The sequence below is a fragment of the Phaeobacter sp. S60 genome (genome assembly GCF_000826845.1).
Classification (GTDB): Bacteria; Pseudomonadota; Alphaproteobacteria; order Rhodobacterales; family Rhodobacteraceae; genus Phaeobacter; species Phaeobacter piscinae.
The window spans coordinates 686190-729786 of sequence record NZ_JSWJ01000003.1 but is presented as its reverse complement, the minus strand read 5'-3'; the positions used below and the strand labels follow the sequence as shown (position 1 = coordinate 729786).

The 43597-nt window shown below is 59.6% G+C and carries 42 protein-coding genes and 1 tRNA gene (1 of these 43 running past the window's edge); 22 read left to right on the top strand and 21 right to left on the bottom strand.

What is annotated here, in order from left to right:
* Nucleotides 1–425, bottom strand: a 425-nt coding sequence (locus OO25_RS04925) for a hypothetical protein (RefSeq protein WP_040178701.1), incomplete at its 3' end; no start/stop codon positions are given.
* Nucleotides 426–604: 179 nt separating this feature from the next.
* Here OO25_RS04925 and yajC point away from each other — a divergent pair.
* The 9 genes from yajC (at nt 605) to OO25_RS04880 (ending at nt 6933) form a co-directional block, all read left to right on the top strand.
* The gene (yajC, locus tag OO25_RS04920) at nt 605–889 is read left to right on the top strand and encodes a preprotein translocase subunit YajC (RefSeq protein WP_040169532.1); all 285 of its coding nucleotides are present in this window, start codon (nt 605–607) and stop codon (nt 887–889) included.
* A 34-nt stretch (nt 890–923) separates the two neighbouring features.
* A complete protein-coding gene (gene secD, locus OO25_RS04915; protein ID WP_040178700.1) occupies nt 924–2585 on the top strand; it encodes a protein translocase subunit SecD in 1662 nt (553 codons plus the stop codon).
* A gap of 1 nt (nt 2586) precedes the next feature.
* Nucleotides 2587–3555: a protein translocase subunit SecF gene (gene secF / locus OO25_RS04910; protein WP_040169527.1), complete on the top strand. Its 969-nt coding sequence runs from the start codon at nt 2587–2589 to the stop codon at nt 3553–3555.
* Between the two features lie 168 nt (nt 3556–3723).
* The gene (locus tag OO25_RS04905; protein ID WP_040178755.1) at nt 3724–4077 is read left to right on the top strand and encodes an Mth938-like domain-containing protein; all 354 of its coding nucleotides are present in this window, start codon (nt 3724–3726) and stop codon (nt 4075–4077) included.
* A 97-nt stretch (nt 4078–4174) separates the two neighbouring features.
* Nucleotides 4175–4801 carry a heme ABC exporter ATP-binding protein CcmA gene (ccmA, locus tag OO25_RS04900; protein WP_040178699.1) on the top strand — a complete coding sequence of 209 codons (627 nt, stop codon included), beginning with the start codon at nt 4175–4177 and terminating at the stop codon, nt 4799–4801.
* Nucleotides 4798–5454, top strand: a complete 657-nt coding sequence (gene ccmB, locus OO25_RS04895; protein WP_040178698.1) for a heme exporter protein CcmB — start codon at nt 4798–4800, stop codon at nt 5452–5454. Before ccmA ends, ccmB begins: the two co-directional genes overlap by 4 nt.
* 45 nt (nt 5455–5499) lie before the next feature.
* Complete coding sequence (locus OO25_RS04890) at nt 5500–6231, top strand: heme ABC transporter permease (protein WP_040169524.1); 732 nt, start codon at nt 5500–5502, stop codon at nt 6229–6231.
* A complete protein-coding gene (ccmD, locus tag OO25_RS04885; protein WP_040169641.1) occupies nt 6231–6401 on the top strand; it encodes a heme exporter protein CcmD in 171 nt (56 codons plus the stop codon). Before OO25_RS04890 ends, ccmD begins: the two co-directional genes overlap by 1 nt.
* Entirely contained in the window at nt 6394–6933 is a 540-nt protein-coding gene (locus tag OO25_RS04880) for a DsbE family thiol:disulfide interchange protein (RefSeq protein WP_040178697.1), read from the top strand. Before ccmD ends, OO25_RS04880 begins: the two co-directional genes overlap by 8 nt.
* 77 nt (nt 6934–7010) lie before the next feature.
* On the opposite strand, the gene OO25_RS04875 is transcribed toward OO25_RS04880, so the two are convergent.
* Complete coding sequence (locus OO25_RS04875) at nt 7011–7310, bottom strand: putative quinol monooxygenase (protein ID WP_052465589.1); 300 nt, start codon at nt 7308–7310, stop codon at nt 7011–7013.
* A 277-nt stretch (nt 7311–7587) separates the two neighbouring features.
* On the bottom strand, nt 7588–10275 hold the full coding sequence (gene acnA, locus OO25_RS04870) for an aconitate hydratase AcnA (RefSeq protein ID WP_040169521.1): 2688 nt from the start codon (nt 10273–10275) through the stop codon (nt 7588–7590).
* Between the two features lie 245 nt (nt 10276–10520).
* Here acnA and OO25_RS04865 point away from each other — a divergent pair, with 245 nt between their 5' ends.
* Nucleotides 10521–11252, top strand: coding sequence for a thioredoxin family protein (locus OO25_RS04865; protein ID WP_040178696.1), 732 nt, complete (start codon nt 10521–10523; stop codon nt 11250–11252).
* Between the two features lie 14 nt (nt 11253–11266).
* Here the strand turns inward: OO25_RS04865 and OO25_RS04860 are convergent, their stop codons facing one another.
* The 5 genes from OO25_RS04860 to OO25_RS04840 form a co-directional block, all read right to left on the bottom strand.
* Nucleotides 11267–12202: a lysophospholipid acyltransferase family protein gene (locus tag OO25_RS04860; RefSeq protein ID WP_040178695.1), complete on the bottom strand. Its 936-nt coding sequence runs from the start codon at nt 12200–12202 to the stop codon at nt 11267–11269.
* A 377-nt stretch (nt 12203–12579) separates the two neighbouring features.
* Nucleotides 12580–13782, bottom strand: a complete 1203-nt coding sequence (locus OO25_RS04855) for a flagellar motor switch protein FliG (RefSeq protein WP_040178694.1) — start codon at nt 13780–13782, stop codon at nt 12580–12582.
* Between the two features lie 76 nt (nt 13783–13858).
* Nucleotides 13859–14464 (bottom strand): hypothetical protein, encoded by a 606-nt coding sequence (locus OO25_RS04850; protein WP_040178693.1) that lies wholly within the window; start codon nt 14462–14464, stop codon nt 13859–13861.
* A 189-nt stretch (nt 14465–14653) separates the two neighbouring features.
* Entirely contained in the window at nt 14654–15958 is a 1305-nt protein-coding gene (gene purB / locus OO25_RS04845) for an adenylosuccinate lyase (protein WP_040178692.1), read from the bottom strand.
* 278 nt (nt 15959–16236) lie between these two features.
* Nucleotides 16237–17493, bottom strand: coding sequence for a bifunctional alpha/beta hydrolase/OsmC family protein (locus OO25_RS04840; RefSeq protein ID WP_040178691.1), 1257 nt, complete (start codon nt 17491–17493; stop codon nt 16237–16239).
* Between the two features lie 95 nt (nt 17494–17588).
* Between OO25_RS04840 and OO25_RS04835 the strand changes: the two genes are divergently transcribed.
* Nucleotides 17589–18149 carry an NUDIX hydrolase gene (locus tag OO25_RS04835; RefSeq protein ID WP_040178690.1) on the top strand — a complete coding sequence of 187 codons (561 nt, stop codon included), beginning with the start codon at nt 17589–17591 and terminating at the stop codon, nt 18147–18149.
* A 77-nt stretch (nt 18150–18226) separates the two neighbouring features.
* Here OO25_RS04835 and dddP read toward each other — a convergent pair whose 3' ends face one another.
* The gene (gene dddP, locus OO25_RS04830; protein ID WP_040178689.1) at nt 18227–19570 is read right to left on the bottom strand and encodes a dimethylsulfonioproprionate lyase DddP; all 1344 of its coding nucleotides are present in this window, start codon (nt 19568–19570) and stop codon (nt 18227–18229) included.
* Nucleotides 19571–19757: 187 nt separating this feature from the next.
* On the opposite strand from dddP, the gene OO25_RS04825 reads away from it, so the two are divergent.
* A complete protein-coding gene (locus tag OO25_RS04825) occupies nt 19758–20522 on the top strand; it encodes a DUF3445 domain-containing protein (protein WP_040178688.1) in 765 nt (254 codons plus the stop codon).
* A 16-nt stretch (nt 20523–20538) separates the two neighbouring features.
* Here OO25_RS04825 and OO25_RS04820 read toward each other — a convergent pair whose 3' ends face one another.
* From OO25_RS04820 to OO25_RS04810, 3 genes are all read right to left on the bottom strand, one after another.
* Nucleotides 20539–21564: a hypothetical protein gene (locus tag OO25_RS04820; protein WP_040178687.1), complete on the bottom strand. Its 1026-nt coding sequence runs from the start codon at nt 21562–21564 to the stop codon at nt 20539–20541.
* 522 nt (nt 21565–22086) lie between these two features.
* Nucleotides 22087–23493, bottom strand: coding sequence for a type I glutamate--ammonia ligase (gene glnA, locus OO25_RS04815; protein WP_040169501.1), 1407 nt, complete (start codon nt 23491–23493; stop codon nt 22087–22089).
* A gap of 93 nt (nt 23494–23586) precedes the next feature.
* Entirely contained in the window at nt 23587–23925 is a 339-nt protein-coding gene (locus OO25_RS04810) for a P-II family nitrogen regulator (RefSeq protein ID WP_014874894.1), read from the bottom strand.
* A 192-nt stretch (nt 23926–24117) separates the two neighbouring features.
* On the opposite strand from OO25_RS04810, the gene OO25_RS04805 reads away from it, so the two are divergent.
* The 3 genes from OO25_RS04805 to OO25_RS04795 all read left to right on the top strand — a co-directional run bounded on the left by OO25_RS04805 (nt 24118) and on the right by OO25_RS04795 (nt 27306).
* Nucleotides 24118–25809, top strand: coding sequence for a bifunctional ADP-dependent NAD(P)H-hydrate dehydratase/NAD(P)H-hydrate epimerase (locus tag OO25_RS04805; RefSeq protein WP_040178686.1), 1692 nt, complete (start codon nt 24118–24120; stop codon nt 25807–25809).
* Between the two features lie 116 nt (nt 25810–25925).
* Nucleotides 25926–26010: transfer RNA gene (locus tag OO25_RS04800), tRNA-Leu, on the top strand.
* A 573-nt stretch (nt 26011–26583) separates the two neighbouring features.
* The gene (locus tag OO25_RS04795; RefSeq protein ID WP_139044753.1) at nt 26584–27306 is read left to right on the top strand and encodes a hypothetical protein; all 723 of its coding nucleotides are present in this window, start codon (nt 26584–26586) and stop codon (nt 27304–27306) included.
* On the opposite strand, the gene OO25_RS04790 is transcribed toward OO25_RS04795, so the two are convergent.
* Nucleotides 27288–28046 (bottom strand): helix-turn-helix transcriptional regulator, encoded by a 759-nt coding sequence (locus OO25_RS04790; RefSeq protein WP_040169493.1) that lies wholly within the window; start codon nt 28044–28046, stop codon nt 27288–27290. The two genes, OO25_RS04795 and OO25_RS04790, sit on opposite strands and share 19 nt — an antisense overlap.
* Before the next feature lie 182 nt (nt 28047–28228).
* Nucleotides 28229–28555, bottom strand: a complete 327-nt coding sequence (locus OO25_RS04785) for a hypothetical protein (protein WP_040169491.1) — start codon at nt 28553–28555, stop codon at nt 28229–28231.
* Nucleotides 28556–29173: 618 nt separating this feature from the next.
* On the opposite strand from OO25_RS04785, the gene OO25_RS22445 reads away from it, so the two are divergent.
* The 6 genes from OO25_RS22445 (at nt 29174) to OO25_RS04755 (ending at nt 34071) form a co-directional block, all read left to right on the top strand.
* Complete coding sequence (locus OO25_RS22445; protein WP_082035021.1) at nt 29174–29527, top strand: hypothetical protein; 354 nt, start codon at nt 29174–29176, stop codon at nt 29525–29527.
* A 182-nt stretch (nt 29528–29709) separates the two neighbouring features.
* Nucleotides 29710–31464, top strand: a complete 1755-nt coding sequence (locus tag OO25_RS04775) for a copper resistance system multicopper oxidase (RefSeq protein ID WP_040178684.1) — start codon at nt 29710–29712, stop codon at nt 31462–31464.
* Between the two features lie 29 nt (nt 31465–31493).
* Entirely contained in the window at nt 31494–32210 is a 717-nt protein-coding gene (locus OO25_RS04770) for a copper resistance protein B (RefSeq protein WP_040178753.1), read from the top strand.
* A gap of 91 nt (nt 32211–32301) precedes the next feature.
* Entirely contained in the window at nt 32302–32664 is a 363-nt protein-coding gene (locus OO25_RS04765) for a copper resistance CopC family protein (RefSeq protein WP_040178683.1), read from the top strand.
* Between the two features lie 2 nt (nt 32665–32666).
* A complete protein-coding gene (locus OO25_RS04760) occupies nt 32667–33545 on the top strand; it encodes a CopD family protein (RefSeq protein WP_040178682.1) in 879 nt (292 codons plus the stop codon).
* Between the two features lie 58 nt (nt 33546–33603).
* Nucleotides 33604–34071, top strand: a complete 468-nt coding sequence (locus tag OO25_RS04755) for a copper chaperone PCu(A)C (RefSeq protein ID WP_040169480.1) — start codon at nt 33604–33606, stop codon at nt 34069–34071.
* Here OO25_RS04755 and OO25_RS04750 read toward each other — a convergent pair.
* The 7 genes from OO25_RS04750 to OO25_RS04710 form a co-directional block, all read right to left on the bottom strand.
* Nucleotides 34043–34804, bottom strand: coding sequence for a MauE/DoxX family redox-associated membrane protein (locus tag OO25_RS04750; protein ID WP_175304797.1), 762 nt, complete (start codon nt 34802–34804; stop codon nt 34043–34045). The two genes, OO25_RS04755 and OO25_RS04750, sit on opposite strands and share 29 nt — an antisense overlap.
* Nucleotides 34805–34831: 27 nt before the next feature.
* Nucleotides 34832–35656, bottom strand: coding sequence for a DUF305 domain-containing protein (locus OO25_RS04745; RefSeq protein ID WP_175304796.1), 825 nt, complete (start codon nt 35654–35656; stop codon nt 34832–34834).
* A 75-nt stretch (nt 35657–35731) separates the two neighbouring features.
* Complete coding sequence (locus OO25_RS04740) at nt 35732–36136, bottom strand: cytochrome c (protein WP_040178681.1); 405 nt, start codon at nt 36134–36136, stop codon at nt 35732–35734.
* The gene (locus tag OO25_RS04735) at nt 36133–37512 is read right to left on the bottom strand and encodes a multicopper oxidase family protein (RefSeq protein ID WP_040178680.1); all 1380 of its coding nucleotides are present in this window, start codon (nt 37510–37512) and stop codon (nt 36133–36135) included. The genes OO25_RS04740 and OO25_RS04735 overlap by 4 nt, the downstream gene beginning before the upstream one ends.
* Before the next feature lies 1 nt (nt 37513).
* A complete protein-coding gene (locus OO25_RS04730; RefSeq protein WP_040178679.1) occupies nt 37514–37954 on the bottom strand; it encodes a cytochrome c in 441 nt (146 codons plus the stop codon).
* A gap of 1055 nt (nt 37955–39009) precedes the next feature.
* On the bottom strand, nt 39010–39702 hold the full coding sequence (locus tag OO25_RS04715) for an SOS response-associated peptidase (RefSeq protein ID WP_040178676.1): 693 nt from the start codon (nt 39700–39702) through the stop codon (nt 39010–39012).
* A gap of 612 nt (nt 39703–40314) precedes the next feature.
* Nucleotides 40315–42516: a methyl-accepting chemotaxis protein gene (locus OO25_RS04710; RefSeq protein WP_040178675.1), complete on the bottom strand. Its 2202-nt coding sequence runs from the start codon at nt 42514–42516 to the stop codon at nt 40315–40317.
* Between the two features lie 353 nt (nt 42517–42869).
* Between OO25_RS04710 and OO25_RS04705 the strand changes: the two genes are divergently transcribed.
* Nucleotides 42870–43597, top strand: partial view of a porin gene (locus tag OO25_RS04705; RefSeq protein WP_040178674.1) — the 5' portion only. The gene runs 403 nt beyond the window's last position; only the first 728 of its 1131 coding nucleotides appear in the window; the start codon lies at nt 42870–42872; its stop codon lies off the right edge, out of view.

The following is a 43597-nucleotide window of genomic DNA, read 5'->3' as shown; positions in this document are numbered from 1 at the left end:
AGAGATTCATCAGCGGTCTTGTTGGCCTCGCGTGTCAGCCGGACCCGGATCAGCGTAAAGGGCAGCGCCACCACCGCGCCAAGGGTTGCGGTCATCGCGGCCAATCGCAACAGGGCGAAACGGGCAGATGCCTCTGCCGACGGATTTTGCGGGACAGCAAACCAGATTAGCTCCCACAGCATCAGCAGCAGGCCACCAAACAGCGCCAGAAACAGGCCGGACCACATCAGGGCAAGCAACAGAAACAGCCCGTCGCCGAACTGCGCCAGTCCCAGAATATCTTTGAGGCGGTCTAGCGGATCACTGTGCTTGCCCTCCGTTCGGGGCATGGCTGCATAAACGACAGCCACCGCCAGTGCCAAGCCGGTGAGGGTAATAAGCGCCCAAAAATACTTGGGGTCTATGGGCAGGGTAATCGTGGTCATGGCTACAATCTGGTTCTGAAAATCACTGCTGGAACCCTCTCATCGCCCCTGCATCGGGTCAACTGCGTTTGCGGTATCGGTTCTGGCCGCCTTAGCCTTGCAAGTGGCCCTTTCTGCGCATAGGTTCCCCTGCAAAATTAAGGGCGTCTCAAGCGCCTGTCACACAGAAGGAATATCCCATGGAAGGTGGCGCACTCGCCCAATTTCTCCCGCTCATTCTGATCTTTGGTATCATGTACTTCCTGCTGATCCGTCCGCAGCAGAAAAAGCTGAAGACGCATCAGTCGATGGTCGAAGCACTGCGCCGTGGCGATCAGGTGGTGACCCAGGGTGGCATCATCGGCAAGGTGGCCAAGGTCAAGGACGACGGTGAAATCGAAGTGGAAATCGCCGAGGGTGTGAAAATCCGCGTGATCAAAACCACCATCGCACAGGTTCTGAACAAGACCGAGCCGGCAGCGTAAGTAGCCCCGCTTAACCAACTGAAAAGGCAGGGCAATGCTGCAAATTGATCTCTGGAAGCGGGTTCTCATCTGGCTGGTCTGTGTGACCGGCCTTTTGCTTGCCCTGCCAAATGCGTTTTACACGCGCGTCGAGCAGGCCAATGACGCCGCCGCCGAAATAATCGCCAAGGGCGAGAGCCCCGAGCGGCTGGAGGTGGCGGGTCAATGGCCGTCCTTTATGCCGTCGTCGCTGGTCAACCTCGGCCTGGATCTGCGCGGTGGTGCGCATCTTCTGGCCGAGGTGAAGGTCGCCGACGTCTATGGCGCGCGTATGGATGCGCTCTGGCCTGAGGTGCGTGACGCGCTGCGGCCCGAGCGTGGTGAGGTCGGCACCTTCCGCCGCCAGCAGGCACCGGAGGGGCAGATTCGTCTGAAGATCTCCAAGCCCGAGGGCATGGCCCGCGCGCTAGAGGTTGTGCGTGGTCTGGCCAATCCGATCACCAGCCTGACCGGGGCCGGGGCCACCGATATCACCGTGTCCGGGACCGGTGACATTCTGACCGTGGAGCTGAGCGAACAGGAAAAGCTGGCCTCTGATGATCGCACGGTGCGGCAGGCGCTGGAAATCATCCGCCGCCGGATTGACGAGGTGGGCACGCGTGAGCCGACCATTCAACGCCAGGGCAGCGACCGGATCCTGATCCAGGTGCCCGGCATCGGCTCTGCGTCGGAGTTGAAGGCCATCATCGGCACCACCGCGCAGTTGACCTTTAACCCGGTTGTGGGCCGTGGCAGCGATGCCGACGCCAATGCGGGCGTGGGCAACAAGGTTGTGCCGTCGCTTGATGAGGACGGCGTGTTCTACACCGTCGAGGCCGCACCGGTGGTCACCGGCGAGGAGTTGGTGGATGCTCAGCCGTCGTTTGATCAGAATGGCCGCCCGGCGGTCAGCTTCCGCTTCAACACCACAGGCGCGCGCAAGTTCGGCGACTACACAGCGGAAAACATCGGCTCTCCCTTTGCGATTGTACTGGATGAAGAGGTGGTCTCCGCCCCGGTCATTCAGGCCCATATCGCAGGTGGCTCAGGTATCATCACTGGCAATTTCACCATCGAGGAAAGCACCAATATGGCGATCCTGCTGCGTGCCGGTGCCTTGCCTGCGGGGCTGGAATTCCTGGAAGAGCGCACGATCGGCCCGGAACTGGGGCAGGACAGCATTGATGCCGGCAAGGTTGCGACGATTGTCGCCTTTGTCGGGGTGCTGGTCTTCATGGCGCTGAGCTATGGTCTGTTTGGCCTCTTTGCGAATGTCGCGCTGATCCTCAACATCGGCCTGATCTTTGGCGCGCTGAGCCTGATTGGCGCAACGCTGACCTTGCCGGGGATTGCGGGTATCGTTCTGACGGTTGGTATGGCGGTCGACGCCAACGTGCTGATCTTTGAACGGATCCGCGAGGAGCTGAAAGCAGGTCGTGGTCCTGCACGGGCCATTGATGAAGGCTACTCCAAGGCGCTGAGCGCCATTTTGGACGCCAATATCACCACCTTCATCACGGCGGTGATCCTGTTTGCCATGGGCTCCGGCCCGGTGCGCGGCTTTGCGATCACGCTGGGGCTGGGGATCATGACGTCCGTCTTCACCGCGATCTTTGTGACGCGGGTGATCATTGTGATGTGGTTTGAACGGCGTCGTCCGAAAACGATCGAGGTGTGAGATGCGGCTGAAACTTATTCCCGAAAATACCTCGTTTGATTTCTTCAAGCGCTGGAAACTGTGGCTGGGCATCTCTGCCCTGATGATTGTCGTGGGTTTTGCCTCCTTTGCCTTGCAGGGGCTGAACTTCGGCATTGATTTTCGGGGCGGTACAACCATCCGCACCGAAAGCACCACGGACATCGATGTGGGCACCTATCGGGCTGCGCTGGAGCCGCTGGAGCTGGGCGACATCACCATCAGCGAAGTGTTTGATCCGACATTTGCCGAGGATCAGCATGTCGCCATGGTGCGTATTCAGGCGCAGGCTGATGGCGAGTCGATCTCTGGTGAGGTGATTGCCGAGGTGAACGCCGCGCTGGATGCGGTGGCGCCTGGCATCAAATTCGTGTCGGTAGAATCCGTCGGGCCGAAGGTCTCGGGCGAGCTGGTGCAGACGGCAGTCCTGGCGGTTGCGCTCGCGATTGGGGCGGTTCTGATCTACATCTGGCTGCGCTTTGAATGGCAGTTCGCGCTGGGGGCCGTCGCGGCGTTGGTGCATGATGTGGTGCTGACCATCGGCGTCTTCTCCGAACTCCAGATCAAGTTCGACCTGGCGATCATCGCTGCGCTGCTGACCATCGTCGGCTATTCGCTGAACGATACGGTGGTGGTGTTTGACCGGGTGCGCGAAAACCTGCGTCGCTACAAGAAGAAGCCGCTGGCGGAGGTGCTGAACATCTCCATCAATGAAACCCTGAGCCGGACCGTGATGACTTCGGTGACCACCTTGCTGGCGCTGATCTCGCTTTATGTGCTGGGCGGGGATGTGATCCGGGGCTTTGTCTTTGCGATGATCTGGGGTGTTATCATCGGCACCTATTCGTCGATCTTTGTTGCCTCCACCATCCTGCTGTGGCTGGGCGTGAAGCGCGACTGGACGAAGCCGTCAAACACCACCGGCAACCAGTTCGCCAATATCGACGCCTGAGCCGCCGCTTAGGTATGACATGTCAGAGGTCGCGTCCCGTCGGGATGCGGCCTCTTTTTATGGGTCTCAGCCGGGCTGGTATTTTGTCAGGGGGACGGACATGTTATGCAGCCGGGCAGGGCACCACACCACGCGCCCACCGCCGACCACGAACAGAGGATGCACGCCATGCGGTTGAACGAAGTTGCCTATACGGACGCCCTGCCTATCGACGGCTACGGGCCGGGTTTTTTTCGCGTGGGCGGTGAGGTGTTTCAGAGTTCTATCCTGACCGGGGCAATGGGGACCACGGGCTGGGGCGGCTATGAGGACGCTGACCCGCTGTTGGCACTTGTCGGCGAGGTGGATGTGCTGTTCATCGGCACCGGCGCCGAGGTCGCGCATATCCCGGCCAGCCTGCGTCAGCAGCTGGAAGGGGCCGGGATCGGGGTTGAGGCGATGAACTCTCCCGCGGCCTGCCGGACCTATAACGTCCTCCTCTCAGAAGGGCGCCGGATCGCCCTTGCGGCGCTCGCGGTCTGATCACCTGTCCATGATGGAAACAGGCTTGATCTGGCGCAAGGACAGGCCGCGCGGGATCGGGTTTTTCGACCAAGAACCAAAGAGGTAGGCGGATTTCATGACAGTGACCATTGCAGGGCTGAGCATCGCGCGCGGCGGCGTGCCGGTGCTGGAAGGGGTGAGCTTTGTGCTGACGCCCGGGCGGGCACTGATCCTGCGGGGGCCGAATGGCTGTGGCAAGACCACGCTGTTGCGCACCATTGCCGGGCTGCAACCGCCGCTGGCCGGTGAGGTGACAATAAACGGGACCGGCGAGGGCGACGATATCGCATATGCAGGCCACGCCGACGGGATCAAGCTGACCCTGACGGTGGCGGAAAACCTGAAATTCTGGGCGGCGATCTTTGCCACGGATGAGATCGACAGCGCGCTGGATGCCTTTGACCTGCGGTCCCTGTGTGATCGGCAGGCCGGGGCGCTTTCCGCCGGGCAGAAACGCCGGCTGGGGCTGGCGCGGTTGATGGTCACCGGGCGGCGTTACTGGATATTGGATGAGCCGACGGTCAGTCTGGACCGGGCCTCGGTGCAGCAGTTTGCGGATGTGGTGCAGGGCCATCTCGCGGGCGGCGGTGCGGCGTTGATTGCCACCCATATCGACCTTGGCCTTGACGGCGACACGCTGGACGTCAGCCGATTTCGCGCCAAGCTGCCGGATCTGGACAACTTCGACGGAGCCTTCCTGTGAGGGCGCTGTTGCTGCGCGACCTGCGGCTGGCCTTGCGCGCCGGTGGCGGCTTTGGTCTGGGGCTGGCGTTTTTCCTGATCGTGACGGTGCTGGTGCCATTCTCTGTCGGACCGCAGTCAGAGCTGCTGGGCCGCATTGCCCCCGGTGTGCTGTGGCTTGGTGCGCTCTTGGCCTGCCTGTTGTCGCTGGACCGGCTGCTGGCGCTGGACTGGGAGGATGGCACATTGGATCTGATGGCCACCGCTCCGCTGCCGCTGGAAGCGGTGGTGACGATCAAGGCGCTGGCCCATTGGATCACCACCAGCCTGCCGCTGGTGCTGGCGGCGCCTGTGTTGGGCGTGCTGCTCAACCTGCCGACCGCAGGCTTTCTGTGGCTGGTTGTCTCGCTTTTTCTGGGCACGCCTGCACTGTCGGTGATCGGCACCTTTGGCGCCGCACTCACAGTGGGGCTGAAGCGGGGCGGGCTGTTGATGTCGCTCTTGGTGCTGCCGCTTTACGTGCCGACGTTGATCTTCGGCGCAGAGGCCGCGCGGCGGGGGGCCGCGGGTATGGCGGTGGAGACGCCGCTGTTGATGCTGGCCGGTATTTCGGCCGCCACGCTGGCGCTGCTGCCCTTTGCCAGCGCCGCCGTCCTGCGCGTCAATTTGCGCTAGGATGAATGAATTGAGATCCCTTCAAGCAAGAGCTAAATAGCCACTATGTCGATCTGGGAATACGCCAATCCAAAGAAGTTCCTGACCACATCGGAACGGGTGATGCCTGCGCTGTGGGTCTCAGCCGCTGTGCTGTGCACGGTTGGGCTGATCTGGGGGTTCTTCTTCACGCCTGATGACTACCGTCAGGGCTCTACCGTCAAGATCATCTTCCTGCATGTGCCCGCAGCACTGATTGCGATCAATGCCTGGTTCATGATGCTGGTTGCCTCGCTGATCTGGGTGGTACGTCGCCACCACGTGAGCGCGCTGGCGGCGAAGGCTGCGGCCCCCATCGGGGTGGTGATGACGCTGATTGCGCTGATCACCGGGGCGCTTTGGGGGCAGCCGATGTGGGGCACCTGGTGGGAATGGGATCCGCGGCTGACCTCCTTTTTGGTGCTGTTCCTGTTCTACCTTGGCTACATCGCCCTCTGGGAGGCGATTGAGGACCCGGATACTGCCGCTGATCTGACCTCCATCCTATGTCTGGTCGGCTCGGTCTTTGCGGTGCTCAGCCGCTATGCGGTCAACTTCTGGAACCAGGGGCTGCATCAGGGGGCTTCGCTGTCGCTGGACAAGGAGGAGAATGTGGCGGATGCGTTCTCCAATCCGCTGTATGTCTGCATGGTTGGCTTTGGTCTCTTGTTTCTGGCGCTGGTGCTCTATCGCACCGGCACAGAGATCCGCGCCCGTCGGATGCGCGCCCTGATGCTGCGGGAAAGGATGCAAGCATGATGCCGGATCTTGGAAAATATGCGGTTGAGGTGCTCTCCTCTTATGCCGCTTCCCTGTTGCTATTGTTGGCGCTGCTGCTGATGACATTTGCCCGTGGCCGCCGCGTGCGGCGACAGATGCAGGAGATGGAGCAGCAGATGCAAAGCCAGGGAGGACCGCGCCGTGGCTAAGATCTCTCCCGTGATGGCGCTGCCCGTTCTGGTCTTTGGCAGTTTCGTTGCGCTGGCCTTTGCTGGCATGTTTCGCAACGATCCTGAAAGCCTGCCATCTGCGCGTGAAGGGCAATCAGCTCCGCCGGTTGTGCTGACCAGCTTTGCGGACGACCCCGGATTTGATGATGCGACACTGCGTGACGGCACTGTAAAACTGGTGAATTTCTGGGCTAGCTGGTGCGGCCCCTGCCGGGTGGAACATCCGAGCCTTGACGCTTTGTCCGAAGAAGGGCTGGCGATCTATGGCGTCAACTACAAGGATCAGGAAGACAATGCAGTTGGGTTCCTTGAGGAGCTGGGCAACCCCTATCGTGCCATTGGCCGGGATGAGGCCGGACGGATGGCGCTGGACTGGGGCGTCTATGGCGTGCCGGAAACCTATGTGATCGACGGTGAGGGGACAATTATCCTGCGCTTTGCCGGTCCCATTACGCAGCGGGTGATCGACACCACCCTGCGCCCGGCGCTGGAGCGTGCGGCGCAGAACTGATCCGGGTCCGCTGCCCCGCAAGGCAGACGGCGGAAAATCGACCCAAGCGGGGCCATTTTTGGCTCCGCTTTTTGGTTTCAGCCAAGTGAATAGGTGCGGAAGATTTGCTCATCGTGGATCAGCTCGCCCAGGCGCTCAAAGTCGCCCCGTTCTGCACGCCAGGTCAGATAGGCGCTCTGTGCCTCGCTGCTCTCCCAGATCTGAAAAATCACCATTTCTTCGCGCTCAGGGGCCAGCAGCAGATGCGCCTCTATACAGCCGGGAAACGCGCGGGTTTCCGGCATCATGGCCTGGGTTGCTGCGACCAACTCCTCGAACAGGCTGGGTATCGCTTTGACGGTAACAACAATGGCTTCTTTTTCGGAGGTTTTGGTCACGGGCTGTCCATCTCAGGCTGCTGTACTGCCGGGTGGCGGCACATTTTGGTTGCGTGTCTATCAGAAAGGGTAAGGGGAGCTGTTGACCATCATCACGGACATCTTGCCGCAATGCGGAGCAATATGCGGCAAGAAGTAAACGTAAGGGAGGCCAAAGACTGAGGTGTCCAGGATACAGGTGCGGGTCGTTTCGCCAAGTATAGTGGCTGACGCAAAAAACGGGCACCGCAGAGGCGCCCGTTTTCTGTGTTAGGGTCGCAGGAAACCTGCGCCGGTTTTACGATTTGGCGAGGTTGCGCAGCACATAGTGCAGCACGCCGCCATGTTCGATGTATTCAATTTCCGGCGCTGTATCGATGCGGCACTTCAGGGTGATGGTCTTGGTTGTGCCATCGCCATAGGTAATGTCGCAAGAGACCTCTTCTTGAGGTTTGATGGTGTCCAGACCGTGGATCGAGACGGATTCATCCCCGGTGAGGTTCAGCGATTTGCGGGTGTCACCACCGGTGAACTCAAACGGGATAACGCCCATGCCAACCAGGTTGGACCGGTGGATCCGCTCAAAGCTCTCGGCGATGACAGCCTTGACGCCCAGCAGGGCTGTACCCTTGGCCGCCCAATCGCGCGAGGAACCCGCGCCATACTGCTCACCACCGAAGACCACCAGCGGGATGCCCTGCTCCTGATAGGCCATGGAAGCCTCGTAGACAGAGGTCTGCTGACCATCGGGGCCTTTGGTGTAGCCGCCTTCGACGCCGTCCAGCATCTCGTTCTTGATGCGGATATTGGCAAAGGTGCCACGCATCATAATCTCGTGGTTGCCACGACGCGAACCGTAGGAGTTGAACTCACGCGGTTGCACCTGACGATCCAGCAGATACTGGCCAGCCGGGGTGGTGGTTGCAAAGGAACCTGCGGGCGAGATGTGGTCAGTGGTGACCATGTCGCCAAGGATCAAGAGCGGCTTGGCGTCCTTGATGTTGGAGATGGTGCCCGGCTCAGAGCCCATACCCTGGAAGTAGGGCGGGTTCTGGATGTAGGTGGAGGCTGCAGGCCAGTCGTAGGTTTCTGCATCGGTGGTCTCCACCGCCTGCCACTTCTCGTCACCTTTGAACACATCGGCATATTTCGACAGGAAGGCTTCGCGGGTCACGGTCGCTTCGACTAGATCTGCGATCTCTTTCTGGCTCGGCCAGATGTCTTTCAGGTAGACGTCATTGCCGTCCTTGTCCTGTGCGATCGGATCTGTCGCCAGATCAATGTCCATGGTGCCCGCCAGCGCATAGGCGACAACCAGCGGCGGCGAGGCCAGGTAGTTGGCGCGCACATCGGGGCTGATGCGGCCTTCGAAGTTGCGGTTGCCGGACAGGACGGAGGTCGCCACCAAATCACCCTCGGCGATGGCATCGGAGAGTTCCTGCTGGATCGGGCCGGAGTTGCCGATACAGGTGGTGCAGCCATAGCCAACGAGGTTGAAGCCGATCTTGTCCAGATCTTCCTGTAGGTTTGCGGCCTCCAGATAGGCGGAAACCACCTGCGATCCGGGCGCAAGCGAGGTTTTGACCCAAGGCTTGCGATCCAGACCCAATGCCGCGGCCTTGCGCGCCACAAGGCCCGCACCGATCATCACATAGGGGTTGGAAGTGTTGGTGCAGGAGGTGATCGAGGCGATCACGACCTTGCCGCTTTCCATGGTGTAGTCTTCGCCTTTGACAGCGACTTCCTTGCCCATGGGACGCTTAAAGGTCTCTTCCATTTCCTTGCGGAATGCAGCCTTGGCGCCAGTCAGGGCAACATAGTCCTGCGGGCGTTTCGGGCCGGAGATCGCAGGCACGATGGTGCCCATGTCGAGGCTCAGCGTGTCGGTGTAGATCGGAGCATAATCCGCATCGCGCCAGAAGCCGTTTTCCTTGGCGTAGGCTTCGACCAGCGCGATACGATCTTCGTCGCGGCCGGTGTTGCGCAGGTAGCGGATGGTCTCATCATCGATCGGGAAGAAGCCACAGGTCGCACCATATTCGGGCGCCATGTTGGCGATGGTCGCACGATCCGCCAGCGGCAGCGTGTCCAGACCCTTGCCGTAGAATTCCACAAATTTGCCAACCACACCTTTGGCGCGCAGCATTTCCACAACCTTCAGCACGAGGTCGGTGCCGGTGGTGCCCTCGACCATGGCGCCGGTCAGCTCAAAGCCGATAACCTCAGGGATCAGCATGGAGATCGGCTGACCCAGCATCGCGGCCTCAGCCTCGATGCCGCCAACACCCCAGCCCAGAACGGCAGCGCCGTTGACCATGGTGGTGTGGCTGTCGGTGCCGACCAGCGTGTCAGGGTAGGCAACCATATCGCCGTTCTGATCCTCATCCGACCAGATGGTCTGGGCGAGATATTCCAGGTTCACCTGATGGCAGATGCCGGTGCCCGGCGGGACAACGCGGAAGTTGTTGAACGCGCCCTGGCCCCATTTCAGGAACTGGTAACGCTCCATGTTGCGCTCATACTCGCGGTCGACATTCATCTGGAACGCGCGCGGGTTGCCGAATTCGTCGATCATGACGGAATGGTCAATAACCAGATCAACCGGGTTCAGCGGGTTGATCTTCTGGGCGTCGCCCCCCAGCGCCTTGATACCGTCGCGCATGGCGGCGAGATCCACAACGGCGGGAACGCCGGTGAAATCCTGCATCAGCACGCGGGCCGGACGATAGGCGATTTCGCGCGGGTTCTTGCCGCCGTTGGCGCCCCATTCGGCAAAGGCCTTGATGTCGTCAGTGGAGACGGAGAAGCCGCCATCCTCAAACCGCAGCATGTTTTCCAGCACCACTTTCAGGGCGGCGGGCAGTTTGGCAAAATCGCCAAGGCCGGCCTCGGTGGCTGCGGGGATCGAGTAATATGAGATCGACTTGCCACCCGCGCTCAGCTTGCGGCGCGTCTTGGCATTGTCCTGTCCGACGGTGATAGGCATGTTTGGCCTCCCTCTGGGATGTGAATACAGGGAATTCGCTACCGGCTATCTGCAACAGGTCGGGCGTGCATTCAATAGCTGAAACGCCGCAGGCGACATTTTTGTATGCAATAGTACACAAAATTTGCGCCAACGTCGCATTTCGCTTCAAATAGGCCTGTGCACGACGGTCTCAAGAATGATTGATTGGTCATTTCAATCGGCCGCGGCTACATCGGTAGATCAGAGCAAAAAGGGTTCTATGCATGAAGTTTTTCGCATCGCTTGTCATGGCCGCGTGGATGGCGCTGCCAACCGGGGCCACCGCCCAGGGCGGTGGACCGGCCACGGATCTGGTGGTGGTGGAGCTGTTCACCTCGCAGGGCTGCTCCTCCTGTCCGCCCGCAGATGCGCTGTTGCAGCAACTGACAGCGCGGCCGGATGTGTTGCCTTTGGCACTGCATGTGGATTATTGGGACTATATCGGTTGGAAAGACCAGTTTGCCGACCCGGCCCACACCCGCCGTCAGAAAGGCTACGCACATGAAGGTGGCCGCCAGATGGTTTACACACCGCAGATGATCGTGAACGGCCAAGATGATGTGGTCGGCGCAGATGCAATGAAACTGAGTGAGACAATCGAGGCCCATAAGGCAAGGCCGAGCTCGGTGGCGATGACCATCGACGGCAGCCAAAGCGGCACGGGGGGGGTCGCCGTTCAGCTGCGTCGCGGGGACACAGCACCGGTGTTGTCCGGTCCAATATCGGTGCAGCTGGTGCGTTATGCGCCGCTGAAAACTGTCGATATCTCGCGAGGAGAGTTGGCGGGCCGACGCCTGGATTATGCGAATGTGGTGGAGCAGATTGACCGCGTGGCGGAGTGGGACGGGCAGGGCACATTGCAACTGACGGTGACGCTGACCGACACGCGTCCGGCGGCGCTGCTGGTTCAGCAGGCGCCCTATGGTGCCATCCTTGCGGCGGCGACACTCAACTAAGCGGCATCTCGGGGTCAGTCAGAGCTGGATCTTTGTCCCGTCGGCGAGGATTTCGGGATCGGCACATAGGGTTTCCAGCGCCGATGAACCCAGAACCATTGCCCCATGTGCTGGCGCACCAGATCCTCCAGCCGTTTGCAAACGGTGGTTGTCATGGTGACCGGATCAGAGGGGGCAATCTCCTCCTGCAGGATAATTTCAAAATCAAGGCCGTTGGGCTGGCGAATGGCATAGACCGGGATCATCGCGGCCTTATATTTCAGCGCCAGTTCTGCCGGCACAATGGACGTCACGGCGGGTTCACCAAAGAAATCAATGTTGACCCCGCCATGGGCGTGCAGATCCGCGACAATCGCAATGATGCCGCCCTGCTTCAGGTGACGGACCATCTCCATCATGCCGCGTTTGCCCTGTTCGAACATTGGCTTGCCGGTCTTTTCAATTGCTTGCACGTAGTGATCGTTGAAATAGGGGTTGGCCATCCGGCGATAGAGCGCCCCCATGGAAAAGCCGCGCCGGATCAGATTGGCGCGGGCGGCGTCGTAATTGCCGAAATGGCCGGTGACCAGAATGACCGGTCGCCCCTCCGCGCGGGCGCGGTCCAGCGCGGGCAGGCCGGGGCCGGAAACCGGCGCCGCCCAGGCGCGCTCCAGGAACGGCTGTCCGGCATAGAGCTCGGCGACGACACGACCGATATTGTCGCTCACCTCATCGCAAAGCCGCGCGACATCCGCCTCAGGTAGCTCAGGACAGGTGAGCGCAAGATTGTCACGGATCCGTTTGTGAAACCCCACCAGAGGGGCAGCTTTGCGCATGACCCAGCCCATCGCCGGAATACGCTTTTCATAGGGGATCAGCCCAAGCGCCCCGATAAGGCCACGCAGCGCCAGATTGCTGGCGTAGTAACTGGCGCGGCGGCCTGGGGACAGGGTGGAGGGATCGACGGGCATGTCCGGAGGGCCTGCAATTGGAGAGACAATATCGCCGCGACCATAAACGGCAGCGCAGAGAGGCACAAGCAAGCCCGGCGGTGATCCGCAGCAGCGGGCCGCCCTCAGCGCAACTGCGTCTCTGACGGCGGCGGGGTATCGAGGCCACAGGTCAGCGATGCCAAGTCTCAGCTACGGATCAGCAGATAGGGCGCGGGCAGGGGTGCTGATCCGTTGGCAGGGCGCCTTCGATCACTGCGGTATCCGTTGAGGCCTCGTCTCAATGTGGCGGCGCAGATGCGCGTGGTCGGGCATCAGTTATCTCTAGGACTGTCGACATATGTGTGCGACCGCAGGCAGGAAGACACAGGCCAATGCGGAGACCTGATCGCGCGGGCTTACTCTTCTTCTTCATCCTCGGCTGAGCGAAGTTCAACCTCACCGGAGTTCACCAGCTCACGAAGGGCGTTGACGATGTTGCTCATGGCAGTTTCGCCGACACTGCGTTTCACTTTGCCGCGCTCGCTCACCTCTTCGCGTATGTTGTTGGCCATGCGGCTGGACATATTGGCCAGCATGAATTCGCTGGTCTCGACATCTTCCTCGCCTGTGGAGAATGCAATTGCTGTCACCAGATCCTGCTGCGCCAGAACACGGGCAATTTTCGGCACGTCCACCGGGCTCACCCGCTGGGCGATCAGCGCATAGGTGAAGATCGATTTACGTACGTCGCCGGCAAATTCCTCGTCTTCCTCGTCCAGGGCGGTCAGCACCTCATCGCGTTTGCCGGCGGCCGCCTGGGTCAGGATCGCGCCCATGCGCTGGCCCGGGGTTTCGTCAAACGCGACCTCCGGCCGCGCCTCAATCTGCGCGGCGAGGGACAGGCCGATGCGATCCACCGTATCCGGGGTTACGGCGGCAGTCTGGCTGACGGCATAGGTAATGCGGCGCGCAACGGGACCGGGCAGGTGGATCAACATCTGCGCCGCCTTGGTGGTGTCCAGCTTCGACAGGAGAACGGCGGCGACTTCGGTGCTTTCGGCCTCAGCCAGCTCGGCGAGATCCTCTGGCGGCAGGGCACGCAGACGCTCCCATGGGTCACCAAACTGGCGCACGCCCGCTTCCTTGCGCAGGCGACTGGCGGTCTGGCGGCTGATCTTGCCCTCCATCGCGGAGAGCGCACCGGCCAGCCCATTGGGGAAGGACAGCCCGACATTGTCCAGCATTTCGGCAAATTCACCGGCCACCTCATGTAGAGTGTCGCGGTCGATCAGCCCCATGCGGCCCATCTGCTGTGTCAGTTCGATCTGAAGATCATCGGGCAGCGATTCCAGCGGAATATCGGCCCCTTCATTCAGCAGCAGGCGCACCACGATGGCGGCTTTTGCCTTGCCGCTGAGTTTGGATTTGGCAGCCGGCAGACCGCCGCCGCCCATGGCAGGCATATCCAGCGCGCCACCGCCCATGCCGCCCATGCCCAAGTCACCACCGCCGAAATCGCCGCCCAGATCCATACCGCCGAGCGGAGCCGGGGCGGAAAAATCACCCAAATCATCTGAGGAGGCCGCCATGGGAAGCGCCAAAGCATTTTCATTCTGCATTTATGAGCCCTAGCCAAAAAGATTCTCTTTCTGTTGTCTCCAATCTAGGGGCAAAGCAGTAAATAAATGCTGAAAATCAGTAGCTTTGCGTCTGTCCGGACAAAAGAGCGTCTCGCAGGGAGACTTCGGCCCAGCTGTCGCTGCCGCCGGTGGCGCGAATGATCTTCCACTGTTCCAGCGCAAGCCCGTATTTTCCTTCGGTTACAAACCCTTGACCCATGTAGGAGCGCGCAAGGTGGTTCTGCGGATCCTGCGCGATGGCCTGAGTGTAATAGGACATCGCCTGATCGGAATAGCCCTGCTTACGATAGGTAAAGCCCCAATAGGTCAGCACCCGGCTATCCGTTTGGTCAGGCATCGCCGCTAGCACCATCTGCGCGTCGCTGTAGCGCCCGGCATAGGCGAGTTCGCGCACCGCATCGTACAATTCGTCAGGGTCCAGGGAGGATTGCTTGGGCGCGACGCAGCGCTGTTTCTGATCGTCCCAGACCTTCGCGCCTTTGCAGGTTTTGGTGGTGTTGGTCGGTTTTGGCGCCGCGCTGTCACCGCTTCCGGCGGCAAATGCGCTGCCGGCAAATGCCGCAAAGAGCACCAGCGCGGTTAGGGGCGCGCAGCTGGCGCGCATCGCAGATGCAGGTAGAGAGCGGGCATCGGGGGCATTATGTGTCAGCATGACAGGCATCAGTTTGTCCTTTTGTCGCGCGCGCCGCAGCTCTGCGGCTTGTTGGATCGCTCCACCTTAGACGGTTGGCCGCAACCGCGCGATAACAAGACGGTGAGACGCCGTGTCAGACCAGCCTTGCCATAGAAAAAGGGGCCGCCCTGTCACTGACAGAACGGCCCCTTATTGTGGTTGCTGATGAACTCCAGCTTAGGCGCCAAACACCCGCTTGAAGATCGTGTCGACATGTTTGGTGTGATAGCCCATGTCGAATTTTTCGTTGATCGCCTCCTCGCCAAGGGCGGCAACCACATCAGCATCCGCCAGCAGCAATTCGCGGAAATCAACGCGATCTTCCCAGACTTTGAGGGCGTTGCGCTGCACCATGGCATAAGCATCTTCGCGGCTGACACCGGCCTGCGTCAGCGCCAGCAGTACCCGCTGCGACATCACCAGACCGGGGAATTTATTCATGTTGTCCAGCATGTTCTCCGGGAAGACCAGCATCTTGTCGATGACGCCAGCCAGACGGTTCAGCGCAAAGTCCAGCGTCACGGTGGCGTCGGGGCCGATGCCGCGCTCAACGGAGGAGTGAGAGATATCGCGCTCATGCCAGAGAGCCACGTTTTCCATCGCTGGGATCACTGCCATACGCACCAGACGTGCAAGACCGGTGAGGTTTTCCGTGAGCACCGGGTTCTTCTTATGCGGCATCGCGGAGGAGCCTTTCTGCCCCATGGAGAAGAATTCCGCCCCCTCCAGCACTTCGGTGCGCTGCATGTGGCGGATTTCCACCGCGATGTTTTCGATTGAGGAAGCGATCACCCCCAGCGTGGCAAAGAACATCGCGTGACGATCACGCGGGATAACCTGGGTCGAGATCGGTTCGGGGCTCAAGCCGAGCTGCTCACAGACGTGTTCTTCAACGCGAGGGTCTATATTGGCAAAGGTGCCAACCGCGCCGGAAATCGCGCCAGTGGCGACTTCGCTGCGCGCGTTTTGCAAGCGCTGTTTGTTGCGGTCCATCTCGGCGTAGAAACGGGCAAAGGTCAGACCCATGGTGGTCGGCTCGGCGTGGATGCCGTGAGAGCGGCCAACCCGCACGGTGTCTTTATGTTCCAATGCGCGTTTTTTCAGCGCGGCCAGTACCTTGTCCATGCCACCCAGAAGAATATCGGCGGCACGCACCAGCTGCACATTGAGGCAGGTGTCCAGCACGTCAGAGGATGTCATGCCCTGATGCACAAAACGCGCTTCTTCAGAACCAACGTGTTCGGCAAGGTGCGTGAGGAAGGCGATGACGTCATGTTTGGTGACTGCTTCGATTTCGTCGATGCGGGCGACGTCGAATTCGACATCCTTTGCTTTCCAAACCGCGTCGGCGTTTTCGCGCGGGATCACGCCGAGGTTGGCCATGGCTTCGCAGGCGTGTGCCTCGATCTCGTACCAGATCTTGAATTTGGTTTCCGGCGACCAGATGGCAACCATTTCAGGACGGGAATAGCGGGGGATCATGGGCAGCAGCACCTTTTCATAGCAGGGCAGAAGGGAAGCGGATGATGCCGCGGGTCTTAGAGCAGCGCGCCTTACAGGGCAAGGGTGGGGCTGCGCGCCGCGACAGAAAGCCCGCAAAAACAGGTCCCTTATTGTGGGAAGGCTGATGCTCGGTCTGTTTATGCCACGCGACTGCCCATAGCCTGCCGATAATTGGGTCGCGCGTCAGTCACGGTCGAAGCCCCCTATTTGCAAAGGGGCTCGTGGTGATTTCATCGGGCCGGGGGACGGCGCTCCGGTCAGAACGGCAGATGCGCGGGATCTACATCTGCCTCGCTCTCCGGCTCATCCAATCGGGTGGTGACCTTGGCGCCATGTTCCAGCGTGCGATGCACCGGGCAGCGGTCGGCGATCTCCAGCAGCTTTGCGCGCTGATCCTGGGTCAGATTGCCGCTGAGGTAGATCACACGGGTGAACTGGTCGATCTGCGCGGGACCGGAGGGCAGCGCGTCCTGTGCATGAACCTTGTCATGACAGACATCGACGCTGACGCCTTCCAGAGGCCAGCCCTTGCGGCGGGCATACATGCGGATGGTCATGGAGGTGCAGGCACCCAGCCCCGCCGAGATGAACCCATAAGGCGTCATGCCGCGATTGCTGCCGCCATAGGCCAGAGGCTCATCCGCATAGGTGTGATGGCGCGGGCCGGACTGGATATCCTGCAGGAACCCATTGGGATCCGCCTCGGTGACGCGCAAAACGCCCTCGGGCGCGCCGGGGGGAGGCGCGGGGGGCGACAGATCGATATAGCGCCCGGCCCAGGCGGCAATGACATCAGCGGCATATTCCGCATCGCGAGGCCGCGAAATCAGGTGATCGGCATCATCCAGGGTAATGAAGCTCTTGGGGTGTTTCGCCGCGACAAAGATATCGGCGGCATTGTCGATGCTGACGGTGGCATCCAGCGGCGCGTGCATCACCAGCAGGGCGGCATCCAGATCGGCAAGGGCGCTGGTCAGCGCTTCGGCGCGGATGTCATCGACAAATTGCTTGCGGATCAGGAACGGGCGGTCGGCCAGACAAACCTCAGCGGCGCCGTCGGCCTCAATCATCTCCAGCGCGTCACCAAACTGATGCGCCACATGGGACGGGTCAGAGGGCGCGCCCAGCGTGACAACACCGCGAACCGATGGCAGCCCGGCCCGCGCCCGCAACACCGCAGCGCCGCCCAGCGAATGACCGATCAACAACGATGGCGCCAGCCCGCGCCCGGCCAGATACTGTCCCGCCGCCACCAGATCGGCGACATTGGAGCTGAAGTTGGTATTGGAGAACTCACCATCGGAATGGCCAAGACCGGTGAAATCAAACCGCAACACGGCGATGCCCATCGCCGCCAGACGGGCTGAGATGCGCCGCGCGGCGGGGATGTCCTTGGAACAGGTGAAACAATGGGCAAAGAGTGCTGTGGACAGGATCGGCCCTTCGGGCAGGTCCAGCCGCGCAGCCAGCTGGTCACCGGAGTGGCCGGAAAAAGAAATGCGTTCGGTGGGCATCAGGCTCGCCTTTATCTGGGGGTCACCCTAAGGTGCGGCGACAGGCGGGCGGGCACAAGGCATCCGCCGCCCACGTCACGGGAAGGTGAGGGATATTGACAACAGACCGTTTGGCCGAGGCCTGCGCAGGCATCGGAGGTTTCGCGCCGCAAGATGCGCGTGACCAGCAGATGTGGCAGCGCCTGACCGCGTTTTGCGCGCGCGAACCAAAGGCGTTTGAACGAGATCCAACGACCGGCCATGTGACGGGATCGGCCTTTATCCTGTCACCCGATCTGTCAGCGGTGCTCCTGACCCATCACGCCAAACTGGACCGTTGGCTGCAACTGGGGGGACATTGCGACGGCATCGCCGACGCCCGGTTCACGGCCCAGAAAGAAGCCTATGAAGAAAGCGGTCTGGCCCGGATCAGCCTGCTGTCTGATCAGGTGTTTGACATCGATATCCACGAAATTCCTGCCAACAGCCGCGAGGCGGCGCATCTGCACTATGATGTGCGCTATCTATTTCGTGCTGAAGCGGGCGATATCCGTGCCAGCGCGGAGTCTAAGGCGCTCGCCTGGGTGCCGTTGGCAGAACTGGCACAGTATAGCCAGGCGGAGAGTGTGCTGATCTTGCAGGAAAAACTGGCCCGGTTGCACAGCGCAGGCTGCTAAGCGCCCCACAGGATCAGCGGCCGTTCGCCATGTGGGGCACAACCGCCTTTTAGTCGCCGCTCATTGCGGCGGCGGCATCACGGCTTTCCCATCAACGCGGGATCAAACGGGTAGGTGGTGAGATTCTCATATCCGTCCTCGGTGATCAGCACCTGATCCTCCAGCTTGATCGAGAAGTCACCACCTTCGGGGGAGACCAGCGCCTCAACACAGAGCACCATGCCCGGCTCCAGCTCGTAATCAAAGGCACCCTCGACCATGGCATCCGGGTAGGCCACCAGCGGCCATTCATCGCAAAGTCCGACGCCGTGCATCATGCAGCCGTATTTCTGATTCTGGAACTGCGCATCCAGAGGGTGGCAGTGGCGCGACAGCTCCTGCAGGTTCACGCCGGGTTTCAGCATCTCCATATTGCTCTGGATATGCTCGACCCCGTGTTGCATGGCATAGACCATATCTGCGGGCGGGGGGCGGTCACCGATCCACCAGCTGCGCGAGATGTCGATGCAGATCCCGTAGGAGCCGACCAGATCGGTGTCAAAGCTGACGATTTCATTGTTCTGGATGATCCGCCCGCCGCATTCCTGAAACCACGGATTGGTGCGCGGGCCTGAGGTCAGCAGGCGGGTTTCGATCCACTCACCACCGCGGCGGATGTTTTCGGCATGCAGCACGGCCCAGACGTCATCTTCGCTGATGCCACCGCCGGGTATGGCGCTGCGGGCATAACGCTCCATCTCGGCGACGGCGGTTTCGCAGGCGTGATTGGCGCAGCGCATGGCGAGGATTTCGTCCGGGCCTTTCACCGCGCGGCATTTTTCGGTCAACTCCTCGCCGGGGAAGACCTCAAGCCCCTGTGCCTCAAGCGCGCGCAGCCCGTGCAGCATGATCTTGTCCACCGCAAGACGCGTGTTGCCGCCGCTATGCTCCGCCAGCAGAGTGCGCACTTCATTGGCGAAGGCGTCCGCCGCCACATCCACCTTATCGCCCCGATCAAAGTAAAACAGATCGGCCCCGGCCCGCTGCTCGCGCACCAGAGGGTTGAATTCACTAAGAAACGGCGCCTGTTTGTAATCCCACATCACCATATAACCATCGGCGCAGATCAGCAGCGCGCGAAACGGGTTGTGGGTGTTCCACAGTTGCATATTGGTGGAATCCGTCGCGTAGCGGATGTTCATCGGATCAAACACCAACAGTCCGGCATAATCGCGATCGTTGATGAACCGGGTGAGCCGCTCCCAGCGATAGCGCCGCATGGCCTGAAGATCGGGCAGTTGAAGACCCGCAGCCGCCCATTCGCCGAAGGCCAGCCGGGTCGGCCCAATTTCGACCCGGTCCTGATCATTGGGTGTGTTGTCGCCAAGGGTGGCACCGCGCGTGGGGTCGATCTTGCGGGTGTCGCGGTAATGCTCGTTCATCTCTGGCTCCGTACTCGACATCGTCTTGAATTGGCCGCTGGACATCTCTGTCCAATGTGGCTCGTGCCGCGTAGATGAGTCGCCACCAAATGCGACCGCGCAAACGGTCGTTTTCAGGCAGATATGAATGGGTCAGCCTGTCTCACGTTGCGGGTGGCGCTGCGCGTCTGGCTTGCTACAAGGTGTCATGACCAAGATTCTGCAAACACGCCTGCCGTATAATCCGCTGGAGGAGCGCAAGCTGCCCGGTATCCAGCCCTTGGCGCCACAGGACTGGTTGCACTTTGATGAGGCGTGCGCGGGCCAGATGGCAGAGCGGGAGCGGCTGTTGCAGCAGTGCCGTTCGCAGGTCCTGTATTGCGCGCCCGAGGCCATGCCAGCGGCCTCTGAGCTGTTGGAGGCAGTTTTGGCGCAGCTCTACCCGGACACGGCCCGGACCCATGTGGTCCGCCCCGACGGGGTCGAGGTGGCATTGGATTGGGAAGATCCGCTGGGCACGCTTGGCCGGATTGCCCAGCAGGATTTCTGCATTTTGGAAAAACCGGAGGGCGCGCAAGAGCATGTGTTGACCGGCGCGATCCTGTGCTTTCCCGCAAATTGGACGCTCGCGGAGAAAGCGGGGCGGCCACTGATTGCCATTCACGCGCCGGTCGACAGCTATGATTCTGGCATTGCTGCACGGGTGCAGCGGCTGTTTGACGGGGTGCAGGTGGGGCGGCCGATGTGGCGGTTCAATGCGTTGTGGTACGCCGATGCGACGCTGCACCAGCCGCGTCGCGCCAGTGGCGATCGCCCGCGTCCCGGCGCCGAAACGGCGGGCTATATGCGCAGTGAGCGGCAGACGATCCTGCGCCTGCCGCAGAGCCGCGCCGTTGTGTTCAGCATCCACACCAGTGTCGTGACCCGTGAGGATGTGATGGCCCAGTGGGGGGCACCGGCAGCCTCGCGCTGAGTGTGGACCAGGAGGTCTAAAAGGCGATGGCAGCCGAGCTTTGCAGCGCAAGAAGGGCCGTCGCGCCGCAGACGATGTGAAGATGGCCACGCAGCTGCGGGCTGCGCAGGAGATGGCTGGTGGTTGCGATCATCCGCTGCGGCATGGCCGCCAGAAGACCGCCCAACCGGGCAACGGCGGCACCGCTGCCGCGGGGCTGTGTCATAACCGCTTTGGCGCGGGCCCGCGCCCGATTGCGCGCCTCGACAGCATGGCGCCCGGTGGCGCGGGTGTCCGGGGACTGCAACATTGCGGCGTAATGTTCTTCCAGCTGCGCAACCGTTACTTCGACCGGCTCAAAACAGGCGCGTCCCCGCAGGCGCCCATTTGCAACAGGCTTGGCGCCGCTGGCAGGCTGCGGCGAAGGCGGCGGCGTATCAAGGGCGGCGTCAATCGGTGTCGCAACAGGGGCGTCCGCCTCGGGTGTCGTTTGCGGGCTGAGCGGGGCGCTCGACTTGGCGGCTTGGCTGTCGGCGATATCTGCGGCGATTTCGGTCACAGGAGAAATGTCAGGGGTGGCGTGGTCTGCAACAGCCTCCGCGTGGGTTTCCACCTGTGTTTCCGCGTCTTCAAATACCCCAAGGAAAGCGTCACGGGTCAGGGTGAAGGGCACATGCAGCCAGTCCACCGTCGCGACATCCAGATCCTCGGCCAGGCGGCGCAGGATCATCGCCAGCAACATCTCGCTCAACTCCACATCGCAGTGGTCCGGGTGGTTCGGGGTCAGCGTCACGCCAAGCGAACTGCGCAGCGGTGTCTCGGTGCTGTCAGTACCGGCCGCACTGGCCTGCGTTGGTTTGATCGGATGGCGGCGGTAGCGCAGTTCAACCCGGTAATGATCACAATCAAGTCGGATCAGATTGGGGTTTCGTGATTGGAACTGGCGCACGCTGTGGCCGTATTCTTCCAAGGTATCGACCACAGCAGTCGAGCCGCTGGACAGCGCATCTGGGTCCCGAATTTCAAAACCCAGCTTGCCTTTATACTGATCTACCTGTGTCACCGTCAGGGTCCTCCGCTCAGGTGCTTCAGCAATTAAGTTAAAATTTGAAATGGCAGAAAGTGAGGCGGTGACAGCTGAGAGGTAAAAAATTCCTTTCTAATTTGACGATTGTATTGTGATTGATTTAACATCTTGAAAATTAACGGTAAAATGATCATCTTCCCTGTGCGCCTCTTCGAATTTGGGCAAGAACTGGGCAGCTGACGGCCATATTGATGCCGTAGCCCTTACAAATCGGGCGTGAGGCCAACAGTGTTTCTGATTGAGTGACGTGCCGGCAACCTTGAGGGCTTGCGGGGAACGAACAGGCTGCGCCGGGGGAGGGGTGGCAGTGTTGAAACTCTGAAGCGACAGCCCGGTCGGCAGCCAATGGGTCAACCAAGGGCAGTGCCCTAGGCGGTCGGGGCACGTCTGTCAGCCAAGTTTGGCCAGGGGCTGGGGCTCTGCAAACAGCGGGGCTCCGCAAACGAAAAAGGCGCCCCCAAGTGATGGGAGCGCCCAGTAAATCTGCGTGATCGGGGGTCAGCAGCTGTAGTACATGCCGTATTCAACCGGATGCGGCGTGTGTTCGTAGGTTTCCACCTCTTCCATCTTGAGGGCGATGTAGCCTTCGATCTGGTCTTTGGTGAACACGTCGCCCTGCAGCAGGAAGTCGTGGTCGCCTGCCAGCGCTTCCAGCGCTTCGCGCAGGGAGCCGCAGACGGTGGGGATATCGGCCAGCTCTTCTGCGGGCAGATCATAGAGGTTCTTATCCATGGCTTCGCCGGGATCGATCTTGTTCTTGATGCCGTCCAGACCAGCCATCAGCAGTGCGGCAAAGCACAGGTAGGGGTTCGCGGCCGGATCGGGGAAACGGGCCTCGACGCGCTTGGCTTTCGGGCTTTCGGTCCATGGGATCCGCACGCAGCCGGAGCGGTTGCGGGCCGAATAGGCGCGCAGAACCGGCGCTTCAAAGCCAGGGATCAGGCGCTTGTAGGAGTTGGTGGACGGGTTGGTGAAGGCGTTCAGTGTCTTGGCGTGCTTCAGGATGCCGCCGATGAAATACAGCGCCTCATTGGAGAGATCTGCGTATTTGTCGCCCGCAAAGAGCGGCTTGCCGTCTTTCCAGATCGACATGTTCACATGCATGCCGGTGCCGTTGTCGCCATAGATCGGCTTCGGCATGAAGGTCGCCGATTTGCCATAGGCGTGAGCCACATTGTGGATCACATACTTGTATTTCTGCAGCTCATCAGCCTGTTTGGTCAGGCTGTCAAAGATCAGACCCAGTTCGTGCTGGCAGGAGGCCACCTCGTGGTGGTGCTTGTCGACCTTCATGCCCAGACGCTTCATGGTGGACAGCATCTCGGAGCGCAGATCCTGGGCTTCGTCGATGGGGTTCACTGGGAAGTAGCCGCCCTTGAGACCGGGGCGATGACCCATGTTGCCCATCTCATATTCAGTGTCGGTGTTCCAGGAGGCGTCGGTTGCGTCAACCTCGAAGGACACTTTGTTGATGGTGTTGGAGAAGCGCACATCATCAAACAGGAAGAATTCCGCCTCGGGGCCCATATAGGCCACGTCGCCGATGCCGGAGGACTTCAGATAGGCTTCGGCCTTCTGCGCGGTGCCGCGCGGGTCACGCGGGTAGGCTTCGCCGGTGTCGGGCTCAACCACGGAGCAGTGGATGCAGATGGTTTTCTCGGCATAGAAGGGATCAACATAGGCCGAGGTGGTGTCGAGGATCAGCTTCATGTCGGAGTTTTCGATCGACTTCCAACCGGCGATGGAGGACCCATCAAACATGAAACCTTCTTCGAGGAAGTCTTCGTCCACCAGGTCAACGTCGATGGTCACATGCTGGAGCTTGCCACGTACATCGGTGAAACGAATGTCGACATAGGCCGCATCTTCGTCCTTGATCATCTTCAGAACTGCGTCTGCGCTCATTTCCAATGGTCCTTCTGATCTTATAATCTTGTGTGTGTCCGGGCTGCCGCGCCCATCAGCGACGGCGGGCACCCCTGTGTTCTTGTGTCAGGCTTAGAGCGCGTCCGAACCGGTTTCACCGGTGCGGATGCGGATGGCCTGCTCTACGGGGGAGACAAAAATCTTGCCGTCACCGATCTTGTCGGTCTTGGCCGCGGCCACGATGGCCTCAATGGCGGCGTCGACCTGATCGTCGTCCAGCACCACCTCGATTTTCACCTTCGGCAGAAAGTCGACGACGTATTCGGCACCGCGATAGAGTTCGGTGTGACCCTTCTGGCGACCAAACCCCTTGACCTCGATCACCGACAGGCCTTGCACGCCCACGTCCTGCAAGGCTTCCTTCACCTCGTCCAATTTGAACGGCTTAATGATGGCTTCGATCTTTTTCATCGGCATGGCTCCTCGCAACCTTGTCGAGAGAGGTCAGATCACTTCTACTGAGCGGGGACAATAATAGCCGCAAGCGCTGCGGCGAAACTGCGCATGATTTCGCAGTCTCTGCCTAAAAATTAGGCACAGCGCCTGATTTTCGCGCAATTTTGAATCGCGACATGACCACGACATGAAAAAGAGGCCCCTGACATGACAGAATTGCTGACCGCCGCCCAGATGCGGGCCATCGAACAGGCCGCGATTGCCGCTGGTGAGGTGACCGGGCTGGAACTGATGGAGCGGGCCGGGCAGGGCGTGGTTGCGGCCATTTTTGAGCAATGGCCGGAGCTGGATGCGGATCTTGGTTGCCAGGCCGGGGAGGCTGCCCCCCGGCCTCAGGTCCCCCCCCGGGATAATTCAGGCCAGAAGATGGGCGGCGAGGCCTCACGGCGTGCGGTGGTTTTATGCGGACCGGGCAACAACGGCGGCGACGGTTTTGTGGTGGCGCGACTTTTGAAGGAGCGCGGCTGGGATGTGGAGGTGTTTCTGTATGGACCCCCGGACCGGCTGCCGCCGGATGCGAAAGTGAATTATGAGCGGTGGCGGGCGATTGGCCGCGTAATGGAGTGGACCGCGCAACAGGTTGGCGAGGAGGCTGCGGACCTGTTTGTTGATGCAATTTTTGGCGCAGGCCTGAAACGGGCGCCTGCGTGCGAGATCCTTGAACCGCTGACCAAGCTTTACACCGAGGGCAAGACGTTCGCGCGAATGGTTGCAATTGATGCGCCAACGGGGCTGTGCATGGTCAGCGGCCGCGCGCTTTGTCCGGAATTCGGGGCGGTCTGGAGCTGGCTTACCGTCACCTTTCACCGGCCACGTATCGGCCATTTCATTGATGAGGGGCCGAGTTACTGCGGAGCAATGAGGACCGTCGACATTGGGCTGGGTGGGCATGATTGGGGTGAGGCTGCACGACAGGCAGTGGCCGACCTTCATCGGCTTGAGAAGGGCCGGGGAATGGGGCGGGTCGTTGCTACTCTCATGTCGCCAGAACTGGTCTCGCCGTATCTTGGGAAGGAAACGGACGAGCATAAGTACACCTACGGCCACGCGCTTGTCCTCTCGGGCGGCCATGGAAGGTCCGGGGCTGCGCGGCTGGCCGCCCGCGGTGCGTTGCGGATCGGTGCGGGGCTGGTCACGGTTGGCGCGCCACGTGCGGCGATGATGGAAAACGCCTGCCAGCTGACCGCGATTATGTTGCGACAGATGGATGGCGCGGATGAGCTGCGCACGCTGTTGCAGGACAGCCGTCTCAACGCTGTTTGTCTTGGGCCGGGGCTTGGGCTGGACGCTGATCGTGAGGGCTTGGTTCTGGAGGTCTTGCAGGCAAACCGCGCCACGGTTCTGGATGCAGATGCGCTGACGCAGTTCGAGGACCGTGCTGAGGCGCTGTTTGAGGTGCTGCACGAAAACTGTGTCATCACCCCGCATGGCGGTGAATTTGCGCGGCTCTTTCCAGATCTGGCAGAGAAACTGAACGCGCCAGCCACAACCGGCCCCGTCTATTCCAAGGTGGACGCCACCCGTGAGGCAGCAAAACGCGCGGGCTGCGTGGTGCTGTTCAAGGGGCCGGACACGGTGATCGCCGCGCCGAACGGGCTCTGCTCAGTGAATTCCGCCCACTACGACCGCTCCGCGCCCTGGCTGGCGACTGCCGGGTCCGGCGACGTGCTGGCCGGGTTCATCACAGGCTTGATGGCGCGCGGATTGGACCCGATGCAGGCAGCAGAAACTGCTGCATATCTGCATGTCGAATGCGCGTTGAACTTCGGCCCGGGGCTCATCGCTGAAGACCTGCCGGAGCAAATTCCGGCTGTTCTGCGCAAGCTTGATATTTTCTAAGCGGGCGGCGGAGGGAAGGCGTGGAAAAGTTTTGCCCAATGAGTGCTTTCCCTTTTGCATCCGCTGAAAAGCTTTGCTATTGAGCGCGACACGGTGGGCGCGCCCATCGTCAGGATGCGGGTGTGGCGGAATTGGTAGACGCACCAGATTTAGGTTCTGGCGCCGCAAGGCGTGGGGGTTCAAGTCCCTTCACCCGCACCATTTATTCCTTGATATTGCGGAATTATGCCTCTGCTGTGCAGTGTTGGCCCCCACCTTAATGTTCGTTGGAGGCCGGAAATAGGCTGTAGATCTGCGCAACAGCGTAGGCTTTGTGCGCGCATTCAAATGAGATGTTTGGCGTAATTTTTCCGACCGAACCCTGCGATAGAATCTGTCCCAGCCCAACGGCCGACGCGGACAATGGGTGGCCCGCGTCACAGTGACATACGTCACTTCGTCGGAGCTGAACTGTCCTGCAATCAGATATCCTCCCGCACGCTTCAAGGGCCTAAGCTAGGTGAATATCAGGCCGCCGCCCTGCGCTTTGGCTGAAGCTATTGCTCGTTGGCGTCCCCGCATTGGATCAACATTGCGAGTATCGTGACTGGGGCCAACGTAACAAATTGCGAAAAAAGAAATTTCTGAAGGAGTTGCGGCCTGTGAGCTGCAAAATCGCAATCTTGTTGTGCGTCTAACCTCCGGGTTGAATGGTTGATCAGGGGCGCTGCCTTTAGTGGTACAGGCGGTCCTGAGACTACAAACGAAAGGACTGAAGATGACATGGAGAGAGCGATGCATGAGGACAATATGATCAGGCTCGCGCATATCTGCCTGGGGGGCTTGGAACAATCGGGCCTCAGGCTTCATGCTGTGCCAGATATCTCGGAGTTTCAAGCGCGTATGGCGCGTATCGGTAAAGCCAGCAATCATCCCATGCTTTCACCGGATTGGCACGATTTCACCTCAGTTGAGGCGTTTGGCATCGTATTCTGTATCGATGGTGAGGACGTCGGCGGGGTCGCCGCGCGGTTTATAGACATCGGGGAGGACAGTCTCGCACGTCACTGGGCTTCAACATATTCCAGGCTCTATAACTCCGGCGCGGGATCTCCGGTTCGGGCGTTCTCTAGCACTGCAGCAAAGGAAATATCGGGTAAAATCGTGTATCTGGGTGAGCTGTTTCTAAACGCCGAGAATCGCAAGGGCAAGGTCAACTGGAGGCTGGTCTTTCACTACCTCTTTTCTCTGGCTCATTTGAAATGGAAACCGGCATGGACCTATGGCTTTGTGCGGCAGACCGACGTCCTCTCCGGCAAGGCAAGCCGCTATGGCTTCACGCGACAGCACATCGGCCCGCAAGAGTGGGAGGTCCATGTGCCCAGCCGCAGTTCCAGTGAATATCTCGTAACTTTGCCTCGCATCGACCTGCAGGAGGCGGCCGCATTCTATGTCAAGCATCCAGAATTCTTGCTCGATCCCGCCTCTCGATTTGGCGATCACGCCGGGAAGCAGTAGCTGAGCACAAATCTCTCGCCGTTGGGACTAACAACCGGTAGCTGTAGGCGAAAATATTCTACTTTTGCGGCTGGAACTCCATCTGGTAAGGGGATCCGGACAGAAATAGGGGCGGAAAGCGCTGGGGTACCCTGCTGCGACACGTCGTAGTAGCTCCGCACAAGATCCATCCGTGATCGGGTGTCGAAACCTTCAACCAGTCGCTTTAGTGCATCAGCAGAGTTTGTTCCGAGTTTCGTTGCTGCCAAGCTTCTGGCGCCGAGTTCGAGGGGTTCAACAGTGGTATCCGCTACGTCCGGTGCCTTGATGATATCGAAGTGGTCACGGAGGCCTTCGTGGCACACGAGGTGACCTGACTGCTGATGCCACCACCTCAGCAACAGGGGGAGCACATTGCCCCCTGTTGCGAATTGTGTCTCGTTATCCCAAATACTTAATCTCTGGTGGGCAACTCTCATCACATCGGACAGCACCCGTGAGGCTTGCCGATTGACCTCGGATTGATAGCCGGGACTAGGGGCCAGGCTCATTCCGCCATCCAGTCCCATCAAGTGTTCATGACTGACCCCTAGTACAGATGCCAACTTGAAGGTTGTGAACACCCCGGGTTCATGGCCACCTTTCCATACTTTTGAGAAATATCCGGGGGACTTGCCGATCAATTCGGCCAATTCTCCTTGGGATCTTCCATCTGCAGAAATCAGTCGCTTCCAATGATCTATTAGGCTGAGTGTCATCATTGTAGAGCTCTTGAATATTTTCAAATATCCACCCGGAATAGTTGACCAGATGTACCTATGTCAAGAGTGTGGGCCGTGCACGAACAACTTATAGCTGCGGTCGACTGCGCAGATGAACTGATGATCAATCAGTTCCGGAGGAATGATGTCTCAGAGATTCAGGGAAGAGTATCGGGAGGCCGTCAGCCTTCTTTGTCAAGTTTCTGAGCTTGAGGACGGTGAGCAGAGAGAAGCCCTTTTGCACTCTTTAGCAAAAAGTCCCGTTCTGCCGGAGCTAATTGATACCATACTTCGAGCAATCGTTGCTGGTCACCAGCCGGAGCTTGACCGTCTTCTGGATAGAAAAAGCGGTAGATGAGAGGCGCTTCTGACAGTTGGATCCGGCGGTTGCCCTTCAATATCTTGTTGATCTTGTCAGCTGAAATACCGGTTTCCCTGGAGAGGCGTGCTTGCTCTCCGCGACATCCCTCCAGATGTCTCGACAGCCAATCGCGGTTTATTACTTCCATAGGTCCATTTCCACGATAGCCCTGACGTTGTATCTTGGGGTGAAATCACAGCCTATCTGATATCACATATTGCGAAAAACGCAATTAATTCTACAAAGGGGAACCAGCAGACCCTGTGGCAAGCTCGCTGAAACTGTATGCAGATTCGCTGTTGGTACAGGTGTTTGCTGGTACGATCTTAAGGGTTTCAATGCCGCGGCCACGATCGGTTCCCTCCGATACGGTTATTGACATGACAATGGTTGTCGGCCCCCTGCGGCCTGCGTGCCCTCTGTCCGAAGCCGATCATATCAGAGACTGCGTATCGCTTTGATGCCCGTATACCTGTGCCGAGGTACGATTGGTGCCTCGACCAAGCTGTTACAAAGTTGAAGGCAACCGGCATGGCCTTCAGGTCCCTTTCGGACGGGACAGGGAGTATTTACCAGCCATTGCCTGTGTTCTGCCAACATGTACCTGGGGCGGAGGTGCTCGCGCAGTGTATGTAGCTTTTGGCGCAAAGGGATCAGGCAGAGCTATCATCACATAGGCGTGAGCTTCCATCTACAGGAGGTGCTTTTCCCTCTTGACGGTCGTCGATCCAGCGGCGCTTATCGGGTTTGAACAAAAGGAAGCCCTGTGATCAGCCGTGTCCTCATCATTCTTGTTGCCTTGCAACTCGTTGTTACGAGTGCATTTGCGCATGTGATGCCGATGCCTGAACACTGCGTGGAGCCGGTGGCTCATCACATGCATGGGGAAGGGGTTTCCCTTCTTCAGGATCAGGTCGTTGACCTCGCCTTCGAGACGGAGCAGCAGCCCAAGCCCTTGGGACTGCTGCATTGTGCCAGCGTTGCTTGCACGGATCAGTTCGGTGACGCGTCCGTTGTCGATCTGAACAAGGACTTTCGGATTGCCGATCTGAACCCCAGCGAACCGCGTATGGTTCTGCAATCCGTCCTTCTATCTCAACTTCGGCCACCTTTGGCCTGAGAACGCCTGTCAGGCGTTGATTGCGGCGTTGCCTGAGCAGGCGCGTTGAGCAATCCGATCTCATGCTGCCTCTACGGGTACAGGCCCGCGGCGCATCTGATCCTTTCACTTCTCCCTTCTCTGCTATTGGCAGTGACCTTCTCTTCGCGAGGCCAATCACGGTCTACGCTCACGGAATACACATGAAACACACGAATTTTCTGCGGCCTCTGGCCGTGGTGCTAGGGCTTGCACTCGGGGTGCCCGCGCAGGCCGACACCTATGACATCACCGTTGACAAGATCCGGATTGATACCGGCACGTTCAAGAAAAACGGAATTGGCTACAATGGCAGCCAGACCCCATCTATCCTGCATTTCCAGGAAGGCGAAGATGTGGTCATCCGCGTGAAGAACAATTTGCGCGAAAGCACCTCGATCCACTGGCATGGCCTGATCCTGCCGTTTCAGCAGGACGGTGTTCCCGGCATCAGCTTCGATGGCATCAAACCGGGCGAGACCTTCACCTACCGCTTTCCGATCGAGCAGGCAGGCACCTACTGGTTCCACAGCCACTCAGGATTTCAGGAGCCGGACGGCGCTTACGGCGCCATCGTGATTTCGCCGAAAGGCGGCGAAGCGGTGCCCGCTGATCGCGACTATGTGGTCCAGTTCACAGACAAGCATCCACACAGCGGGGCACGGGTCTTTCGCAATCTCAAAGCTTCGGCGGACTATTATAATCGCGCCCAGCGTACTGCGCAGGACCTGATCGAAGACGCCGGTGCCGAAGGGCTGAAAGCTGCGCTGCAGGACCGCAAGATGTGGGGGGCAATGCGGATGATGCCCACCGATATCGAGGATGTTCAGGGGTTCACGCCTCTGATCAATGGCGCAAGCACGCAGCAGAACTGGACCGGGATCTTCAAGCCGGGTGAGAAGGTGCGCTTGCGCCTGATCAACTCCTCGGCCACGACCTATTTCGACGTGCGGGTGCCGGGTTTGAAGATGACCGTGGTGCAGGCCGACGGCAACGACGTGAAACCCGTCGCGGTGGACGAATTGCGCATCGCCGTCGCCGAGACATACGATGTGATCGTGCAGCCGCGCGAGGCCAAGGCCTATTCGATCATTGGCGAGAGCGCAGGGCGGACCGCAACGGTGCGTGGCACGCTGGCCCCGTCCCAAGGCATGGTCGGACCCATCTACAAGATGCGGCCTGAACCTCTTCTGACCATGGCCGACATGGGCGGCATGATGTCCGGGATGGAGCATTCCGGCATGGATATGGCTGGCATGGACATGTCGGGGATGGATCATTCCGGGATGGACATGAGCGGTTTCGACATGTCCGGAATGGATCATTCCGGCCATGACATGAGCAGCATGGAGATGTCCGGGATGGATCAGTCCGGGACCGATACCGGCGGCATGGACATGACCAGCGGGCTGCCAGTCGTTCCGGCCGAAGGGGCCAAGGGTGCAGCCTTCTACGCGCCGGGCAGCGGTCTGATCCCGACGGCGGCGAACGGCGGCAAATTCCTCGGTTACGAGAACCTCGCAGCGCGCAAGCCGCTTTATCGTGACCGTCCCGCCACGCGTAAGATCGAGATCCGTCTGACCGGCAACATGGAGCGCTACATCTGGTCGATCGACGGTGTGAAATATGAGGATGCGGATCCGATCCGCCTGAAATACGGCGAGCGAGTTCGCTTCAAATTCGTCAATGAGACCATGATGGCGCATCCGATGCACCTGCATGGCATGTGGACGATCATCGACACCGGCAAGGGCCCCTATGACCCAGTGAAACACACGGTCAGCGTGGCGCCGGGCACGACGCTCTATACCGAAACGGAAGTCGACGCCCCCGGTCAGTGGGCCTTCCACTGCCATCTCTCCTACCACATGGCCGGCGGCATGTTCCGCAAGGTCATCGTCGAAGGCGGCCCGTCCTGATGGTCCCGAATTTCAAGGAAGACAATCACATGAAAAAACTGTCACTTGGGACGGCCCTCGGGGTGCCGCTGGCGCTGTCTTTTGCCTCCGCCGCCATGGCCGAGGTGGGCGTTTCCCCAACGGTCTGGAGCGTGCGGACCGACACGCTCGAATACCGGATGGGCGCTGAAGAGAATTCCTTCGCCTGGGGCGTCGAGGCTTGGATCGGAAATGATGAACTGCGTCTCGTCTGGAAGAGCGAAGGGGCAAAAACCGAGGGTGGCGACTTTGAGGAGATGAACAATCAGATCCGCCTCCAGATGCCGATCACCGAGTTCTTCGACGGATTCATAGGGGGCGCCGCATCAACGCCTGACGGGGCTCCGGACCGCTATTACGGCACCATCGGTGTGACCGGTCTTGCACCCCAATGGTTTGAGGTCGAGGCGGCACTTTACCTGTCCAACCATCCCTACCTCAACGCAGAAGTTGAGTATGAAGGCTTGCTGACGAACCGACTGATCCTGACCCCTTCCATCGAAGTCAGCCTGCCACTTGCGGATGATCCCGAACGGGAAATCGCCGCCGGTGGTGCTTCCGCCGCATTCGGACTTCGTCTGAGCTATGACCTGATCGGGCGTAGCGTATCACCGTATATCGGCGTGAACTACGAACGCGCCTTTGGTGGGACGGCAGACATTTGGCGCGGTCATGGCCATGATATCGAGGAGTTGACGGGCGTGTTTGGCGTAAACGTCATGTTCTGATATTGCTGCGCCCCTCTCTGTGTCCGCTATTGGCACCCAAAACGACAGGGGCGCAGCCCTAACAGCTGAACCATCCAAAGGGAGATAAAAAATGAACCTACGCAATATTCTGACCTCCGCTGCATTTTCAGTGGGCCTGGTATTGAACGCCAGTGTTGCGGTCGCCCATGGCAAAGGCATGATGACCATGCCCAGCAACGGCCAGACTGTCGGGACCGACACCAAAGTCATGCATCTGATGTTCACCGATCCCATGCAGATCACAATCGTGAAGATGAAAGCGCCTGACGGCAACACCTACCAAATCAACGGACCGGCTGCCAACAAGGCGGTCAAGACCTGGGAAGGAAGCCTGCCCGAACTTGCACCCGGCAACTATCAGATCGACTGGCGCGGCATGTCTTCTGACGGTCACGCGATGAACGGCAGCTTCGCTTTCTCGGTCGAGAACTGATCATGGGCGGAGTTCTTGTCGCACTGGAACTGGTGCAGATCGCCTCGATCCTCGTTAAAGCCGGGATGTATATTAGTGTCCTGCTTGCGGCGGGCTCCGTCATCAACATATGGCTCCTGACGGAGTTGGATGCCGCTGCCAGCCGCCGTCTCAGGCGACTGGCAGTATGGTCTGCCTTGCTGGGAGTGGTTTTCAGCGCCCTGACCATCCCGCTGCGCGCCGCCTTCTTCTATGGCGGGATTGGCGGCACGCTCGATCCCATGATGCTTCAGATCGCTTTGTCGAGTCCGCTCGGTCTTTCCGCAGCGACGCATATTCTGGGCCTGCTGGCCATTGCCACCGTCGCGTTCAACCGCGGCGGGGCCCGAATCTTCGCCATGCTGGGCGTTGCTCTGGTGGCCATTAGCTTTGCGCTGCGCGGACATGCCACCAACGATCCGAGACTGGCGCTGTCGACGCTGTTCGTCATTCATATCCTTGCTGCCAGTTTCTGGATCGGGGGCTTCTTTCCCCTCTACGACATGGTTGGCCGCGGCAATGCGGCGGCGGTGCGCACGGTTGAGCGTTTCGGGCAGGCCGCGCTGGTCATGGTCGGGCTGCTGGTCGGTGCAGGCAGTGTCATCCTCGTGATCCTTGCGGGCAATCCTATCGCCGTACTCACTCAGCCTTGGGGCCAGTTTCTAGCGCTGAAGCTGGCGGTGGTGGCGCTGTTGCTCGGTCTTGCTGGCTTGAACAAACTCCGTCTGACGCCGGCACTGGCCAAGACGGGAGAGGGGGCACCATTGCGAACTTCCATCCAATGGGAGGCGGCGGCCTTCATTCTGATCCTGCTCGTCACCGCGACGTTCACCTCAACTGTGGCGCCGGAACATGCGGGATAATCCGGGTATCCCAGCCCCTTCGGCAAGCACACACGTATCTGGAATTGGATTCGCCAATATGAACAGAGGACTATGGGAAGCGCTGGGAACGATTTTTCTCTCAGTCGGATGTCTTTCTCAATCCGCCCGCGCCGACGGCCTGCCCACCTTTGAAGAGGCATTTCACGGCGTCGCGATCGAAAACGTCCAAGTCTACCAAGCCAAGGAAAGTCAAAATGCATCTGTAAACTTTGTTATCGAGAATGCCTCTTACAGAGACGTATATCTCGAGAGAATCTCCTCAGACGTATCCGCGGGTGGAGAATTGTTTTACGAGGATACCTATGGGGAACGTATCCTCGAAGGAGGCCTAACAATCCTCCGAGAAGAAACACTCGACCTGTCAAGCTCACATATCGGGGCCCGGCTGACAGGTCTCACGTCGCACCTTGCTCCCGGCGATCACCTGACACTGCGGCTGTTCTTCCGGACGGGTCAGGTGAAGGTGACTACACATGTCACCCCCCGATTGCGTGCAGTCCCATAACCAACCCCATCAGGATCATCATCAAGTTCTCGGTAAGGGAGATAAAGCCGAGAGGTACATTGGAGTCACCTCCCACACAGGCACATTTCAGCTCGCGCTTATCGATATAGACAGCCTTGAGCACGCTGACCGCGCCGATGGTTCCGATGAACAGTGCCACGGGCGCGGAGACCCAGGTTAGAACGCCCGCAGTCATCAATATGCCAGCAAGTGCCTCACCATAGGGGTAGATTTTGCCGTAAGGCACCCAGTGTTTTGCCAGCAGATCATAGTTCAGGAACATGGTTGAGAACTGCTCGACGTCCTGCAGCTTCTGGATCGCCAGCACCGTCATCGACAGCGAGATAAACCATTTGACGCTCTGCCAGGTCAGAATGGTGCCATACTGGTGCCAATCCAGACCCAGTGCCAGCAGCGCACAGACGCAAAAGATCGCGATGACGGGCCGGTAGGTCGTGTCGCTCTGCTGCGCCTTGGGCGGGTCGATGCCCAGAAAAATTCGCAGATCGTCGTGACCGCCGACGCGTTTTCCGTCGATGAAGGTCTGGGGTGTCGTGTCAACGTCATGTTCGCGCTTGAAGGCCTCGGTCTCATCCTTGGTCTTCAAGTGATGGTCTTCAACCTCGTAGCCGTTCCGCTCCAGCAGGTCCTTGGACTTGAGACCGTAGGGGCAGGTATGCTCCGGCATAACCATACGGTAGAGAACTGCAGTTTTGTTGCTGTCTTTAAGCATAGCAGGCATCCTTGATTTTGCAGTTGTTCAGGTTGTGCAGCTGTACTGACCGCGGAAACCGGCCTCGTAGTCCGATCCTGCGCTGATGATCAGATCATGGAGGCTGTCGTCATCCGTCTTGCGGATCTCGGCCAGGATCGGGTCTGCCGCAAAGCGGTCACCTGTCGATTCCAGACGCACCAGGTCGCCGCTGATCTTGATCAGCGCCACGCCGTCTCTGATCGCCAGCACCGGCGGGCTGGTTTCAGTATAGGTGAAACGGCACTCTGCCTCTGCTGGGAATACCCGCGAGATATCATCGCCCGACAGGAACTCCGGGTCGACTTTGGCGACGACTTCGCTGGCCAGCGCGCCCGGGGCGTTCTTCAGTTCGGGTGCCAGTGCGTCCGGCTTGGGGGCAGCTTCGCCATTTGCGGAGATATCAGCGATCAGATAGCGCATCTCGGCAATTTCCTTGTCCTGCGCGTAAATGATATCATCAGCGAGGGCGCGCACCCGCGGGTCGGTGATCTCGGCCCGGGAGGAAGTCATGATAGCGATGGAGTGATGTGGGATCATCGCGCGCATGTAGGAGCGATCCTGGACGGTCTCTTGGCTCCGAACCAGCCACAAGGCCCCGGCAAAGACCACGATGGACCCTGCAAAGATGGCGATATTCAAGGTGCGATTCTCGTACATGCCCAGCATGAACGCCAGCATGACAAAGGCCATCGCGGCCCCCATCACAACTGCCATATACGCCCGGGTTTCAGACCAGAACACGTGGCCCGTCAGGAAAGTGTTCAGATACATCAATCCGAGCATCAGGATTGTTGAGACGGCGATCATCAGAAAAAAACGGGAATAGGCCATGAATACCTCCAGGTTTCTTTGGAGATCAACAACCTTCCAGCGGGTGAATGTTCCCTGGAAACTTCAATTTACTGTCTATTCCTGCGCAGTGATCTCCTTCTGATAGGCGCGTTCGCGGTCCGGCCAGGTAGATTTGATGTAGTCAAGGATGGTGCGGATCTGCGTGTCAGTCAGCACATCACCAAAGCCGGGCATGTTGCTTTCATAGCCACCTCCGACCACAGCGGCGGTCCCGTCCCGCGTTATGCGAAACAGGATATTGTCTCCGTGATGCCAAGTGTGGCCCGTTGCATCATGGGGCGGCGCGGGCAACAGCCCGTCAGGGCCGGGGCTGCGCCAATCTGGCTGGCCCTCGAGAGCCCCGCCGTGACAGGACGCGCAGTTCTGTTGATAGAGTGCAGCGCCATCCTGGCTGCCCTCCGCCCTGGCAGAGTTGACCGCGCCGACGAACGTGGCCGCGAGCAATAATGGCTTCCTCATGCCACCATAATCCAGTTGGTCATGCCCGAGGCGGCGTGCCCCAACATGTGGCAGTGAAGCAGCCACTTGCCCGGGTTGTCGGCTAGGAAAGTGATCTCTGTTGTCTCATTCGGCATGACCAGTACCGTGTCCCGGAGCGGGCCCAGGGCGCCGTCCTCCTTGCGGACCCGGAAGTGCATTCCGTGAAGATGCATTGCGTGCGGAAACATGGTGTCGTTCTTCATGCGGATGCGCGCGGTTTCCCCGCGTGACAGAGTGGTGAAAGGTGCTTCTCCCAGCCCGGCCTGTCCAGCCAGCGCCCAGAACTGGCCCTTCTGGACAAGTTCCAGCCAGCCCATAGCCTGTCCGTTGAACGGAGTATTTTTCAAACCGCGCATAGCGCCGCCTTGAAGCGGCATGTCGAGGACCGGAGCTGCGTCAACGCCGTTGATCTCCATCCGCGGATTGGGGGGCAATGGGGCAGGGGCGCCACGGCTTTTCGTCGCGGCACGCGCTGTGACCGTGATTTCGGCCAGCGCCTGCCAGCTATCGTCGCCTGCGGCAAAGAGAATTCCCGCGGCCGCGCCTTCCTCGGCGGTGACATCCACGATCAGATCGATGCGCTGCGCGGGGGCCAGGACAAGCGTGCCCGTCACCGCCTCCGGTTGTGCAAGCGGCATCCCGTCAAGCGCGACCGTCCAACCGGTTAGCCCCTCCAGCCTCAGGCCGAAGATCTGCGCATTGGCCGAGTTGATCAGCCGCAATCGCAGCCGCTCGTGCTGCCGCGCCGACAAGCGGTAATCATAGCGCCCGTTCACCCCCACAAGATTGCCAATCCGGCCGCCGTGGCTACGTGCCATAGGCGAAGCGAAACTGTCGACGAATAGCCCCGTCTCGGGGTCGATCAGCCAGTCGTCAATCATCAGAACTTCATCGCGGTCGACATCTGGCGGTGTCACCTCCTCGACGATCAGCGCACCGGAAAGCCCTCGCGCGACCTGCTCCATGGACTTGGTATGGGCATGATACCAATAGGTTCCGGCGTCTGGCAGATCGAAAGCATAGTGAAAGCTCTGCCCGGGCGGCACTGCATCCTGGGTCAGCCCCGCGACGCCATCCATCGCATTGTCGATGCGAATGCCATGCCAGTGGATCGTGGTCGGAACTTCCAGCGCATTGACCAATCGTCGTTCAAGCCGGCTGGCTTGCGGCAACCGGAGTGCGGGGCCGGGGATCGTGCCGTCATAACTCCAAACTGGTGTCGCAGGATAGCTGTCGGGGGCCAGCTGGACCATGGTCTCTTGGGCTGTCAGCAAAGGCAGTCCTTGAGCGAGAGCCGGACGCATCAGCGATGCGGCGGACAGGCCAGTGCAGAAACTGCGTCGTGTCATCTTCATATCAGTTGATCCCATTGGCGCGCTGGACTTCGCGAACATAGGCAATGATCGATATCATATCAGCACGGGTGACTTTTGGCTGCGGTGGCATGTTGCCGAATTTCCAGTGATGCGCGCGCACGCCATTGGCGGCCGCGAGCTGAAAGGCCATGTCGCCATGATGGGACGGCTCGTAGATCTTGTGGATCAGCGGCGGGGCAACCCCCAGCTTCCCAGCGGCGTTTTCGCCATGGCAGTCGGCACAGACCGCGTCGAAGGCCCGTTTGCCCATGGTCGCCTCTGCCGACAGCGTGTCGGGCAGCGTAACGGCAACCATTGCCGCGCCTTCTTCAGGGGCGATCGCCTGCTGCGCAGGAGGGCTCTGGTCAGGGGTGCGTGTGAAAGCATAGGCACCAAGCGCCACGGCAATAACCGCGGCCCCGGCGAGGGTGATCTTGTTCATAAATTTATCCTGTCTTCCGCAATGTTTATCTGAGCGATGTTGCTGCGGGCAAACGCGGTTTGCCCTGACTTCCGTGGATCAGGATAAAGCGCGCGGAGGTGGTAGTTTCAGCGACAGGTTGACCGCAGTACCATACCGGGGCGCTGGCCATGCTGGCCGGGGGCGCAAAAGATCCTCGTTGGGGACCATTTCACTGCCGGAGAGAACAGCCATGGTGGCGCAGGTCGTCATATCTGCGCAATGCTCGTCAGATTGGTGTCGTTCAGCAGGCATCTGATGCTCGGCAAAAGTCATCATCTCTGCGCAGGAAGGACAATCATGCATCGTCGCCTCTGCCGAAGCATGCTGCGGCAAAGAGGACAGCATCATGAGGCTGGTCAGTATGATGACGGCTAATAGGCGCATGGGTGTCCTTTGGGGTCCAGCCACAGGATGCGATGTGGCGATGCCTAGGTCAATGCCAGTCCAATATCCTTCTGGTGCGCTTTGTCTACAGCAGATGCCTTCTACACTACTGCGCAGAAAGAGCAGACCATCCTAGGCAGTGCAATGTTCACAGAAATATTCGGGGATCTGCGCCACACCGCGTCGGGTGTTTCAAATCGCGATCCCCCGGGTGGTCGCTTCGATGCGGCAGAAAATGATCACCGGACGTCACTTGACGTGTCGACATGACCGCTGCCCCTGTAAGCCTGAGCCTGAGCCTGAGCCTGAGCCTGAGTGTGATTGTACCAAGCAGACGGATGTCGTCCACGACAGGAGGTCACGAAGTTGGTCCCATTTTGACCACGCGCAATCACGGCAATGCGCTCGGCAGGCTCCGGTCAGGGTCTCGATGAAAGGGCGTCACTGGGGGAGACCGCTGCTGTGGTCCACGTTGGTACGGCGGGCTCGATCCCAGATGCGCTGACAGACGCAAGCGCATTTCTATTTTTCGTCGACGACGAACGCACCGATCACGGGCAAATATGGCCGGGGGATAGGGAGGGTTCTATTGGTGCATGCACTCTCTCATTCCCATTGCCTGTGGAAGACCGAACGCAGGAGAGGTATCTTTAGAACAGCTCGTCAATGGGTTCGATCAGCTCCGGTCCATCGTCATCGCGACTAAACGGGGCAACCTTGTGGGCCTTCATTCGACCGTCCCAGACCTGCCCCAGCTGCTGCTCTTCGTTGCGATCCGACTGGCCAGACAACCAAGGGTAAATATGGTCCTCATCAAGGATAACCGGTGAGCGGTTGTGGATTTCGGCAATCTGCGGCAATGCTGCGCGAGTCAATATGGTGCAGGTGTGCAGATCCCTATCAGGACGAGAGTATAGTCCGGCAAAATACAAAGCTGGTGCGTTTCTGCTCGTGGTCACCCACCAGGGCTGTTTTTGACCTTTGGGGCCGGTCCACTCGTAGTAGCCTGACGCAGGGATGATGCAGCGTTGGGATTTCCAGGCTGACCGAAAACTCGGCAAACTATGAGCCGTTTCGATTTTCGCGTTGAAAGTGGTGTGCCGCCAGTCGTGCACATCTCCCTTAAACCACTCCGGCACGAACCACCAGCGGGCGGTGGTACTGATCAGTTGCGTTTGATCCAGATAGGCTATGTCTACCGGTTGCGTTGGTTTTACATTCCAGCTTGCTGACAGCTCTACCGCATTGGGATCCCGCACCGGGACAGAGGGTCCGAGAAACCGCCGTTCCATCTCATAGAGTTGCTGCCATGTAAGATCCGGCCGTCCCAATCTACCACACATGGTGCCAACCCCCTTGCACTGCGAGTATTTGATTAAATGATATCTGGATCGACCAAATTCGCAATGTGTTCTTCAAATGTTCCAGTTCGTTTGGTTGATGAGGGTGCACAGTTACTCTGCGTATATACTCTGTCCAGCACTGAGGTCGGCGCGGCGCGAGATGCTGAGTTTTCGTGTGATGATCATGCAGCCACGTAACGTACTGAGCGTCGATGTCCGGCCAGATGATCCGATCAGACCTCTGACTATTCTCTGGACTTGATAGTTGATTTGTCACGACCACCAGACGCGAAATCAGCCTTAGGTGGCGACAGCGGACCGCGCTGACAGCGCCCAGCCACATGCAGCAGATCCGCCACGGTTGCGGGACGGGGATTGCCCCCCGGGAGACTTCGCTGTCCAAAAACAGCACTGTCATTCGCTTGGCCTCTGTGTCCACACCCACTGTCGTAGTATCCAGCCATGTCGTAGTGTCCAACTGACCTTAACGCGCGTTTACCTTTCAGTGGCTGCGGCAGGGAGCAGAAGGTCGCCCAGACTCGAGAGACACCCGAAATTTCGGATGTCTCTCTGTTTGGTCGACTGCGATCTGTGGCTTGTTACACGCTGGAATCAGGCTGAGCGTGCATGAGGCTGCTCCATTTCGTCAAAAGTTGACCCGGACCAGTCGTAGGCTGCCGGGGAACCGCTGTTGACGCTGCCGGTTGGCAGGATAGTAAAGCCCGAAACCGCCTGCACCAAAGTCTGGGCTTCCTCGCGCAGCATCTGGCCGGCAGCGGCGGTCTGTTCCAGCATGGCGGAGTTTTTCTGTGCATTCTGATCCAGGCTGACAACCGCGGTGTTGACCTCGGAAAGCCCGTTGGATTGCTCGACCGTGGTGGCGGCAATCTGTTCGACCTTGCCCACCACCGCTTCCACGGAACTTTGAATGGAGGCGAGGGCTGTGCCGGTTTGATCGACCAGTTTCACCCCCTGTGCCACCTCATGGGTGCTGACGTCGATCAGCTGATTGATTTCCTGAACCGCATCGGCAGAGCGCTGCGCAAGGCCGCGTACTTCGGAGGCGACGACCGCAAATCCGCGACCGGCCTCGCCGGCGCGGGCGGCCTCAACCCCGGCGTTGAGCGCCAGAAGGTTGGTCTGGAAAGCGAGATCCTCGATGAGGTCGGTGATCTTCGCGATCGCGCCGGAAGAATCCTCGATCCGCTGCATGGCGCTGATGGTCTGGCTGGCCAGTTCGCTGGTGGTGCGCGCCTGGGTGAAGGCGTCGCGCACGATATCCTTGGCCTGTTCTGAGCCTTCCGCGGTGCCCCGGACAGTATCGTCCAGCGTTTGCAGGGCCGCGGCTGTTTCCTCGAGTGAGGCGGCGGAGGTCTCGCCCCGGCGCGAAGCGTCATCTGCAGCGGCGGCGATTTCTGCGGCGGTGGAATTCAGCACCTCACTGCTGTGCGACAGTTGCTGCACCATTCCGGTCAGATTGTCACTGAGGTTGTCGACGGCGCTGGCGATCTCCTTGAAAATACCCTTCTGGCCATCTGGCATCCGTTGGGTCAGATCGCCGGCAGCCAGCGTGTCCAGAACCCGGCGAATGTCGCCCAGCCCGCCTTCGGCGGCCTCGCCAATGGCGTTTACACCGCGGCCCAGGTCCGCAAAGGAACCACTGGCTCCCTCCACCTGCAAGCGTTTGGAGAAATCACCGGCTGCGCAGGCACGGATTACCTCAGAGATATCGCGTGTCAGCCGGTCCTTCATCTCATTGTCGGCCCGCAGCTCCTCGACGGCGGTGGCAATGGTCGAAACCTCCCGGATGCGCGATTGCGGCGCCGGTGTGGAGAAATCACCGGCCATGATTTTCTGCAGGACCACATTGACCCGCGACAGCGGCCGCGAGATGCCGATGGCCAGGAAGAACGCCACCACGACAAAGATGCCAAGTCCGCCAAGCCCGGCCTTCAGCGCATTGGAATTGGCGGTGCTGATCGCCTCGGCCGCGCTGGCATGGATCATGTCCAGACGGGCGGTGGTCAGCTCGTCCATCGCGGCCAACACAGGTTCGGCAGCTTTCTCTATCGCGTCCAGATCCTTATAATGGCTGTCAGTCAGAGTAATTTCCTCGGCGTAGGCGTTGAAGGATTTCTGATAGGTGGTCAGCAGGCTGCCGATCCGAGCGCGTTGCGAGATGTTTTTATAATAACTGCCTGGAAACGCCCGGAATTCATCGACCCGCGCGTTCAGACGCTCAATATATTTTTCGGCGTGGCGCATGATGAAATCTTTCTCATGTCGACGCATCATCAACATCTTGATCTTCATCTCAGGTTCGACAGTGGCTTCCAGCGCCTTCTCGATACTGCGCACTGAGCTGCGTAGTGCCCCTTGCAGTCCGTTGGTCTCGTCGAACCCAAGCCGTTCCTGACTTGCGACCACCTTGGCGAAACCGGCCTCATAAGCAGTGATTCCAGCCACCAGCTGAGCTAGGTATTCCGCAGCCTCCGCCATGCCGTCCAGTTCCGCAATTTGCAGGGTTGCGGTCTCCAGTCGATTGCTGAGATGGGCCATTGTGTCTGCTTGAGTAACAAGGATGTCATGGCTCGGCTTTAGGCGAAAACTCATCTCGACCAGGCGAGTGTTTTGAAAATCCGAACTGACCTCAGCCAGAGTCTGCGCAAATCCTTCGACCGCTGCGACCTCCGCCTCAATCTCTGTGCGGAGCTGATCCGTGTATCGCGACAGTCCGATTAGGGCGAACATGACCGCGCTGGCAAGAAAGACGATCACAAATACGGCCGTCTTGATGGAAGTCTTGAATTTCATAGTCTGAGTACCTGCGTTGTCGATCCGCTACGCTTATCTTTGGGCTGTTAACAAACCATGGAAACTTGCGAAAAATCTGCATGTTTTGACCTGTTTTTGCGCCTAAACCGAGCTCGATTTACGTTCCGCGATGACACCCTTGCCGTTGAACCCATGCGCGCCGAGTTCGGCGAGCCATGCGTAGGAGCGGGCTGATCACAATTTTGAGAGGACCGGTGCCGTAGCTGGCAAGGGTAGCGGCGCGGCATATTTCAAGCCTACTGCTGCGAAAAAACGCGTGATAGCACCTGCGACAGGTCAGCCCCTCAGGGATGGAGAGGGAGCTGCCCTGAACAATATTGGAGCATCTCCTCATGAACACCAGATTTGCCTCTCACCTCGGGGCGACGGCCTTGGTCTCCGGGCTTTTTGTCGGCCTTGCAGCGCCTGCGGTGGCCGGACCAACCTACGAGAACAGCTCGGGCGGGAGCTTCCGCTACTATGGTCAGTTCAACCCCTCCTTCCAGTCGTTTGACGACGGCGGCGACGATTTCAGCGCGCTTGTCGACAACGCCAATTCAAACTCCCGTATTGGATTCTGGCTGGAACAGCCTTTTGGCGATGACACCCTGCGGTTCAATTTCGAGACCGCGTTTGGTCTGCGCTCCTCTGACGGGGTGGACCAGAATGGCCGCCCCCAGAATATCAGCTGGGACCGCACCCGAATCCGCAAGGTTGATCTCCAATACGCCACCGCGCGGTATGGCACGTTCTCTTTCGGCCAGGGATCTATGGCATCGGATGGGCTGGCGGAGTCTGATCTCTCCGGCACTGGCGTGATCCAGACCTCCTCGATTGCGGATTCTGCTGGCGGCTTCCTGTTCCGCACCTCCACCGGCGCGCTGTCCGGCGTCAGCATCGGGTCTGCCTTCCGCAGCCTGGACGGCGGTCGCCTGGGCCGGGTGCGCTATGATACGCCGGAATTCAGCGGCTTCACCGTATCGGCGTCTTATGGCGAGGAGATCCTGCGCTCGAATTCCGATCGCGAAGCCTATGATATTGCGGTGCGGTACACCAATGATGACCTTGGTGACTTTACCAT

Bases quoted from the DNA above. Each gene is read 5' to 3' on its own strand.
- OO25_RS04850 (WP_040178693.1), bottom strand. From the start codon at position 14,464: ATGCCTGTCATGCTGACACATAATGCCCCCGATGCCCGCTCTCTACCT.
- OO25_RS04715 (WP_040178676.1), bottom strand. From the start codon at position 39,702: ATGTGTGGTAGATTGGGACGGCCGGATCTTACATGGCAGCAACTCTAT.
- OO25_RS04785 (WP_040169491.1), bottom strand. From the start codon at position 28,555: ATGGAAGTAATAAACCGCGATTGGCTGTCGAGACATCTGGAGGGATGT.
- OO25_RS04805 (WP_040178686.1), top strand. From the start codon at position 24,118: ATGACAGAATTGCTGACCGCCGCCCAGATGCGGGCCATCGAACAGGCC.
- secF (WP_040169527.1), top strand. From the start codon at position 2,587: ATGCGGCTGAAACTTATTCCCGAAAATACCTCGTTTGATTTCTTCAAG.
- OO25_RS04710 (WP_040178675.1), bottom strand. From the start codon at position 42,516: ATGAAATTCAAGACTTCCATCAAGACGGCCGTATTTGTGATCGTCTTT.
- OO25_RS04890 (WP_040169524.1), top strand. From the start codon at position 5,500: ATGTCGATCTGGGAATACGCCAATCCAAAGAAGTTCCTGACCACATCG.
- yajC (WP_040169532.1), top strand. From the start codon at position 605: ATGGAAGGTGGCGCACTCGCCCAATTTCTCCCGCTCATTCTGATCTTT.
- dddP (WP_040178689.1), bottom strand. From the start codon at position 19,570: ATGAACGAGCATTACCGCGACACCCGCAAGATCGACCCCACGCGCGGT.
- OO25_RS04750 (WP_175304797.1), bottom strand. From the start codon at position 34,804: ATGCTTAAAGACAGCAACAAAACTGCAGTTCTCTACCGTATGGTTATG.
- purB (WP_040178692.1), bottom strand. From the start codon at position 15,958: ATGATCCCCCGCTATTCCCGTCCTGAAATGGTTGCCATCTGGTCGCCG.
- ccmA (WP_040178699.1), top strand. From the start codon at position 4,175: ATGACAGTGACCATTGCAGGGCTGAGCATCGCGCGCGGCGGCGTGCCG.
- OO25_RS04795 (WP_139044753.1), top strand. From the start codon at position 26,584: ATGCATGAGGACAATATGATCAGGCTCGCGCATATCTGCCTGGGGGGC.
- OO25_RS04755 (WP_040169480.1), top strand. From the start codon at position 33,604: ATGAACAGAGGACTATGGGAAGCGCTGGGAACGATTTTTCTCTCAGTC.
- OO25_RS04790 (WP_040169493.1), bottom strand. From the start codon at position 28,046: ATGATGACACTCAGCCTAATAGATCATTGGAAGCGACTGATTTCTGCA.
- OO25_RS04840 (WP_040178691.1), bottom strand. From the start codon at position 17,493: ATGCCCACCGAACGCATTTCTTTTTCCGGCCACTCCGGTGACCAGCTG.
- acnA (WP_040169521.1), bottom strand. From the start codon at position 10,275: ATGCCTATCACCGTCGGACAGGACAATGCCAAGACGCGCCGCAAGCTG.
- OO25_RS04765 (WP_040178683.1), top strand. From the start codon at position 32,302: ATGAACCTACGCAATATTCTGACCTCCGCTGCATTTTCAGTGGGCCTG.
- glnA (WP_040169501.1), bottom strand. From the start codon at position 23,493: ATGAGCGCAGACGCAGTTCTGAAGATGATCAAGGACGAAGATGCGGCC.
- OO25_RS04760 (WP_040178682.1), top strand. From the start codon at position 32,667: ATGGGCGGAGTTCTTGTCGCACTGGAACTGGTGCAGATCGCCTCGATC.
- OO25_RS04770 (WP_040178753.1), top strand. From the start codon at position 31,494: ATGAAAAAACTGTCACTTGGGACGGCCCTCGGGGTGCCGCTGGCGCTG.
- OO25_RS04730 (WP_040178679.1), bottom strand. From the start codon at position 37,954: ATGAACAAGATCACCCTCGCCGGGGCCGCGGTTATTGCCGTGGCGCTT.
- OO25_RS04855 (WP_040178694.1), bottom strand. From the start codon at position 13,782: ATGCAGAATGAAAATGCTTTGGCGCTTCCCATGGCGGCCTCCTCAGAT.
- OO25_RS04745 (WP_175304796.1), bottom strand. From the start codon at position 35,656: ATGGCCTATTCCCGTTTTTTTCTGATGATCGCCGTCTCAACAATCCTG.
- OO25_RS04740 (WP_040178681.1), bottom strand. From the start codon at position 36,136: ATGAGGAAGCCATTATTGCTCGCGGCCACGTTCGTCGGCGCGGTCAAC.
- OO25_RS04905 (WP_040178755.1), top strand. From the start codon at position 3,724: ATGCGGTTGAACGAAGTTGCCTATACGGACGCCCTGCCTATCGACGGC.
- OO25_RS04865 (WP_040178696.1), top strand. From the start codon at position 10,521: ATGAAGTTTTTCGCATCGCTTGTCATGGCCGCGTGGATGGCGCTGCCA.
- OO25_RS04825 (WP_040178688.1), top strand. From the start codon at position 19,758: ATGACCAAGATTCTGCAAACACGCCTGCCGTATAATCCGCTGGAGGAG.
- OO25_RS04860 (WP_040178695.1), bottom strand. From the start codon at position 12,202: ATGCCCGTCGATCCCTCCACCCTGTCCCCAGGCCGCCGCGCCAGTTAC.
- ccmD (WP_040169641.1), top strand. From the start codon at position 6,231: ATGCCGGATCTTGGAAAATATGCGGTTGAGGTGCTCTCCTCTTATGCC.
- OO25_RS04810 (WP_014874894.1), bottom strand. From the start codon at position 23,925: ATGAAAAAGATCGAAGCCATCATTAAGCCGTTCAAATTGGACGAGGTG.
- secD (WP_040178700.1), top strand. From the start codon at position 924: ATGCTGCAAATTGATCTCTGGAAGCGGGTTCTCATCTGGCTGGTCTGT.
- OO25_RS04735 (WP_040178680.1), bottom strand. From the start codon at position 37,512: ATGAAGATGACACGACGCAGTTTCTGCACTGGCCTGTCCGCCGCATCG.
- OO25_RS04775 (WP_040178684.1), top strand. From the start codon at position 29,710: ATGAAACACACGAATTTTCTGCGGCCTCTGGCCGTGGTGCTAGGGCTT.